The 57671-nt window shown below is 69.1% G+C and carries 44 protein-coding genes; 30 read left to right on the forward strand and 14 right to left on the reverse strand.

The genetic code is table 11. The features are described 5' to 3' along the window. A partial coding sequence (locus CS1GBM4_RS10735) for a glycine cleavage T C-terminal barrel domain-containing protein (protein ID WP_280177704.1) occupies positions 1–1584 on the forward strand: 1584 nt, incomplete at its 5' end. Continuing rightward, a complete protein-coding gene (locus CS1GBM4_RS10740) occupies positions 1581–2105 on the forward strand; it encodes a sarcosine oxidase subunit gamma family protein (protein WP_186418716.1) in 525 nt (174 codons plus the stop codon). The genes CS1GBM4_RS10735 and CS1GBM4_RS10740, both read left to right, overlap by 4 nt. A 39-nt stretch (positions 2106–2144) precedes the next feature. Here the strand turns inward: CS1GBM4_RS10740 and CS1GBM4_RS10745 are convergent, their stop codons facing one another. From CS1GBM4_RS10745 to CS1GBM4_RS10755, 3 genes are read right to left on the reverse strand one after another with little or no spacing between them, the layout of a single operon-like run. Continuing rightward, positions 2145–3698 (reverse strand): SpoVR family protein, encoded by a 1554-nt coding sequence (locus CS1GBM4_RS10745; protein ID WP_186418717.1) that lies wholly within the window; start codon positions 3696–3698, stop codon positions 2145–2147. 10 nt (positions 3699–3708) lie between these two features. Then, positions 3709–5016 (reverse strand): YeaH/YhbH family protein, encoded by a 1308-nt coding sequence (locus CS1GBM4_RS10750; RefSeq protein ID WP_186418718.1) that lies wholly within the window; start codon positions 5014–5016, stop codon positions 3709–3711. A gap of 18 nt (positions 5017–5034) precedes the next feature. Further along, positions 5035–6984, reverse strand: coding sequence for a PrkA family serine protein kinase (locus tag CS1GBM4_RS10755; RefSeq protein ID WP_186418719.1), 1950 nt, complete (start codon positions 6982–6984; stop codon positions 5035–5037). A gap of 368 nt (positions 6985–7352) precedes the next feature. Here CS1GBM4_RS10755 and CS1GBM4_RS10760 point away from each other — a divergent pair, with 368 nt between their 5' ends. From CS1GBM4_RS10760 to CS1GBM4_RS10835, 16 genes are all read left to right on the forward strand, one after another. After that, positions 7353–8606: an MFS transporter gene (locus CS1GBM4_RS10760; RefSeq protein ID WP_186418720.1), complete on the forward strand. Its 1254-nt coding sequence runs from the start codon at positions 7353–7355 to the stop codon at positions 8604–8606. Between the two features lie 106 nt (positions 8607–8712). Then, entirely contained in the window at positions 8713–9717 is a 1005-nt protein-coding gene (locus tag CS1GBM4_RS10765) for an HlyD family efflux transporter periplasmic adaptor subunit (protein ID WP_186418721.1), read from the forward strand. Further along, positions 9714–12446, forward strand: coding sequence for a ribosome-associated ATPase/putative transporter RbbA (rbbA, locus tag CS1GBM4_RS10770; RefSeq protein WP_186418722.1), 2733 nt, complete (start codon positions 9714–9716; stop codon positions 12444–12446). Before CS1GBM4_RS10765 ends, rbbA begins: the two co-directional genes overlap by 4 nt. Position 12447: 1 nt before the next feature. Beyond that, entirely contained in the window at positions 12448–13581 is a 1134-nt protein-coding gene (locus tag CS1GBM4_RS10775; protein WP_186418723.1) for an ABC transporter permease, read from the forward strand. A gap of 113 nt (positions 13582–13694) precedes the next feature. Then, positions 13695–14816, forward strand: coding sequence for an alpha/beta fold hydrolase (locus CS1GBM4_RS10780; protein WP_186418724.1), 1122 nt, complete (start codon positions 13695–13697; stop codon positions 14814–14816). 52 nt (positions 14817–14868) lie between these two features. After that, positions 14869–15816: a bifunctional enoyl-CoA hydratase/phosphate acetyltransferase gene (locus tag CS1GBM4_RS10785; RefSeq protein ID WP_186418725.1), complete on the forward strand. Its 948-nt coding sequence runs from the start codon at positions 14869–14871 to the stop codon at positions 15814–15816. Further along, a complete protein-coding gene (locus tag CS1GBM4_RS10790) occupies positions 15813–16940 on the forward strand; it encodes an acetate/propionate family kinase (protein WP_186418726.1) in 1128 nt (375 codons plus the stop codon). The genes CS1GBM4_RS10785 and CS1GBM4_RS10790 overlap by 4 nt, the downstream gene beginning before the upstream one ends. Positions 16941–17121: 181 nt before the next feature. Then, positions 17122–17910 carry an enoyl-CoA hydratase-related protein gene (locus CS1GBM4_RS10795; protein WP_186418727.1) on the forward strand — a complete coding sequence of 263 codons (789 nt, stop codon included), beginning with the start codon at positions 17122–17124 and terminating at the stop codon, positions 17908–17910. A 1-nt stretch (position 17911) separates the two neighbouring features. Beyond that, positions 17912–18727, forward strand: a complete 816-nt coding sequence (locus tag CS1GBM4_RS10800) for an ABC transporter ATP-binding protein (protein ID WP_186418728.1) — start codon at positions 17912–17914, stop codon at positions 18725–18727. Then, positions 18727–19605 carry a branched-chain amino acid ABC transporter permease gene (locus CS1GBM4_RS10805; RefSeq protein ID WP_186418729.1) on the forward strand — a complete coding sequence of 293 codons (879 nt, stop codon included), beginning with the start codon at positions 18727–18729 and terminating at the stop codon, positions 19603–19605. Before CS1GBM4_RS10800 ends, CS1GBM4_RS10805 begins: the two co-directional genes overlap by 1 nt. A gap of 4 nt (positions 19606–19609) precedes the next feature. Further along, complete coding sequence (locus CS1GBM4_RS10810; RefSeq protein ID WP_186418730.1) at positions 19610–20650, forward strand: branched-chain amino acid ABC transporter permease; 1041 nt, start codon at positions 19610–19612, stop codon at positions 20648–20650. 53 nt (positions 20651–20703) lie between these two features. Then, positions 20704–21888, forward strand: a complete 1185-nt coding sequence (locus CS1GBM4_RS10815) for an ABC transporter substrate-binding protein (protein ID WP_210201569.1) — start codon at positions 20704–20706, stop codon at positions 21886–21888. 187 nt (positions 21889–22075) lie between these two features. After that, entirely contained in the window at positions 22076–22882 is an 807-nt protein-coding gene (locus CS1GBM4_RS10820; RefSeq protein WP_186418731.1) for an ABC transporter ATP-binding protein, read from the forward strand. 11 nt (positions 22883–22893) lie between these two features. Beyond that, a complete protein-coding gene (locus tag CS1GBM4_RS10825) occupies positions 22894–24717 on the forward strand; it encodes an AMP-binding protein (RefSeq protein ID WP_186418732.1) in 1824 nt (607 codons plus the stop codon). A gap of 12 nt (positions 24718–24729) precedes the next feature. Then, positions 24730–25911, forward strand: coding sequence for a beta-ketothiolase BktB (gene bktB / locus CS1GBM4_RS10830; RefSeq protein WP_186418733.1), 1182 nt, complete (start codon positions 24730–24732; stop codon positions 25909–25911). Between the two features lie 7 nt (positions 25912–25918). Next, positions 25919–26572, forward strand: coding sequence for a TetR/AcrR family transcriptional regulator (locus CS1GBM4_RS10835; RefSeq protein ID WP_186418734.1), 654 nt, complete (start codon positions 25919–25921; stop codon positions 26570–26572). Between the two features lie 12 nt (positions 26573–26584). Here the strand turns inward: CS1GBM4_RS10835 and CS1GBM4_RS10840 are convergent, their stop codons facing one another. Further along, positions 26585–28339: a ShlB/FhaC/HecB family hemolysin secretion/activation protein gene (locus CS1GBM4_RS10840; RefSeq protein WP_186418735.1), complete on the reverse strand. Its 1755-nt coding sequence runs from the start codon at positions 28337–28339 to the stop codon at positions 26585–26587. Between the two features lie 190 nt (positions 28340–28529). On the opposite strand from CS1GBM4_RS10840, the gene CS1GBM4_RS10845 reads away from it, so the two are divergent. Next, positions 28530–29756 carry a FecR domain-containing protein gene (locus CS1GBM4_RS10845; RefSeq protein WP_186418736.1) on the forward strand — a complete coding sequence of 409 codons (1227 nt, stop codon included), beginning with the start codon at positions 28530–28532 and terminating at the stop codon, positions 29754–29756. A gap of 196 nt (positions 29757–29952) precedes the next feature. After that, complete coding sequence (locus CS1GBM4_RS10850) at positions 29953–32601, forward strand: EAL domain-containing protein (RefSeq protein WP_244607173.1); 2649 nt, start codon at positions 29953–29955, stop codon at positions 32599–32601. Between the two features lie 62 nt (positions 32602–32663). On the opposite strand, the gene CS1GBM4_RS10855 is transcribed toward CS1GBM4_RS10850, so the two are convergent. The 7 genes from CS1GBM4_RS10855 to CS1GBM4_RS10885 all read right to left on the reverse strand — a co-directional run bounded on the left by CS1GBM4_RS10855 (position 32664) and on the right by CS1GBM4_RS10885 (position 41222). Continuing rightward, positions 32664–33359, reverse strand: coding sequence for a VIT family protein (locus CS1GBM4_RS10855; RefSeq protein ID WP_186418737.1), 696 nt, complete (start codon positions 33357–33359; stop codon positions 32664–32666). Next, positions 33356–35377, reverse strand: a complete 2022-nt coding sequence (locus CS1GBM4_RS10860) for a cation-translocating P-type ATPase (protein ID WP_210201570.1) — start codon at positions 35375–35377, stop codon at positions 33356–33358. The genes CS1GBM4_RS10855 and CS1GBM4_RS10860 overlap by 4 nt, the downstream gene beginning before the upstream one ends. A gap of 141 nt (positions 35378–35518) precedes the next feature. Then, positions 35519–36874: a ferric reductase-like transmembrane domain-containing protein gene (locus CS1GBM4_RS10865; protein WP_186418738.1), complete on the reverse strand. Its 1356-nt coding sequence runs from the start codon at positions 36872–36874 to the stop codon at positions 35519–35521. 34 nt (positions 36875–36908) lie between these two features. Then, positions 36909–37949 (reverse strand): FAD:protein FMN transferase, encoded by a 1041-nt coding sequence (locus tag CS1GBM4_RS10870; protein WP_186418739.1) that lies wholly within the window; start codon positions 37947–37949, stop codon positions 36909–36911. Then, positions 37930–40140 carry a PepSY domain-containing protein gene (locus CS1GBM4_RS10875; protein WP_186418740.1) on the reverse strand — a complete coding sequence of 737 codons (2211 nt, stop codon included), beginning with the start codon at positions 40138–40140 and terminating at the stop codon, positions 37930–37932. The genes CS1GBM4_RS10870 and CS1GBM4_RS10875 overlap by 20 nt, the downstream gene beginning before the upstream one ends. A gap of 22 nt (positions 40141–40162) precedes the next feature. Next, positions 40163–40633, reverse strand: coding sequence for a DUF2271 domain-containing protein (locus CS1GBM4_RS10880; protein ID WP_186418741.1), 471 nt, complete (start codon positions 40631–40633; stop codon positions 40163–40165). Between the two features lie 184 nt (positions 40634–40817). After that, on the reverse strand, positions 40818–41222 hold the full coding sequence (locus CS1GBM4_RS10885) for a PepSY domain-containing protein (RefSeq protein ID WP_186418742.1): 405 nt from the start codon (positions 41220–41222) through the stop codon (positions 40818–40820). Positions 41223–41384: 162 nt separating this feature from the next. Here CS1GBM4_RS10885 and CS1GBM4_RS10890 point away from each other — a divergent pair, with 162 nt between their 5' ends. Both CS1GBM4_RS10890 and CS1GBM4_RS10895 read left to right on the forward strand, forming a co-directional pair. After that, positions 41385–42047: a response regulator transcription factor gene (locus CS1GBM4_RS10890; RefSeq protein WP_186418743.1), complete on the forward strand. Its 663-nt coding sequence runs from the start codon at positions 41385–41387 to the stop codon at positions 42045–42047. Beyond that, on the forward strand, positions 42044–43393 hold the full coding sequence (locus CS1GBM4_RS10895) for an ATP-binding protein (RefSeq protein ID WP_186418744.1): 1350 nt from the start codon (positions 42044–42046) through the stop codon (positions 43391–43393). The genes CS1GBM4_RS10890 and CS1GBM4_RS10895 overlap by 4 nt, the downstream gene beginning before the upstream one ends. 9 nt (positions 43394–43402) lie before the next feature. Here the strand turns inward: CS1GBM4_RS10895 and CS1GBM4_RS10900 are convergent, their stop codons facing one another. Then, the gene (locus CS1GBM4_RS10900; RefSeq protein ID WP_244607169.1) at positions 43403–44908 is read right to left on the reverse strand and encodes an ABC transporter substrate-binding protein; all 1506 of its coding nucleotides are present in this window, start codon (positions 44906–44908) and stop codon (positions 43403–43405) included. 330 nt (positions 44909–45238) lie between these two features. Between CS1GBM4_RS10900 and CS1GBM4_RS10905 the strand changes: the two genes are divergently transcribed. Then, positions 45239–46288 carry an aryldialkylphosphatase gene (locus CS1GBM4_RS10905; RefSeq protein WP_186418746.1) on the forward strand — a complete coding sequence of 350 codons (1050 nt, stop codon included), beginning with the start codon at positions 45239–45241 and terminating at the stop codon, positions 46286–46288. Between the two features lie 9 nt (positions 46289–46297). On the opposite strand, the gene CS1GBM4_RS10910 is transcribed toward CS1GBM4_RS10905, so the two are convergent. Continuing rightward, the gene (locus CS1GBM4_RS10910) at positions 46298–47035 is read right to left on the reverse strand and encodes a TetR/AcrR family transcriptional regulator C-terminal domain-containing protein (protein ID WP_186418747.1); all 738 of its coding nucleotides are present in this window, start codon (positions 47033–47035) and stop codon (positions 46298–46300) included. A 202-nt stretch (positions 47036–47237) separates the two neighbouring features. Between CS1GBM4_RS10910 and CS1GBM4_RS10915 the strand changes: the two genes are divergently transcribed. Continuing rightward, complete coding sequence (locus CS1GBM4_RS10915) at positions 47238–48548, forward strand: aminotransferase class III-fold pyridoxal phosphate-dependent enzyme (RefSeq protein WP_186418748.1); 1311 nt, start codon at positions 47238–47240, stop codon at positions 48546–48548. Between the two features lie 63 nt (positions 48549–48611). Here CS1GBM4_RS10915 and CS1GBM4_RS10920 read toward each other — a convergent pair whose 3' ends face one another. Continuing rightward, the gene (locus CS1GBM4_RS10920) at positions 48612–49316 is read right to left on the reverse strand and encodes a TetR/AcrR family transcriptional regulator (RefSeq protein WP_186418749.1); all 705 of its coding nucleotides are present in this window, start codon (positions 49314–49316) and stop codon (positions 48612–48614) included. 113 nt (positions 49317–49429) lie between these two features. Here CS1GBM4_RS10920 and CS1GBM4_RS10925 point away from each other — a divergent pair, with 113 nt between their 5' ends. The 6 genes from CS1GBM4_RS10925 to CS1GBM4_RS10950 all read left to right on the forward strand — a co-directional run bounded on the left by CS1GBM4_RS10925 (position 49430) and on the right by CS1GBM4_RS10950 (position 57623). After that, on the forward strand, positions 49430–50488 hold the full coding sequence (locus CS1GBM4_RS10925) for an ABC transporter substrate-binding protein (RefSeq protein WP_186418750.1): 1059 nt from the start codon (positions 49430–49432) through the stop codon (positions 50486–50488). 72 nt (positions 50489–50560) lie between these two features. Further along, the gene (locus CS1GBM4_RS10930; RefSeq protein ID WP_186418751.1) at positions 50561–51622 is read left to right on the forward strand and encodes an ABC transporter ATP-binding protein; all 1062 of its coding nucleotides are present in this window, start codon (positions 50561–50563) and stop codon (positions 51620–51622) included. Then, the gene (locus CS1GBM4_RS10935; protein WP_186418752.1) at positions 51619–53331 is read left to right on the forward strand and encodes an ABC transporter permease subunit; all 1713 of its coding nucleotides are present in this window, start codon (positions 51619–51621) and stop codon (positions 53329–53331) included. Before CS1GBM4_RS10930 ends, CS1GBM4_RS10935 begins: the two co-directional genes overlap by 4 nt. Before the next feature lie 9 nt (positions 53332–53340). After that, on the forward strand, positions 53341–54144 hold the full coding sequence (locus CS1GBM4_RS10940; RefSeq protein WP_186418753.1) for an enoyl-CoA hydratase/isomerase family protein: 804 nt from the start codon (positions 53341–53343) through the stop codon (positions 54142–54144). Between the two features lie 10 nt (positions 54145–54154). Continuing rightward, positions 54155–55813, forward strand: a complete 1659-nt coding sequence (locus CS1GBM4_RS10945) for a class I adenylate-forming enzyme family protein (protein WP_186418754.1) — start codon at positions 54155–54157, stop codon at positions 55811–55813. Between the two features lie 313 nt (positions 55814–56126). Further along, complete coding sequence (locus CS1GBM4_RS10950) at positions 56127–57623, forward strand: amidase (protein WP_186418755.1); 1497 nt, start codon at positions 56127–56129, stop codon at positions 57621–57623. Positions 57624–57671: the final 48 nt, after the last annotated feature.

The following is a 57671-nucleotide window of genomic DNA, read 5'->3' on the forward strand; positions in this document are numbered from 1 at the left end:
GCCGCTCGCGCCGCCGGCCGGGATGCGGTGCGGCGCAGCTACGCCATTGCCGCCGACCGCCCCGGCTCGGGCATCGCGCTCGCGGAACTGGCGAGCGACCGCGACCCGGCGGGCGCCAAGGCGTTCGTCGATTTTCAGAACGACGTCACCGCCAAGGACATCCGCCTCGCGGTCCGCGAGGGCATGCGCTCGATCGAGCACGTCAAGCGCTACACCACCAACGGCATGGCGACCGACCAGGGCAAGATGTCGAACGCCAACGGCCTGGTGATCGCCGCCGCCGCCCTCGGCAAGCCGCCGCCGCAGGTCGGCCTCACCACCTTCCGCCCGCCCTACACGCCGACCAGCTTCGGCACCTTCGCCGGATACCATCAGGGCGCGACCTTCGAGGCCACGCGCAAGACGCCGGCCGACCCCTGGGCCGAGGCGCACGGCGCCGTCTTCGAGCCGGTCGCCCTCTGGCGCCGTGCCTGGTATTTCCCGAAAGGCGGCGAGGACATGCACGCCGCCGTCGCCCGCGAGTGCCGCGCGACCCGCGCCTCGCTCGGCATCTTCGACGCCTCGACGCTCGGCAAGATCGAGGTCGTCGGGCCGGATGCGGTCACCTTCCTCGAGCGCATGTACACCAATTCCTGGGCGAAGCTCGGCATCGGGCGCTGCCGTTATGGTCTGCTGCTCGGCGAGGACGGCTTCATCCGCGACGACGGCGTCGTCGGCCGCCTGGCGCAGGACCGCTTCCACCTCACCACCACCACCGGCGGCGCCGCGCGCGTCCTCGCCATGATGGAGGACTATCTCCAGACCGAATGGCCCGAGCTCAGGGTCTGGCTCACCTCCACCACCGAGCAATGGGCGGTCGTCGCCCTGCAGGGCCCGAACGCGCGCAGGCTGCTCGCGCCCCTGGTCGAAGGCCTCGACATCTCCGAGGCGGCCTTTCCGCATATGTCCGTTGCCGAATGCCGGGTCGCCGGCTTCCCGGCCCGGCTGTTCCGGGTTTCCTTCACCGGTGAGCTCGGCTTCGAGGTCAATGTCCCCGCCCGCCACGGCCTCGCCCTGTGGGAGACGCTCATGACGGCCGGCCGGCCCTATGGCATCACTCCCTACGGCACCGAGGCCATGCATGTCATGCGCGCCGAAAAGGGCTACGTCGTCGTCGGCCAGGACACCGACGGCACGCTGACCCCGGACGATGCCGGCCTCGCCTGGACCATCGGCAAGGCCAAGGCCGATTTCGTCGGCAAGCGTTCGCTGTCGCGGCCCGACATGCTGATGAAGGGCCGCAAGCAGCTCGTCGGCCTGCTGACCGACGATCCCAGCCTCGTGCTGCAGGAGGGCGCCCAGATCGTCGCCGATCCGAACGAGCCGAAGCCGATGACCATGCTCGGCCACGTCACCTCCGCCTATTGGAGCGAGACGCTCGGCCGCTCGATCGCCATGGCGGTCGTCGCCGATGGCCGCGCCCGCGACGGGCAGGTGCTGCACGTCCCGATGCCGGACCGGACGATCCCGGTCCGCTTGGTCGCAAGCGCCGCCTTCTACGATCCCGAAGGCACCCGCCTTCGTGCCGGCGAGGACACGCCATGACCGTCACGACCGCCGTGTCCGGCCCGGCGACGATCGCCGAGCTGCCGCCGGCCACCCGGATCTCGCTGCGCACGGCCGATCCGGCCGCCGCCGGCGCCGGCCTCGGTCTCGACCTGCCGGCCGGGATCGGCGCCCGCACGGCTGCCGGCCTCCGCACCGCCCTTTGCCTCGGCCCCGACGAGTGGCTCGTCGAGGCGCCGGAGGCGGAGGCGGCCGAGCTCGCCGCGTCCCTCGCCGCGCTCGCGGCGCGGTTGCCGCTCAGCGCCGTCGACATCTCCGATCGCGAGATCACCTTCGCGCTCGAGGGCCCCGCGGTCCTCGACCTGCTCGCCACCGGCTGCCCGCGCGATCTGGCGAAGCTCGCGGTCGGCTCCGGGGCCCGCACGCTCTTCGATACCGTCCAGGTCGTTCTGACCCGCGAGGCAGGGGACCGCTTTCACCTGACGGTCTGGCGCTCCTTCGCGCCCCATCTCCGCGCCCTCCTCGACAGCGCCCTCCGCGAGCTCGCGGCAGGTCTTTGAGACATGGCGAGAGGGGTTCGGACGGCGGCGGAGGCGCTGTCACTGCTCCGCGAGCTGGCGGCTGGAGCGCTCGTAGAGCGTGGCTCCCGTCTGCGCGTCGACGCCCTGCAGGCTGACCTCATAGCCCCAGAGCGCTTGGACATGGCGCAGCGTCGCGTCGCAGCTGGCGGTCTCCAGCGCGATGCCGTCATTGACCTTGTGCTGCAGCCGCAGATGCCGCTGGCCGAGAAGGTCGACATCCACGATCTGGATGTCGGCATGGCTCGCGCCGATATCGTATTTCTGGGCCATGGCGGCCCGGATCTGCTCGTAGCCGCGTTCGTTGTGGATCGAGGCCACGCTGTAGAACGAATCGCTCGCCGCATCTGAGAGCAGGAACAGCCGCCATTTCCGGATCAGGGCCGGGCTGAGATGCTGGCGTATGAAGGATTCGTCGCGGTGATTGGCCCAGGCGTCGAGCAGGATGCCGCGCCAGTCGCCCTTTCCCGCGATCTCGGGAAACCAGTCGCGATCCTCGGCGGTGGGCTCGGTCGCGATGCGCTTGATGTCCTGCATCATGTCCAGGCCCAGCGCATAGGGGTTGATCCCCGAAAAGCGGGGATCGTCGAAGGCGGGCTGGAAGACGACGTTCGCGTGGTTGCGCAGGATCTCCAGCATGGCGCCTTCGCTGATCCGGCCCTGGTCGAACAGCGCATTCATCACCGTGTAGTGGACGAAGGTCGCGCAGCCTTCGTTCATCACCTGCGTCTGCCTCTGGGGGTAGAAATACTGCGCGATGACCCGGACGATCCTCAGGATCTCGCGCTGCCAGGGCTCGAGGATCAGGCTGTTCTTCTCGAGGAAATAGAGCAGGTTCTCCTCGGGCAGGTTCAGCGCCCGCTTCCGCTCCGCGATCATGTCCTCGGCCTCGTCGGCCTTGCCGCCATCCGTCGGCCGCGGAACCGTGCGCCAGAGATCGTTGTAGGATCGCTCTTCATAGTCCAGCCGCTCGCGGAGCCCGTCGCGCTGCCGGTCGGAGGAGAGCTTCGGCGGACGCCGGTAGCGGAAGACGCCCTGGTCCATCAGGGCATGGGCCGCATCGAGGACGGCCTCCACCGCGGCGACGCCGTGCCTCTCCTCGCACCGGGCGATGTAGCTCTTGGCGAAGTCGAGATAGCCCAGGATCGCGCCGGCATCCGTCCATTGCTGGAACAGATAGTTGTTCTTGAAGAAATGATTGTGCCCGAACGCCGCATGCGCGGTCACCAGGGCCTGCAGCGCCATGGTGTTCTCTTCCATCAGGTAGACGATGCAGGGATTGGAATTGATCACCAGCTCGTAGGCGAGTCCGCGGCCGCCCTTGCGGTAGAGCAGCTCGTGATGGAGGAAGTGCTTGCCGAACGACCAGTGGCGATACATCAGCGGCATGCCGATCGATGAATAGGCGTCGAGCATCTGCTCCGATGAAATGACCTCCAGCTGCACCGGATAGACGTCGAGCTGGAGTTCTTCCTTCGCGACCGCCTCGATCACGTCGTAGGCATGCGACAGCGTCCGGAAGTTCCAGTCCGAACCGGAGAACATCAGGCCGGACCCGGGCGCAGGCTTGGTCATCCGCGTTCCCTCAGTTGCGCTGCTTTGCCGGCTGCCTGGTAAAGAGCTGGCGGAAGACCGGGTAGATGTCGGAGGCCCTGGCGATGCGGCTCATGTCGAAATTCGGCCACCTGTCCTTGACGGCGAGATAGGCCCGCCAGAGCGATGTGCCATTGTCGGTTGAGCCGAAGATCTCGCTCTCGCGCTCGTCGATGATCTCGACATAGGCGAAATACTGGCACAGGCGCATGATCTCGTTGTCCATCAGGCCGAGGCAGCGTTCGGAATCGCTGGCGAGATTGTCGCCGTCCGAGGCCTGGGCGGCGTAGATGTTCCATTCGCGGCTGGGATAGCGCTGCGCGATGACGCGCTGCATCTCCTCCAGCGCCGTCGAGACGACGGTCCCTCCGCTCTGCGTGCTGTAGAAGAAGGTGTCCTCGTCCACCTCCTGCGCCGTGTGGGTGTGGCGGATGAAGACGATCTCCGTGCGTTCGTAGCGTCGCTTCAGGAACAGGTGGAGCAGGACGAAGAAGCGCTTGGCGAGATCCTTCTCGCGCTCGCCCATCGAGCCTGAAACGTCCATGAGGCAGAACATCACGGCGTTCGCGTTCGGCTGGGGCTGGGCCTCGAAGCGGTTGAAGCGGATATCGACCGGGTCGACGAAACCGATCACCCGGCGCCGTCGCTCCAGCCGGTCGAGCTCCGCGCGCAGGGCGGTGATGCGCTGGCCGTTCGCCGCCTCCGCCCCCGCGGCTTCGAGCTCGGCGAGTTCGCGCAGGATCGCCTCGACCTCCTCGCGCCTCGGCCGCCTGAGGGCGATGCGGCGGCCATGGCTGTTGCGCATGGTGCGCGCGATGCTGATGTTGGTCGGCGATCCGCTCGCCGAATATCCCGCCCGCCGCGGCTTGAAGGCGACGATTTCCCTGAGGTTGAGCTTGACCAGGTCCGGAAGCTCGAGGTCCTCGAAGAACAGGTCGAGCACTTCTTCGCGCGACAGCACGAACCGGAAGTCGTCCTCGGACGGCTGCAACCCGGGCGACGATCCCGAGCCGCCGCCCTGGCCGGGCTTCGCGATACGGTCGCCCGGTGCGAAGTGCTTGTTCCCGGGCATGACGTATTGGCGCCGCCCGCTGTCCTTCGCCTCGCGGAAGCTCGGCTCGTCGGTGCCCCTCGATGGCAGCGAGACGGCATGCTCGCCATCTGCCTCGGCGATCTTTCCGGCCCTGATCTGGTCCTGGACGCTGCGCTTCAGCTCGGCGCGCACGCGGCGCAGGAAGCGCTGGCGATTGCCCAGGCTCTTGTCCTTCGGGTTCAGCCGGCGATCGATGAAGATTGGCATGGCTCGCCCGGGCCGCGTTCAGCCCGCCTTGTTCACGCGCATGTACCAGTCCACCAGGCGCCGCACCTGGCGCTCGGTATAGCCGCGCTCGACCATGCGCTGCACGAAGCCCTGGTGCCGCTTCTCGGTCACGCTGTCCTGCTTCGAGCCGAAACTGATGACGGGAAGCAGATCCTCGACCTGCCCGAACATCCGCTTCTCGATGACTTCGCGCAGCTTCTCGTAGCTGGTCCAGGACGGGTTGCGGCCGCCGTTCCTTGCGCGCGCCCGCAAGGTGAACTTCACCACCTCGTTGCGGAAATCCTTCGGGTTGGCGATGCCCGCCGGCTTTTCGATCTGGGACAGTTCATTGTCGAGGATCTGCCGGTTGAGGATCTGGCCGGTGTCGGGGTCCTTGTAGTCCTGGTCCTCGACCCAGGCGTCGGCATAGGCGATGTAGCGGTCGAACAGGTTCTGGCCGTATTCGCCATAGGATTCCAGATAGGCCTTCTGGATCTCATGCCCGATGAACTCGGCGTAGCGGGTCGCCAGTTCCGACTTGATGAAGTCGAGATAGGCCGCTTCCGTCTCCTTCGGGAACTGCTCGCGCTTGATCGCCCCTTCCAGGACGTACATCAGATGCACGGGGTCGGCGGCCAGTTCCTCGGTGTCGTAGTTGAAGGTCTGCGAGAGGATCTTGAAGGCGAAGCGCGTGCTGACGCCGGTCATGCCCTCATCCACACCGGCGGCGTCGCGATATTCCTGGATCGCCTTCGCACGCGGCTCCAGCTCCTTCAGGTTCTCGCCGTCATAGACGCGCATCTTGGTGTAGAGCGGCGAGTTCTCGAACTCGGTCAGCCGGGTCGAGACCGAAAACCGGCTGAGGATGTCGAGCACTTCGGGCGCGCAGGGGCTGTCGGCCAGCTCGCTCTCGCGCAGCAGCTTCTCGTAGATCTGCCGCTCCTCGGTCACGCGCAGGCAATAGGGCACCTTGACCACCAGGATGCGGTCGAGGAACGCCTCGTTGTTCTTGTTGTTCTTGAACTGGAGCCACTCCGACTCGTTGGAGTGGGCCAGCACGATGCCCTGATAGGGGAAGGCCCCGAAATTCTCGGTGCCGTTGTAGCTGCCCTCCTGCGTCGCGGTCAGCAGGGGGTGCAGCACCTTGATCGGCGCCTTGAACATCTCGACGAATTCGAGCAGGCCCTGCGTCGTCCGGTTCAGCCCGCCGCTGTAGGAATAGGCGTCGGGGTCCGACTGGCTGAAGTTCTCGAGCTGGCGGATGTCGACCTTGCCGACCAGCGCCGAGACATCCTGATTGTTCTCGTCGCCAGGCTCGGTCTTCGCGATGCCGATCTGGCGCAATCGCGAGGGCATCAGCTTGACGACGCTGAACTTGGAGATGTCGCCGGCCAGTTCGTCGAGCCGCTTCGCCGCCCATGGCGAGATCAGGCCGGTCAGGCGCCGCCGCGCGATCCCGTACTTGTCCTCGAAGAGATCGCCCATGCGGTCGGGCCGGAACAGGCCCAGCGGCGATTCGAAGACCGGGCTGATCCGGTCGCCGGCCTTGAGCGTGTAGAACGGCCGCTCCTCCATCAGCTTCTTGAGCCGCTCGGCGAGGGAGGATTTGCCACCGCCGACGGGGCCGAGGAGGTAGAGGATCTGTTTGCGTTCCTCCAGGCCCTGCGAGGCATAGCGGAAATAGCCGGCGATCCGCTCGATCGTGTCCTCCATGCCGAAGAAGTCGGCGAAGGACGGGTAGATCTTGATCGTCCTGTTGCCGAAGATCCGGCCCAGGCGTTCGTCGCGGCTCGTGTCGAGCAGCTTCGGTGCGCCGATCGCATCGACCATTCGTTCGGCGGCCGAGGCATACATGGATTTGTCTTCGCGGCAAGCCAGCAGGTATTCCTGAAGGCTCATCTCCTCTTGCGAATAGCTTCGGTAATCCTCGGAGAATAAGCGGAATACCTCGCCGTCTCTTTCGATCATGGCAGCCGTCCTGAGACAGTCGGAGCTGCCGGCGACAGCCCCGAGCATTCAACAAATAATGGTCCCGCAAGTTCCAGGTTGCAAACCGCCGCGAGGCCGGGCTCCGGAGGGGCGATCCGTTCGGTCCCGGCCGCCTCGGGTGCGTCGCCCTTTCCCGAGCCTGGGCGAACTGCTAGAGCCGGATCCGATCAGATTGACTCATCTGATCGGTGAATCCGTGTCTCACTTTTCGCTTGGAGACCGTTTTACCGATCAGCTTGCGGTGCGAGCTGATCGGAACGGGCTCTAGAGGCGGGACCCGGTCAGGCGCGGGCGGACTGATCGCGAACCCGTCTCCCACCACATTTCGAGCCTCGCGGGGAGGGATCTTGGGACATGACGACCCCGTGACGGCGAAGGCCCATGGCGGGTCCGTCGCCGCGCTCGGAGCGATCGTTGCGGGCGCCTTGGTCCTGCAGGTCGCCGGCACGATCGTGAACACGGTCGTGCCGTTGCAGATGGCGCTGGCGAGCCAGCCGCCGCTGCTGATCGGTCTCGTCGCCTCGTCCTATTCGCTCGGCTTCCTGCTCGGCTGCTTCGCCAACCCCTTCCTCGTCCGTCGGGTCGGGCATATCCGCGGCTTCGCCGTGTTCGCCGCGCTTCAGGCCGTCTCGACCCTGAGCTTTCCACTGCTGCCGGAGGCGTGGTGGGGAACATCGCGGCTGGTGATGGGCCTGGCGGCGGCCGGCCACGGCATCTGCATCGAAAGCTGGATCAGCGGGCAGGCCGACCGGGCCCAGCGCGGCCGCATCTTCGGCATCTATCAGATCCTCAACCGCATCGCGCTGATCGGCTCGCAGATCGGCGTCGGCTACGTCGCGATTCAGTCGCACGACGTCTTCCTCTTCGCCAGCATGGCCTTCTCCATCGCGCTGATCCCGGTCGCGCTGACGCGCGCCGGCGGCCCCGAGACGAGCGAAGTCGTCTCGGTCGGGCTGCGGACGCTGTGGCTGCAGGCGCCGGCCGCCGTCGTCGGCTGTCTCTATGTCGGGCTGATCGGCGGACCGCTGACCAATGTGGCGCCCGCTTACGGCATCCTTTCCGGCCTCGATCAGCGGGCCACCATCCTGCTCACGGCGAGCATCCAGATCGGCGCCCTGCTGCTGCAATGGCCGATGAGCCTGCTCGCCGACCGCGTCGCCAGCCGCCTGATCATGCTCGTCGCCACCAGCATCGTCACGCTGGCCTCGGCCGGGCTCGCCGTGCTCCTGCAGCTCGACGCCAGCCATGGCAGGGTCGGGCTCTTCGTCCTGTTCGCGCTGATCGGAGGCTGCAGCATTCCGCTCTACACGGTCGCGGTGACGCATGCCTATTTCCGCATGGGGCGCGACCACGCCGTCGGGCTGTCGGCCCGGCTGCTGTTCCTCTGGGGCACCGGCTCCGCCATCGGGCCCCTGGCCGCGACCCTGCTGATGCAGCTCATGGGCCCGCAGGGCATGCTGGTCTACCTCGTCGGGCTGTCGCTCGGCGTCGCCATCTACATCGCGCTTCGGATCTCGCGGAATCCGTCGCCGCCGCTCGTCGAGGGCGAGCGGGGCGCGACCACGCCGACCATCCCCGACATCGAGATCGCCAGGCGCTGACGTGTCGCGACGGGCGGCAATTCGACGCCGGCCGTTGCCGGCCGCTGCCCGCATGCTAGGACGGTGGTGGGTCGGTCAGGCCGGCCCGGTCCCGCAGGAGATGCACATGTCGCGCATCCGCGCCGTCGCCGCAGTCCTTCTCGCCGCGCTTGCCCTGTCGCCGCCGGCGGCACAGGCGCAGTCGCGCATCAAGGCGCTGATCGAGCGGCTGCGCGGCGACAGCATGCCGGAGGGAATCGTCAAGACGAATGGCCGCATCGAAGCGACCCAGATCGACGTCTCCTCCAAATATGCCGGCCGGCTGGCGGAGGTCACGGTCAAGGAAGGCGACGAGGTCACGGCCGGCCAGGTGATCGCCCGCATCTCGTCGCCGGAATACGAAGCGCAATTGCGGGCCGCGCAGGCGCAGGTCCTGCGCGCCCGCCAGGCCCTGGCCGAGGCCGAGGCGCTGATCGCCCAGCGCAAGAGCGACCAGATCCTGGCCAGGACCGACACCGAGCGCGGCAGGGAGCTGGTCGAGAAGGGCTATCTCAGCAAGCAGGTCTTCGACCAGCGCTCGGCCAAGGCCGATGCGGCCGACGCGGCCTTGCGGGCCGCCCAGGCGCAGCGCGATCAGGCGGAGTTCGCCATCCATGCCTCCGAGGCCGATGCCGAGCAGATCAAGGCGATCCTGGTCGATCTCGTGCTCGTCGCGCCGCGCAGCGGGCGTGTCCAGTACCAGCTCGCCAGGACGGGCGAGGTGGTCTCCGCCGGCACGCGCGTCGTCACGATCCTCGACCTGTCGGACGTCTACATGACGATCTATCTGCCGGCCGCGCAGGCCGGCCAGCTGGCGCTGGGCGACGAGGCGCGCATCATCCTCGATCCCGTGCCGCAATACGTGATCCCGGCGACGATCAGCTTCGTCGCGGCCGACGCCCAGTTCACGCCGAAATCCGTCGAGACCGCCGACGAGCGCGAGAAGCTGGTCTTCCGCGCCAAGCTCCAGCTCGATCGCGACCTGCTCGCCCGATACCATCGGCAGGTGAAGACCGGCGTGCGCGGCCTCGGTTTCGTCCGCACCTCGCCCAGCGCCAGATGGCCCGACTCGCTGGCCGTGAAACTGCCATGACGCAGGCTGCGTCCGCTGCCCGCCTGGAGGGCGTGACGCACCGTTACGGCCGCGTGCTCGCGCTCGACGGGCTGACGCTCGAGATCCCCGCGGGGCGCATGATCGGGGTGATCGGCCCGGATGGCGTCGGCAAGTCGACGCTGCTGGCGCTCGTAGCCGGGGTGCGCGCGATCCAGGCCGGCACGGTCCGCGCGCTCGACGGCGACATGGGCGTCAAGGCGGAACGCGAGGTGCGGCGCGGGCGCATCGCCTACATGCCCCAGGGTCTGGGGCGGAATCTCTATCCGACGCTCTCGGTCTTCGAGAATCTCGACTTCCATGCCAGGCTCTTCGGTCAGGGCGCCGCCGAGCGCAGGCTGCGCATCGACGAACTGCTCAGGGCGACCGGGCTCGATCCCTTCGAGGGCCGGCCCGCGGCCAAGCTCTCGGGCGGCATGAAGCAGAAGCTCAGCCTCTGCTGCGCGCTCATCCACGATCCCGACCTGCTCGTCCTCGACGAGCCGACCACGGGCGTCGACCCGCTCTCGCGCGGCCAGTTCTGGGATCTGATCGACACGATCCGCGCCCGCCGGCCCGGCATGAGCGTGATCGTCGCGACCGCCTATATGGAGGAGGCGGACCGGTTCGACTGGCTCGTGGCGATGGACGCAGGCAAGGCGATCGCCACCGGCACGCCCGCCGAGCTGCGCGAGAAGGCCGGGCAGCCCACGCTGGAGGCCGCCTTCGTCGCGCTGCTTCCCGAGGCGGAGCGCGCGCAGCATCGCGAGGTCGTGCCGCGCCCGCGGACGGTGAGCGAGGATGCGGCCCCCGCGATCGAGGCCGAGGGGCTGACGCGGCGCTTCGGCGATTTCGTCGCCGTCGATCATGTCAGCTTCCGCATCGGGCGCGGCGAGATCTTCGGCTTCCTCGGGTCGAATGGCTGCGGCAAGTCGACCACGATGAAGATGCTGACCGGCCTGCTCCCGGCCAGTGAGGGCACGGCGAAGCTGTTCGGCGAGCCGCTCGCTGCCGACGACATGGAGACGCGTCGCAATGTCGGCTACATGTCGCAGGCCTTCTCGCTCTACAGCGAGCTCACGGTCCGCCAGAACCTCGTTCTGCATGCCGAGCTCTATCATCTGCCGCCAGCCGAGATTCCGGGCCGGATCGCCGAACTTCTGGTTCGCTTCGACCTGAAGGAGGTCGCCGACGAGCGGCCCGACGGCTTGCCGCTCGGCATCCGCCAGCGCCTGCAGCTGGCCGTCGCCGTCCTGCACAGGCCGGCCATGCTGATCCTCGACGAGCCGACCTCGGGCGTCGATCCGATCGCCCGGGACGGCTTCTGGCGCACGCTGATCGATCTCTCGCGCGACGACGGCGTCACCATTTTCCTGTCGACCCATTTCATGAACGAGGCGGAGCGCTGCGATCGCATCTCCTTCATGCATGCCGGCAAGGTGCTCGCCGTCGGCACGCCGCAGGATCTGGTGCGGGAACGCGGCGTCGAGACGCTCGAGCAGGCCTTCATCGCCTATCTCAGGGAGGCGGCCGGCCTCGACGGCACTCCGGGGGAGACGGCTGCGGCGCCCGCCCCAGCGGCCCGGCCGGCGCCGCCGGCCCGCCGCTTCGATCCGCGCCGGCTCTGGGCCTGCGCCCGTCGCGAGACCATGGAGCTGCTGCGCGATCCGATCCGGCTGAGCTTCGCCTTCCTGGGGCCGCTGATCCTGATGCTGGCCTTCGGCTTCGGCATCTCCTTCGACGTCGAGAAGCTGAAATTCGCCGTCTTCGACCAGGACAGGTCGATGGAAAGCCGGCAACTCGTCGAGGCCTTCTCCAGCTCCCGCTATTTCGACGAGCAGGCGCCGATCCGCTCGGCGGCAGAGCTGGACCAGCGGCTCAGGAGCGGGGAACTCCAGCTCGCGCTCGAGATCCCGCCATCCTTCGGGCGCGATCTGCAGAGTGCGCGCGCACCCGAGCTCTCGGTCTGGCTCGACGGCGCCATGCCGTTCCGCGCCGAGACGACGCGCGGCTACGTCACCGGCCTCGCGACGCAATATGCGCAGGGCTTCGCCGCGGCCAGCGCCCCGTCGAGCCATGCCCCGACGGCCGTGACCATCGAGACCCGGTTCCGCTACAACCAGGCGTTCAAGAGCGCCAACGCCATGGTGCCGAGCGTGATCATGCTGATGCTGATCGTCATTCCGGCGATCATGTCGGCGATCGGGGTCGTGCGCGAGAAGGAGACGGGTTCGATCGCCAATTTCCGTTCGACGCCGATCAGCCGCTTCGAGTTCCTGTTCGGCAAGCAGCTGCCCTACATCGCCGTGGCGATGGGCAGCTTCGCGACGCTGGTCCTGATCGCGCTGGTCGTCTTCGCGGTTCCGGTCAAGGGCTCGGCCTGGGTTCTGGCGCTGGCGACCCTGCTCTACGTCTCCGCGACGACCGGTTTCGGCCAGCTCGTTTCCAGCTTCACGCGCACGCAGGTGTCGGCCGTCTTCGCCACGGCGATCCTGTCGATCATCCCGGCGGTCAACTTCTCCGGCCTGATGGTGCCGGTCGCCTCGCTTTCGGGCGGGGGCCGGATCATCGGCATGAGTCTGCCGCCGGCCTGGTATCAGCCGGTCAGCGTCGGTGTCTTCACCAAGGGGCTGGGAGCGTCCGAGCTCTGGCCGAACCTGCTGGCGCTCGGCGGCTTCTTCCTGCTCTTCCTCGTGGTCGCGCAGCTGGCGCTGCGCAAGCAGGAAGCCTGACATGGCCGCGCTCGTCGTCCGCCTTCAGAACATCCTGCGCCTCGTCGTCAAGGAGCTGCGCAGCATCCGCGCCGATCCGGTCATGCTGGTGCTCGTGGTCTACGCCTTCAGCATCGCGGTCTACACGGTGGCGACCGGCGTCAAGCTCGAGGCGCGCGACCTCACCATCGGCATCGTCGACGAGGACCAGTCGGAATTCTCTCGCACCCTGCTCGGCGCCTTCGGTCCGCCGCTCTTCAAGACCTCGAAGCGCATCGCCGCGACCGAGATCGACGCCGAGATGAATGCCGGCCGCCTCGTCTTCGTGCTCGAGATCCCGCCGGGCTTCCAGGCGGACCTGCAGGCCGGGCGGCAGGCGTCGCTGCAGCTCAACATCGACGCCACCGCGATGACCCAGGCCGGCAACGGCTCGGTCTATGTCCAGCAGATCATAGCGCAGGAGCTCGCGAACCGTCGTGCCGGGCGCGAGACGTCGGCCTCGCTGCCGGTCAATCTGGTCGTGCGGGCGCGCTTCAATCCCAACCTCGACTCGGGCTGGTTCAGCTCGGTCATGCAGATCCTCAACAACGTCACGCTGCTGACGATCGTGCTGACCGGCGCGGCGCTGATCCGCGAGCGCGAGCAGGGCACGGTCGAGCATCTCCTCGTCATGCCGGTCACGCCGGTCGAGATCATGCTCGCCAAGATGGTGGCGAACACCCTCGTCATCCTGGTCGCCGCGGTCGCCTCGCTCGTCCTGGTCGTCGAATGGGCGCTGGGCGTTCCGATCGCCGGCTCGCTCCTGCTCTTCGTAACGGGGACGGCGGTCTATGCCTTCTGCGTCGCGGCGCTCGGCATCCTGCTCGGCACGCTGGCGACGACGATGGGGCAGTTCGGGCTGCTCGCCATTCCGGTCTTCGTCGTCACGCAGCTGCTGTCGGGGGCGACGACGCCGATGGAGAGCATGCCGCTCTGGCTGCAATGGACGATGAGGACCCTGAGCCCGACGCCGCATTTCGTCGCCTTCTCCCAGGGCGTGCTCTATCGCGGCGCCGGCCTCGACGTGGTCTGGCCCGAGATCGCCAAGGTCGTCGCGATCGGCGCGGCCTATTTCGCCTTCGCGCTCGCCCGCTTCCGGAAGGTGATCTTTACCTGACACGGCCCGCAACCGGCGGGCGGCATTGACCTGGCGCAAGGCCGCCGCGGTTGTCTCGGCCGGAGCGGCTGTCTACCTTCCGGGAGCCGATCGACAATGCGGGTGCTTCGACCATGGCCGCCAGCCGGACCGCGACAAGGACCTCCCGCCCGCCGGCGCCGAAATCCGACGAGCTCAGCCTGCCCTGGTTCTGGCCCGTCGACGCCGCCCTGCGCCTGACCGAGCGCAACCTCGATTTCCTCTCCGAGGCGGTGAAGATCACCCGCCCGCCGCCGCCGGGCTGGGCGACGACCAATGTGGTGCGTCTCGACCTGCCGACGATGCGCCTGCGCGAATTCGGCAGCGCGGCTGCGGGAGGCATTCCCGTCCTCGTCGACGCCCCCTATGCCGGGCACGGCGCCACCATCGCCGACTACGACAAGGGCCAGAGCCTCGTCGAGACGCTGCTGGCGAACGGCCTCGACCACGTCCTCGTCACCGACTGGAAGCCGGCGACGCAGGAGATGCGCTATTTCAGCATCGACACCTATCTGGCCGAGCTCAACGCCGCGATCGACGATCTCGGCGGCGTCGTGCACCTGGTCGGCCTCTGCCAGGGCGGCTGGCTCGGCGCGATGCTGGCCTGCCGCTTCCCGCACAAGGTCGGCTCGCTCGTCCTCGCCGGCTCGCCGATCGACACCGATGCGGGTGACGGGCCGATCAAGCGCCTCGCGCACACCCTGCCGCTGCGGAGCTACCGCGCCATGGTCCGGGCCGGTCGCGGGCTGATGCCGGGCCGCTTCATGCTGGCCGGATGGAAGAACATGCATCCGGCCGAGCATTACCTCGACCGCTTCGTCCGGCTCTACCAGAACATTGCCGACAGGAACTATCTCGACCGCACCGAGACCTTCGCAGCCTGGTACGAGAATCCGCTGGATCTGCCCGGCGTCTACTATCTCCAGGCCATCGAGCAGATCTTCAAGGAGAACCACCTCGCCAGAGGCGAGTTCGTCGGGCTCGGCCGGCGCCTGAGCCTGAAGGATATCGTCTGCCCGCTCTATCTCCTGGCGGGCGCGGAGGACGACATCACCACGCGCGAGCAGGTCTTCGCCGCGGCGGAGCTCGTCGGCACGCCGTCGAAGAAGATCGAGCGGAAGCTGGTGCCCGGCGGGCATATCGGCTTGTTCATGGGCCGCAAGACGCTCGCCGAAACCTGGCCCGCCATCGCCCGCTGGATCGCGAAGCAGCGCTGAGCTCCGTCCGGCCCCTCCGAAACCCGCTTTGCCCTGGGAACCCTCGCGCGCCATGACGACGCTGTCCGCCACCGAATATTTCCAGCTCGCGCTCGGCCGCTGCGCGAACCTTCCGGCGGTGCGGACGGGGGTGGTCCATCCCGTCAAGGCCAATGTGATCGAGGCGGTGGCCGACGCGGTCCGCGAGGGCCTGATCGAGCCGGTCCTGATCGGCCCGGCCGCCCGCATCCGCGCCGCCGCGCTGGAGGCCGGCATCGACATCTCGGCCTGGCCCGTCGTCGACGCCGAGCACAGCCACGAGGCAGCGGCCAAGGCTGTGTCGCTCGCCGCCTCCGGCGGGCTGGGGGCCCTGATGAAAGGCTCGCTGCACAGCGACGAGCTCCTCGGCGCGGTCGTGCACGCCGAATCCGGCCTGCGGACCGAGCGGCGCATCTCGCATGCCTTCGTGATGCATATCGAGAGCTATCCCAAGCCCTTCATCATCACCGATGCTGCGGTCAACATCGCGCCCGATCTCGCCACCAAGGCCGATATCGTCCAGAACGCCGTCAATCTCTGGCATGTCGCGCTGAACGGCGCCGAACAACTTCCCAAGGTCGCGGTCCTCGCCGCCGTCGAGACCGTCAACCCGCATATGGGCGCCACGCTCGATGCGGCCGCGCTGTCGAAGATGGCCGAGCGCGGCCAGATCACCAACGCCGTCGTCGACGGGCCGCTCGCCTTCGACAACGCGATCAGCGCCGAGGCGGCCAGGGAGAAGGGCATCGTCTCGGCCGTCGCCGGCCACGCCGACATCCTGCTCGTGCCCGGGATCGAGGCCGGCAACATGCTGGCCAAGCAGCTCACCTTCCTCGGCGGCGCCGACGCCGCCGGGATCGTGCTCGGCGCGCGGGTGCCGATCATCCTCACGAGCCGCGCCGACAATCTGCGCGCGCGTCTGTTGTCCTGCGCGTTGGCGGTTCTTCTGGCCGAGGCGCGCCGCACGGGGCGGATCAAGTGATCGACACCATCCTCGTTCTCAACGCCGGCTCCTCCAGCCTCAAATTCCAGGTCTTCCGCAGCGGCGACCTCGGCGTGCTGGCGCGCGGCAAGGCCGTGCGTCTCGGCGAGCCCGAGCCGTCGCTGGATGCGAGCCTGGCGGATGGCGCGCCGGAGCGCCTCGCGCTGCCGCAGGGCTGCGACCACGACGCGGCGCTGTCCGCCGTCCTTGCCTTCGTCGACCGCCATGACGATGGCTGGCGGATGCAGGCCGTCGCCCATCGCATCGTCCATGGCGGCGAGGACTATGCCGCTCCCGTCCTGGTGACGCCCGAGGTCTTCCGGGCGCTGGAGGCGCTGGCGCCGCTGGCGCCGCTGCATCAGCCGCACAACCTCGCCGCGGTCGCCGCCGCCCGGCGGCTGATGGAGGGCGTTCCCAACATCGCCTGCTTCGACACCGCCTTTCATGCCGGGCACGACCCGCTGACCCACAATTTCGCCCTCGAGCAGGGACTGCGCGACAAGGGCATCCGCCGCTACGGCTTTCACGGCCTGTCCTATCAATGGCTGGCGATGGTGCTGGCCGAGCGGCATCCCGAGCTTCACGCCGGCCGCGTCGTCGCCGCGCATCTCGGCAATGGCGCCAGCCTGTGTGCCATCCAGGGCGGCCGCAGCATCGACACCACCATGGGGATGACGGCGCTGGACGGATTGCCGATGGGCACACGCTGCGGCGCGCTCGATGCCGGCGCGATCCTCTACATGCTGCAGAGCCTGGGGATGAGCCCCGATGAGGTCTCGTCCGCGCTGTACGAGCGCTCGGGGCTGCTGGGGTTGTCCGGGCTGAGCAACGATGTCCAGACGCTGCTCGCGAGCGACGACGGGCGCGCGCGCTTCGCGCTCGACTATTTCGTGCTGAAGGTGGCGCAGTTCGCCGCCGCCATGGCCGCGTCGATGGGCGGCGTCGACGGGCTCGTCTTCACCGGCGGCATCGGCGAGCATGCCGCGCCGATCCGGGGCGCGATCGTCGAACGCCTGCGCTTCCTGGGCGATCTGCCGGTGCTGGTCGTCAAGGCCGACGAGGAGCGGGTGATGGCTCTGCAGGCGAACGCGCTGCTGGGCCAGGTCGATACCGCGCAGGCGTGACTGTCCGCAGACCCCGTGCGCGCGTTCGCGGCTGCCCGTTCCGTTTCGGCAATCCCGGTCGTGCGCAATTGCGCATAGCGCAGCTTGCGCGGTTCCGCCTTACTCGTCAGTAAGCTCGTGAATACCAAGTAGAGCGAGCGGATGCCGCGGCGCCCGAGACCGCGGCTTCGAGGGGAACGCCATGGACCAGGCCGGGGAGCCGGTGCGGCTCGCGATCGAGCACGCCGTCGCCATCGTCACGCTCGATCGCCCGCAGGTGCTCAACGCGATCGATGCGCATATGGCGCGGAGCCTCGCCGCCGCGATCTCGCGCATCGCGCAGGACGGCACGGTGCGGGCGGTGCTGCTGCGCGGCGAGGGCCGGGCCTTCTGCGCCGGCGGCGATGTCGCCCGCTTCGTCGAGGGCGATCCGGCTGCCGCGATCGAAGCCATCATCGACCCGCTTCACGCCGCCCTGCGTACGCTCGACGCGCTGAAGCTGCCGACGCTCGCGGCGGTGCAGGGTCCCGCGGCCGGTGCGGGCTTCAGCCTCGCTCTCGCCTGCGATCTCTGCATCGCGGCGGAGGATGCCGTCTTCACCCTGGCCTTCGCGCGCATCGGCATCAGCCCCGACAGCTCGTCGACCTATCGGCTGCCGCGCATCGTCGGCACGCGCAAGGCGCTCGAGCTGGCGATGCTGGCCGAGCCGGTCCGCGCGCCCGAGGCGCTGGCGCTCGGACTGGTCAACCGGGTGGTGCCGTCCGCCGATCTGGCGAGCGAAGCGATGGCGCTGGCACGCCGCCTCGCGCAGGGGCCGACGGCGGCCCATGCCCGCATCAAGCATCTCGTCGGGCATTCGCTCGGCAACGATCTCGCCGCCCAGCTCGACCTCGAGCGCGCGGCTTTCCTCGCCGGCACGCGCACCGCCGACTTCAGGGAGGGTGCCGAAGCCTTCCTGGCCAAGCGGCCGGCGCGGTTCGAGGGGCGCTGAGATGGCGGCCGCCCCCATTCTGGAGGTCTCGGGCGTATCGCTCGCCTTCGGCGGCGTGCGTGCGCTCAGCGACGTCTCATTCGCGGTGCCGGAAGGCGCGATCACCGCGGTGATCGGCCCGAACGGCGCCGGCAAGACCTCGCTGTTCAACACGATCTCCGGCTTCTACCGGCCCCAGCGCGGCAGCATCGCCTTCGCCGGCGAGAACCTCGACGGCGTGCGGGCCCCGCAACGCGCCGCGCGCGGCCTCGCCCGGACCTTCCAGAACATCGCACTGTTCCGCGGCATGACCGTGCTCGACAACATCAAGCTCGGGCGCCACGCCCATATGCGCACCGGCGTGCTCGACGCGCTGCTCTATTGGGGCCGGGCCCGGACGGAGGAGCTGGCGCTGCGGGCCGAGATCGAGGAGCGCATCATCGACTTCCTTGAGATCCAGCATATCCGCAACGCCTCGGTCGGGACGCTCTCCTACGGTCTGCAGAAGCGCGTCGAACTGGCGCGCGCGCTGGCGATGCGCCCGCGCATCCTGATGCTGGACGAGCCGGTCGCCGGCATGAACCGCGAGGAGACCGAGGACATGGCCCGCTTCATCCTCGACGTGAAGGAGGAATGGGGCGTCACCATCCTGATGGTCGAGCACGACATGGGCATGGTGATGGACATCTCAGACCATGTCGTCGTGCTGAATTTCGGCCAGGTCATCGCCAGCGGCGCGCCGCGCGAGGTCCAGGGCGACGAGGCGGTGATCGCCGCCTATCTCGGCTCGGGCGATGTCGGCGCGATCGCGCGCCGGATCAAGGCGGAGGCGGCGTGATGGACGGCCTCTTCCTCGCCGAGGTGACGCTCGCCGGCCTCGGCGCCGGCGCGCTCTACGCCCTGACCGGCGTCGCCTTCGTGCTGATCTACAAGGCGACCCGCGTGGTCAATCTCGCCATCGGCGAGATCCTGATGCTGGGCGGCTATGCCTTCCTCGGCTTCGCGGCCGGGCTCGGCCTCTCGCCCTGGCTGGCGCTGCCGCTCGCCGTCGCGACCGGCGGCGCCTTCGGCTGGCTGGTCGAGCGCAGCCTGATCCGGCCGATGCTGGGCGAGAGCCCGATCTCGGTGTTCATGGTCACGATCGGCCTCGGCTCGATCCTGGCGGGTGTCGTGCAGCTCGGCTGGGGCGCCGATCCGCTGCGGCTGCCCGAATTCATGCCGTCGGCGCCGGTCTTCATCGGCGAGGCCTATCTCGCGCCCAAGGTCGCGATCGGCTTCGTTGCGGCGGCTGTGGTGATCGGGCTCTTCCTCGCGCTCTTCCGCTTCTCGCGCGGCGGCGTCGCGCTGAAGGCGACGGCGGCCGATCAGGGCGCGGCCTATTCGGTCGGCATCGACGTGCCGCGCGTCTTCTCGGTGGCCTGGATTCTCGCCTGCGCCACCGCCGCCGGCGCCGGCGTGCTGGTCGGGGCGATCGGCGGAATCTCGCCGACCATGGGCGTGTTCGGCCTGTCGGTGCTCGTCGTCGTCATCATCGGCGGGCTCGACTCGATCGCCGGGGCGCTGGTCGGCGGCCTGCTGATCGGGCTGGTCGAGGCGCTCGCCGGCACCTTCCTCGGCGGCGAGTTCAAGCTCGTCGTCACCTTCGCGCTGCTGCTCGTGCTGCTGATGGTCCGCCCCTACGGCCTCTTCGGAACGCACGAGATCGAGAGGCTGTAGGGCCATGCGGATCGGCACGCTCAAGACCAGCTATGCCGCCGACGAGGCGCTGTTCGACACGTCCGTGCAGCGTGCCTTGCTGGTGCTGCTCGCGCTCGGGGCGATCGCCTTTCCCTTCATCGCCAGTCCCTATTGGCTCTTCCTGGCCTGCCTGTGCGCGATCAACGTCGCGAGCGCGACGGGTCTGAACCTGCTCACCGGCTATACCGGCCTCGTCAGCCTCGGCCAGGCCGCCTTCATGAGCGTCGGCGCCTATACGGTCGCGGTGCTGGAGATCCGGCTCGGCACGCCGTTTCTCCTGAATCTGCTGATCGGCGCGGGCATCGCCGCGCTGATCGGCATCCTCGTCGGCATTCCCAGCCTGAAGGTGAGGGGGCTCTATCTCGCCATCGCGACGATCGCCGCCTCGGTCATCCTCCACTTCCTGTTCTCGCACTGGTCGCTGACCGGCGAGTCGCGCGGCCTGTCGATGCCGCCGGCGCGCCTGTTCGGCCTCACCCTCGATCAGCCCTTCTCGCTCTACTGGCTGATCATGCCGGTGACCTGCCTGATGGTGCTCGGCGCCGCCAACCTGCTGCGCACCAGGATCGGGCGCGCCTTCATCGCGATCCGCGACCGCGACATCTCGGCCGAGGTGCTGGGCATCCCGCTGCTGCGCTACAAGCTGACCAGCTTTGCGATCTCGTCCTTCTATGCCGGCCTCGCCGGCGGGCTCTGGGCCTATTTCTTCCGCGTCGTCACGCCGGAAAGCTTCCCGCTGGTCAATTCGATCTTCTACCTCGCCGCGATTATCGTCGGCGGCATGGGCACGGTCCTCGGCGGCATTCTCGGCGCCGTCTTCATGACGCTGGTCCCGGAGCTGCTGAAATTCGTCGCGAACTGGGCGACGCCGATCTATCCCGACGCGCTCGCGGCGCTGGCGCCGGTGCGGACCATCGTCTTCGGCGGGCTGATCGTCGGCTTCCTGGTGTTCGAGCCGCGCGGCCTCGCCGAGATCTGGCGGCGCGTGCGGCGCTTCTTCCATCTCTGGCCGTTCAGGACCTGAGCACTTCGCTGAAACGGCTGCCGGCAAGAGCAGCCAACCCTAGGGAGGATGACATGACGGACAAGCTCATCGACAGGCGCGGGCTCCTGGCCGGCACGGCGGCGCTCGCTGGCGCCATGGCGCTCGGCGTCAGGCCGCTCGCGGCACAGGAGGGCGGCGACATCGTGCTCGGCGGCTCGATCCCGCTGACCGGCGTCTTCGCCTTCGCCGGCATCGGCATCCATGCCGGCATCCAAGACTATCTCAAGATCCTGAACGACGGTGGCGGCATCAAGGGCCGCAAGATCAAATACGTCGCCGAGGACACCGCCTACAAGGTCGACGCCTCGGTCGCCGCCTTCAACAAGATCACCAGCCAGGAGAAGGTCTCGCTCTATTACGGCGACTCGACCGGCTTCTCGAAGACGATCAATCCCGAGCTCGAGCGGCGCGGCAGCATGATCATGGCCGGCGCCTCCTTCGCGACCGAGCTCAACGACCCCAAGAAGTTCCCGCTGCAGTTCATGGCCGGGCCCGACTACACCGAGATGTTCGGCATCCTGCTGCGCTACATCGCCAAGGAGAAGCCGGGCGCGCGCGTCGCCTTCGTCTATTCCGACACCGAGTTCGGGCGCGATCCGATCGTGCCGGGCGAGGCCGTCGCCAAGGAGCTGAAGCTCAGCGTCGTCGAGAAGATCGTGACGCCGCCGGGCAGCGTCGATGTCTCCACCGAGGTGCTGAAGCTGCGCCGCGCCAATCCGGATTTCACGATCTTCCACGGCTATGTGCTGGCGCCGATCCCGGAATTCGTCGCGCAGGCGAAGCAGATGGGCATGAAGAGCCAGTTCATGGGCACCTTCTGGACCATGGACAATTCGACGGTGCAGCGCATGGGCGACGCCGCCGAGGGCTTCATGGGCGTCATGCCGTATCGCTACTACTACGACAAGGAGGGCACCGCGCCGATGCTGGAGAAGATCCGGCAGATGCGCCCGGAGTACCAGTCGACGGGCTATCTGCAAGGCTTCGTGACGGCCATGCTGATGGCGGAGGCGGTGAAGCGCACGCTCGATGCCGGCAAGGCGCTCACCGGCGCCAACCTCAAGGCCGGGCTCAACAGCATCAAGGATTTCGACACCGGCGGCCTGTTCGGCGTGCCGATCTCGATCCCCGGCAATTCCGTGCCGGTCGGGCGCATCTATCGCTTCGACGCCAAGGCCAAGCAGATGCAGCCGGCCTCCGACTGGATCAAGCTGTGAGCAGGCTCGCGCTGGAACCGCACGGTCATTCCGGGACGGGCCATAGGCCCGGGCCCGGAAGCCATGGCCGCGCCGGCGAACCAGCCGGCGCGGGCAGCGTTGCCCTGATCCTGAAGAGACCGGTGTTCACGGCTTTCGGGCCCGCCGCCGCGCGGCGTTCCGGAATGACGGGGCAAGGGCAGGCGCGATGAGCTCCCATGTGCTCGACGTCAACAATGTCGAGGTCGTCTACAACAGGACCGTGCAGGTGCTGCGCGGGCTGTCGCTGCAGGTGCCGGAGGGCGAGATCGTCGCCCTTCTCGGCTCGAACGGCGCCGGCAAGTCGACGCTGCTGAAGGCTGTGTCGAACCTGCTCTCGCTCGAGGATGGCGACGTCACCGCCGGCGCCATCCGCTTCCGCGGCGACGACATCGCCAGTCTCACCCCGCACGGCCTGGTCCGGCGCGGCCTCTTCCACGTGATGGAGGGGCGGCGGATCTTCGAGGACCTCTCCGTCGAGGAGAACCTCACCGCCGCGACCTTCGCGCTCACCGGGCGACCTGGAACCAGCGCCGATTTCGACCTGGTCTACAGCTATTTCCCGCGGCTGCACGAGCGCCGCAAGGGGCTCGCCGGCTATCTCTCCGGCGGCGAGCAGCAGATGCTCGCCATCGGGCGGGCCCTGATCGCCCGGCCCGCGCTGATCCTGCTCGACGAGCCCTCGCTCGGCCTCGCGCCCAAGCTGGTCGAGGAGATCTTCGCGATCATCGCCCGCATCAACGCCGAGCAGAAGGTCTCGATGCTGCTGGTCGAGCAGAACGCCGCCGTCGCCTTCGCGGTGGCGAGTTACGGCTACATCCTCGAAATGGGCAAGGTCGTCATCGACGGTCCGGTCGAGAAGCTGATGCGCGACCAGGACGTGCGCGAATTCTATCTCGGCCTCGGCGGCGCCGGGGGCGAGCGCAGCTATCGCGACATCAAGCACTACAAGCGCCGCAAGCGCTGGCTCTCGTGAGGATGGCGACGATGCGCGAGCTCCCGAACCTCACCCTGCCGCAGATGCTGCGCGAGAATGCGCGCACCATGTCGCAGCGCCTGGCGCTGCAGCAGAAGGATTTCGGCATCTGGCTGCCGATCAGCTGGGCGGAATACGATCGGCGCGCCCGCCATTTCGGCCTCGGCCTGCGCGCGCTCGGCCTCGCCGAGGGCGGCCATGTCGGTATCCTCTCCGAGAACCGCGCCGAATGGGTCGTCGCCCAGCTCGGCGCCGGCATGGTCAACGCCGTCGCGATCGGCGTCTACGCGACCAGCCCCGCCAACGAGGTCGCCTATGTGCTCGGGCATGCCGAGGTCGAGATCGTGGTCTGCGAGGACCAGGAGCAGACCGATAAGGTGCTGGAGCGGCTGGAGGAGCTGCCGCGGCTGAAGCGTATCGTGGTGATCGATCCCAAAGGCCTGCGGGGCTACACCTCGGAGCTGGTCGTCGCCTTCGCCGAGGTGCTGCGACTCGGCGCCGAACACGAGGCAAAGCATCCCGGCTTGGTCGAGGCCTGCCTCTCGGCGCAGACGCAGGCCGATATCGGCCTGATGGTCTACACCTCCGGCTCGACCGGCAAGCCCAAGGGCGCGATGCTGAGCTACCGCAACATGCGCGCCCAGGCGGCGGGAGTCATCGAGCGGCTCGGCTATGACGAGGCCACCACCAACCTGTCCTATCTGCCGCTCTGCCATGTCGCCGAGCAGATGCTGAGCACGATGGCGCCGATCTATGCCGGCTCCTGCGTCTCCTTCGGCGAGTCGATCCGTACCGTCCAGGAGGATCTGCGCGAGGTCGCGCCGACGCTCTTCCTCGGCGTGCCGCGGATCTGGGAGAAGCTGCACGCGGCGATCCACATCAAGCTGATGGAGGCCGGCGGCTGGCGAAGGCGCCTGTTCGAGGCCGGCCTTGCCGCCTGCGAGCCCTTCGCGACCAAGCCGAAGGCGGCCCGCAGCCTGCGCGAGAAGGCGCTCGCGCTGTTCTTCCACCTCGTCATCTTCCGGGCGCTGCAGAACTTCATCGGCCTGCGCAGGGCGAAGCTCGCGCTCACCGGCGCGGCGCCGATCCCGCCGCGCATCGTGCAGTTCTTCCGCACGCTCGGCGTGCCGCTGGTCGAGGTCTACGGGCTGACCGAGACCTCCGGCATGGCGACCGGCCAGCGCCTCGACCATTTGCTGCCCGGCTCGGTCGGCGAGGCGGTGGCTGGCGCCGAGGTCGGACTCGGTGATCAGGGCGAATTGCTGGTGCGCGGCGACATCGTCTTCGAGGGCTATTTCCGCAATCCCGAGGCGACGCAGGCCGTGCTGCGCGAAGGCTGGCTCCATACCGGCGACGTCGCCGTGATCGAGGCCGGACAGGTCAGGATCGTCGATCGGCTGAAGGACATCATGATCACCGCCGGCGGCAAGAATCTCAGCCCCTCGGAGATCGAGAACACGGTGAAGGGCAGCGCCTTCATCAAGGAGTGCATTGTCGTCGCCGACGGCCGCCGCTACCCCTCGGCCCTGATCCAGATCGACGCCGAGACCGTCGGCAAATGGGCCGAGGAGAACCGCATCGCCTTCACCCATTTCCGCAGTCTCGCCGAGCATTCGCGGGTACGCGAGCTCATCGCCGTCGAGATCGAGCGGGCGAACGCTCAGCTCGCGCCGGTGGCGCAGCTCAAGCGCTTCCACCTGCTCGTCAAGGAGCTCGATCATGACGACGACGAGGTGACGGCGACGATGAAGGTGCGCCGCGCCAACATCGCCAAAAAATACGCCGCCGAGATCGAGGCCCTGTACAAGCCCGAACGGCAGGCCGAACCAGCCTGAAGGAGCAGTCGCATGAGCCGTCACGTCGTCATCACAGCGGGCGCCCGCACCGCGATCGGAAGCTTCGGCGGGGCGCTCTCCGGCCATGCGCCGACCGCGCTCGGCGCGCTCTGCACCGGCGAGGCGCTGCGCCGCGCCGGCCTGCCGGCGGCCGAGGTCGGCCATGTCGTCTTCGGCAACGTCATCCTGACCGAGTCGAAGGACGCCTATCTCGCGCGCGTCGCGGCGATCGATGCGGGCATCCCGGTCGAGGTGCCGGCCATGACGCTGAACCGGCTCTGCGGCTCGGGCGTGCAGGCGATCGTCTCGGCGGCCCAGGCGATCATGCTCGGCGATTGCGATACCGCCGTCGCCGGCGGCGCCGAGACGATGAGCCGCGCGCCGCACCTGCTGGCGACGGCCCGTTTCGGCCAGCGCATGGGCGACACGGTCGCCTCCGACCATCTGACCGGCATTCTGACCGATCCGTTCGGCAACGGCATCATGGGCATCACCGCCGAGAACGTCGCCGAGCGCTACGGCATCGACCGGGAGGCGCAGGATGCCTTCGCCGCGGAGAGCCAGCGTCGCGCCGCGGAGGCGATCGCCGCCGGCCGCTTCCGCGAGCAAATCCTGCCGGTCGAGGTGCGCAAGGGCCGCGATACGATCAGCTTCGACACCGACGAGCATCCCAAGCCCGGAACGACGGCGGAGTCGCTGAAGGGCCTGCGCCCGACCTTCAGGAAGGACGGCACGGTCACGCCCGGCAACGCCTCCGGTATCAATGACGGCGCCGCCGCCATGGTGCTGATGGAGGAGGGCCGCGCCGGCCGCGTGGGCAGCCCCGTGCTGGCACGCCTCGTCGGCTATGCCCATGCCGGCGTCGAGCCCGGCGTGATGGGCATCGGCCCGGTGCCGGCGGTGCGGGCGCTGCTGAAGCGCACGGGGCTGGCACTCGGCGATTTCGACGTGATCGAGTCGAACGAGGCCTTCGCCGCCCAGGCCTGCGCGGTCACCAACGAGCTTGGCCTCGACCCGGCCAGGGTCAATCCCAATGGCGGCGCGATCGCGCTCGGCCACCCGGTCGGGGCGACCGGCGCGATCCTCACCCTGAAAACGGCCTATGAGCTGAAGCGGATGGGGGGGCGCTACGGGCTGGTGACGATGTGCATCGGCGGCGGCCAGGGCATCGCGCTCGCGATCGAGCGGGCCTGAACCGGCCATGGCGACAGCCCTCTGGAAGACGCCGGCGCAGCGCGAACGCGAGCGCGCCCTCAAGCGCGAGGCCGTGCTGCGCGCCGCCGCGGGAGCCTTCAGCGAGCAGGGTTTCCACCGCACCTCGCTCGACGATGTCGCCGAGCGGCTGAACGTCACCAAGCCGACGATCTATCACTATGTCCGCAGCAAGGACGAGATCCTGTTCGAATGCGTGCGCATCGGGCTCGAGCGCCTGGATGCCGCCGCCGCCTCGGCCGAGGCCAGGCGCAGCGGCGGCAGCGGGCTCGACCGGTTGATCGTGCTCTGGACCGAATACGCCCATATCGTCACCGAGGATTTCGGCCGCTGCCTCATTCTCGTCGGCGAAGACCCGCTGCCGGCGGAGACGCGCAAGGAGCTGCGCGCTCTCAAGGGCAAGATCGACAAGCGCTTTCGCGGGCTGATCGAGGCCGGCATCGCCGACGGCTCGATCCGGCCCTGTGATCCCAGGCTGCTCGCCTTCGCGGCGGCAGGCGCGTTGAGCTGGATCGCCCGCTGGCACGACCCGGCGGGGCCGCTCTCCGTCGACCATATCGCGCGCGAGACGATCGGGCTCTTCGTCGACGGAATCGGGGCGGCGGATTCCGGCGCCCGATCCCATCGGATCGAACCGATCTGATCGGATCGGGCTCTAACCGCAGCGCCAGGCGCCCTGCTCGGGGCACGCCCGCAGGGCCGTCGACAGCGAGAACAGCACGGTGGCGCCGCGGCCTCCCTTGCTCGGCGTGTTGTAGCTCAGGGGCGCGGCCACCGTTATGCCCGCCTCGACCGACTCGCCGAGCTGGACGCGCACGCCGCCGCCGGCGGCCGAGAGCGACTGGACGATGTCCTTCGGCTGCCCGTAGCTGCGCACCGCGCCGCCCTCGACGAAGCCGAAGATCTGGATGTTCTTGAGAGCCGGGAAGTCGAGCTTGTGGTCGTAGCGCAGCTCGGCCGAACCGGCGACGCCGTTGTCGCCGGCGAGCCAGCCGCTCTGGAAGGCCCGGCCGAAGGCGGCGCCGCCGAGATAGAATTGCTGCGAGATCAGCAGGGCCTCCGAGCTGACCTGACCGGCGGCGGCGAGCTTCATCGACCAGTCTCCGCCGAGCCCCTGATGGCGGGTGAACGCGCCGTGCACGACATAGAAGTCGCCGGAGCCGTCGAAGCGCGACAGCAGCGGGTCGTAACGCCGCGACGCTCCGTCGATACCCAGGCCCTTGCGCAGGCCGAGGGTGGCATAGGTCGTGCCCTGCCAGTCGTCGCGCAGGCGGTAATCCGCAGTCAGGCTCGCGATCCGCAGACGGTCGCGATAATTGACGCCGAAGGCGCTGTCCTCGACGATGTCGCTGATGCCGAAGGCCGCGGTCAGCCAGAGCGATTGCCGCTGCGTGTGCAAGGGCACCACGGTCGCCCGCGCTTCGAGGTTCTCGGCGTCGGATCTGACACGCTCGAAGCGACGCGGATCGCCCGGCCAGACGATGCTGCGCGATGCCGCGACGCCGAGCCGCAGCCAGTCGAAGCCGACCGGCGCCTCATAGGAAATCCGGCCATAGCGCAACTCGCGCGTCGAGCCGGGTACCGAGGACAGGTTCAGGGCGAGCGTGTCGCCGGGGACGAGCAGCGAATTGAGCGCGGTGCCGAAATAGGCCTGCCAGGGGCCCGCCGCGACCGAGCCGCCATTGTCGAAGCCCGCCGAGACGAACAGGCTCCAGCTCTCGAGGATCACCGTCAGCCGAAAGCGGCCGCTGCCGGTGCCGATCTCTTCCAGCGTCGTGTCCTTGACGCGGACACCGGGGAGATCGTTGACGAGCATGAGCCGGCGTTCGAGCGTCGGGAACCGGGCCGGCGCCTCCTCGGCGACCGGAGCGAGCAGGCGGCGCACCCCGAAACGGCCATTCTCGTCGCCCTTCACCACGAGTTCGGCGATCCGGCCCGGAATGATCCGGATCCTGACCACGCCGCCCTTGACGTCCTGGGGCGGAACCACGGCGCGCGTCAGATGGAACCCCGCGGCGCGGTGCAGATTGCTGATCTCGCCTGCGATGGCGACGAGTCCAGCCTGCGTGACCGGCTGGCCCAGCCTGTCGCGATAGGCCGAGGCGATGGCGCCCGGATCGAGCGGGGTCTCGCCCTCGAGGCGCACGGCGGACAGCGTGAACAGGGCCTTGTCGTCGGCAGCCTGGCTGGATGCGGCCGGTCCGCTGGGAACCGGTGCCCCCTGCAGCTCATCCTGCAGGCGCTCGGCACGCCGCTGCGCAAAGCTCTGCTCGGCCGGCTGGATCGGAGGCAGGCCGCGTCGCCCGCTCTGGGCGAGCGCCGGCCCGAGCGCGGCCGGCGAGAGAGCAATGAGCACCGCCGCGGCCTTCACGGCATCGATACGCGACCGGCCCGGGCGGCACCTGATCATGGAAAACACGCTTCTGTTCGACGGGCCTGACCTCAGCCTTTTCTGCCTGAAGCGGTAAACGGACATGGTTAATGGCTGCTTAATTACTGCTTGTGTTTCAGAGTGCTGCGCTAAGCCGCCATTCAGAACCGTCTGCTAGGAGTCGCGCAAAGCCGGATTCCACGCGAGCTCCAGGACGGAGACTGCCTCTATGCTGCAAGCGACCCGCCTTCTTCTGGCCGCGGCCCTGTTGGCCTGCGCGTCGTTTCTCAGCCCGATGCAGGCCGCTGCCCAGGAGCAGGACAATGTCTGGCGTGTCGGCAAGGTTTCGGGCGAGGCCTGGATCGCCGGCGCGGCCGTGCAGCAGGCATCGCTCGGCAACTCCGCCGCGCTCAGGCCCGGCGACACGATCCGCACCGGCCGTACCGGCCGCGTCCTACTGGTGCGCGGGGCCGAGAGCATGCTGGTCTCGCCCAACTCGCAGGTCGTCTTGCCGACGGCGAGCGGAGCAGGGCGCTCGACGACCATCCTTCAGCAGGCCGGCTCGATCCTGCTCGACGTCGAGAAGCGCAACGTCCAGCATTTCGAGGTCGAGACCCCCTTCCTCGCGGCCGTGGTCAAGGGCACGCAGTTCCGCGTCACGGTGACGCCGGGCGGCGCCAGGGTCGACGTCCAGCGCGGCCAGGTCGAGGTCGCCGATTTCCGCTCGGGCCAATACGCCCTCGTCCAGCCGGGCCAGGCCGCCAGCGTCGCCGGCGCCACCGGCCTGAAGCTCTCGGGTGCCGGACGCTTCGACGCGATCCGGCAGGGCACGCCGCGCGCCTCCTCGGTCCGGCCGGTCGCCGTCCCGCGCGGCGGCTTCTCCGAGGCGTCTGCTGCCGGCCAGCGCCGGATCGGGCGCGACGAGGGCGGGAGCCGCGCCGTCTCCGCCGGCGGCGGCACGGTTCGCCTCGGCGCCACGCTCGGCGAGGTCAATCTCAACGTCCATGCCGCGACGAAGGGCCTGGCGCGCGATGGCGGGGCCGGCAGGATGGCTGCCTCCGGACGCAGCCAGGCCACGGTCTGGTCGACCGGCGAGCTCTCGCCGCCCGGCAGCGCCACGGCCAATGCCCGGCGGACGGGGAATCCGGAGACGGGCTCCTCCGATACCGCGAGGGCGCAGGCGAACGCCAACGGCCAGGCGAATGGCCACGTCAATCGGGCGGATGCCTCGGGCAACGACCGGAACGGCGGCGCCATCAGGCTCGTCGGCAATGCCGGCGGCAATGGCCGTGGAAGCGCCGGCGGCGGCAATGGCAACGGCAACGCCGGAGGCAACGGGGGCGGGAACGCCAATGGCGGCGGGAACCTCAACGGCGGCGGCAACGGCAATCCCGGCAATGGCGGCGGTAACGGCAACGGCAATGCCGGCGGGGGCCAGGGCAACGGCCGCCGGTAGGAAGCAGGACACTGGGATACTGGCATCGATCACGCTGCATCTGGAGGGGACCGTCCAGATGCGGCGTGAGGCGCGATTGACGAAATCCTCAGCATTGTCCGCCATGTTCGCCCTGTTGCATCGATGAGCTGGCAGGCGGGGCGCGACGCTGTATCGACCACATTCCATCGCAATCGGTCTGCTGGCGCTCGCCTGGCTGGTCGGCCTTCCAGGGTCGCTCGCGGCTCTCATCGGCGACAAACGCTTCCTCTGGCCGGCACGTTCGGCGACCGGCACCATCGTGCTGGTCGAGATGGATGCGCCGTCCCTCGTGCGCATCGGCGTGTGGCCGTGGCCGCGCCGTCACCACGCCCGGCTGCTTTCCCGGCTCGATGAGGCCGGCGCCGGCGATATCCTCTTCGACGTCGATTTCAGCGCGCGTTCCACTCCGGCCGATGACGCAGCCTTCGCCGAGGCGCTGGCCAAGGCGGGCGGCTCCGTCGTGCTCGCGACCTTCCAGCAGAGGGCCGGCGATGCGGTGCGCGGCTGGTCGCTGCATGCCAACCGGCCCTTGCCGGAGTTCGCTCGGAACAGCTGGTCGGCCGTCGTCAATGTCCTGCCGGAGAAGGACGGGCTGGTCCGCCGCTACGGCCTCGGCGAGCGCATCGGCGGCGAGTTCCTGCCGTCGTTCGGCGCGCTGCTGGCCGGCCGTCACGACGAGCGCGCGCCGGCGTTCCGCATCGATTTCAGCATCGATACCAGGACCGTCCCCGCAGTCTCCTATTCGGCGGTGCTCGACGGCGAGCCGCAGGCCCTGGCGAAGCTGAAGGGCCGCAAGGTCATCGTCGCGGGAACGGCCGTCGAGCTGGGGGACCGCTTCAACGTCCCCAATGGCCGCGTGATCCCTGGGTCGATGCTACAGCTTCTGGCTGCCGAATCGCTGATTCAGGGGCGCGATCTGCAGGGTACCGGCGTGCCGCTGTCGCTCGCCGGAGCGTTGCTGATCGTCGCCGGCATGGTCGCGCTCTGGCGCAGGACCCGCGCCTCGGTTCGTCTCGCCGTCGTGCTGTGGGCGGCGGCCATGCTGGAGCTCGGCGCGCTGCTGGTCCAGGCGAGATGGCCGGTCATCGTCGACACGAGTTGGTGGCAGCTCCTGCTCGGGGCCTATGTGATCGCGATCGCCCTGGACGAGATCAATCTGCGCGGCTTTCTGCGCGGTATTGCCGAGCGGCGCTTCCAGCGGATCGCGATGTCTCTGGGCGACGGGCTCGCCTGTCTCGACCAGCAGGGGCGCATCCTGTTCTGGAATCCGGGCGCCGCCCGGATCTTCGGCTATCGGGAGCAGGAGGCGCTGGGCATGCCCTTCGCCGACTGCCTCGCCGATCCGGCCCGGCCGGATCCGGCGGCACTCGCCCGCAGCGGCAACCCGGGAGGCACCGACGATCAGGTGGTCGAACTGACCGGACGTCGGCGAGACGGCGAGCGCTTCGCGCTGGAGGCGAGCATCTCGAGCTGGCAGGGCGCCGACGGGCTGCAGTTCGGCCTCGTCCTGCGCGACATCACCGTCAAGCAGCGCGAGCGCGAACGGATCCTCTATCTCGCCGAACATGACGAGCTGACCGGGCTGCTCAACCACCATGCGCTCGCCGCGCGGCTGTCGCGCCGCTTGGCGGACGCCGGGACGCCTGCGCTCATCCTAATCGGGATCGACCGCTTCCATCAGTTCGCCGACATTCACGGCCGCGCGTTCGGGGATCGCCTGCTCTGCGCCTTCGCCGAGCGCTTGCGCCGGTTCGCTTCGCCCGCGAACGAAATCGCGCGGCTCGCCGACGACGAGTTTGCCCTGTCATGCCATGCCGACCGAGTCGCCGCGCTGGCGGCGGAGGTAGCGGCCGCGCTCCAGCACGGAGCCCTGGCTTTCGGGGACCGGCGCCAGCGCATCACGGTGCGCGTCGGCCATGCGGTCGCGGAGGCAGGCTGGAGCGCCGATCAGCTGATCGGCAACGCCCATCTGGCGCTCGAGGCGGCCAAGGCCGGGCGCGAGACCCGGCCCGTCGCCTTCGCAGCTGCCCTGCGCGAGAAGATCGCCTCGCGTCTCGCGCTCGAGGCGGAGATTCGCGGCGCGCTCGAACGCGATCAGTTCGAGCTGTTCTACCAGCCGCAGATTCGCCTCGCCGACCAGGCGATCATCGGAGCGGAAGCCTTGATCCGCTGGCGCCATCCGGTGCGCGGCCTGATACCGCCCGGGGAGTTCGTTCCGGTCGCCAACCAGTCCCCGCTTTCGGAGGCCCTGGCCAACTGGGTGCTCGCGACGGCCTGCCGGCAATCCCGGCACTGGCAGAAGGCCGGCACGCCGATCCGGATCGGCGTCAATCTCTCGCCGTCGCAACTGCAGGGCAGCGAATTGCCGGCGACGGTCGCGGCGCTGCTCGACGACACCGGCCTGGACCCGGGCCTGCTGGAGCTGGAAGTCACCGAGGACATCCTTCTCGACGATGCCGAGCGGGCGCAGGCGATCTTCCGGGAGATCCGCGCACTCGGCGTCAGGATCGCCTTCGACGATTTCGGCACCGGCTATGGCAGCCTGAGCTATCTCAAGGCCTTCCGGCTCGACACGCTGAAGGTCGACCAGACCTTCGTGCGCCATCTGCTGAAGGACGATGGCGATGCGGCGATCGTTCGGGCGACCATCGATCTCGGCCACTCGCTCGGCCTCTCGATCATCGCCGAAGGCATCGAGGACGCGGAAACCGCCGCGCGTCTCGCCGGCATGGGCTGCGACGAAGGGCAGGGGTATCGCTTCGGCCGTCCGATGCCGGCCGCAGATTTCGAGGCGCGCTTTCTGCGAGAACGGCACGTCGCGTAGGGCGCGTCCGATGCGGCCCCGGCGAGCCTCGGTGCCGGTCTGCGCCTGCCCCCTGCGCAGGCTCAGACGGCTCTGCCGACGAGGGCGCCGACCGCGGCCGTCAGGCCCATCGCGAAGGCTCCCCAGAAGGCGACGCGGACCGTCGGGCGCAGCATCGCGGCGCCGCCGGCCCGCGCTCCGAGGGCTCCGAGCGCGGCCAGGAAGATGAGGGACGTGGCCGACACCGTGGCGAGCAGATGGTCGGCGGGGGCGAGTGTCGCGGTGACGATCGGCAGGGCGGCGCCGGCGGCGAAGGTGGCGGCCGAGGTCAGGGCGGCCTGGATCGGCCGCGCCGTCGTGGCATCGGTGATGCCGAGCTCTTCGCGGGCATGCGTGCCCAGCGCATCCTTCGCCATGAGCTGCCCGGCGACCTGACGCGCCAGCGCCGGGGCGACGCCCCGCTCGACATAGAGCTGCGTCAATTCCGCGAGCTCGAATTCCGGCTGGGTCGCCAGCTCCGTCCGCTCGCGCGCGAGATCGGCATTCTCGGTGTCTGACTGCGAGCTCACCGAGACGTATTCTCCGGCTGCCATCGACATGGCTCCGGCCACCAGCCCCGCCAGGCCCGCGACCATCACCTCGCCCGTCGAGCTGGCGGCAGAGGCCACGCCGACCATCAGGCTCGCCGTGGAGATGATCCCGTCATTCGCGCCCAGAACGGCGGCCCGCAGCCAGCCGATCCTGGCGACGAGATGGCTCTCCCGGTGAAGGCGGCTCATGCCCGCTCCTCCCTGTCGCGTCCGGGCAGACGTACGCGGTCGGCGGCCGGCAGGAGCCGCGCCGAGTTCGAGATGAAGATCAGCTCCGACGACACATGGATGAAGGCGGCGAGGAGCGGGTTCAGATAGCCGAAGGCGGCCAGCGCGATGCCGAGGGCGTCGACCGTGATCGTGCCGGAAAAGTTCTGCCAGATCACCAGGCGGGTCCGCCGGGCGATCCGGACCGTCTCGACGAAGCGCTCGAGGTCGTTGGCGAGCAGCACGATGTCCGCGCTCTCCTTGGCGACGTCGGTGCCAGACCCCATCGCGATGCCGACATTCGCGGCGGTCAGGGCCGGGGCGTCGTTGATGCCGTCGCCGAGCATCGCGACCCTGGCGCCGGAGGCGACCAGTGCCCGCACCCGTTCCAGCTTCTGCTCGGGCAGCATGCCGGCCTCGACCGCGTCGATCCCCAGCGCGGCGCCGACGCGCGTGGCGACCTCGGCGTTGTCTCCGGTGAGCAGGAACGTCCGGACCTTCATCGCGTGCAGGGCGCGAATGGCGGCGGCGGCCTCCGGGCGCACCTCGTCGGCGACGGCGAAGGAGCCGGCATAGAGCCCGTTGACCGCGACGCAGATCTCCGACGAGACGGCATCGCCGGCGCGGTCGGCAGGGACGTCGATGCCGTCGGCCTGCAGGAGTTTCACGCTGCCGATCAGGATCCGGTCGTCGCCGAGCCGGGCCGCGACGCCGCGCCCGAGGCTGTAGTCGAAGCTGTCGGGCTCCGGTACCGCGATCCCGCGGGCGCGCGCTTCCGCGACGACTGCCTTGGCGAGCGGATGCTCCGAGCGCAGTTCGGCCGCGGCCGCAAGCCGCAGCAGCTCCGCCTCCGCGCGGCCGCCGGCCGGATGGATCGCCGTCACCCGGGGCTCGCCGAAGGTCAGCGTCCCCGTCTTGTCGAGCACGATCATGTCGATCCGGCCGAGGCTCTCGAGGTGCTTTCCACCCTTGACGATGGCGCCGCTGCGCGCCGCGCGTCCGATGCCGCCCAGCACGGCCAGGGGCGTGCCGGCCGCGACGCCGCAGGCGCCGGCGACGATGATCACCGAGATCGTGTCGCGGATGTCGCCGGTGAGCAGGTATGTCACGATCGCCGCGGCGAAGGAAAAATAGACGAGATACCCAGCGAGCTGATCGGCGAGGCGCTGAACCGGCGCGCGGGACTGTTCCGCGTTCTCGATCGCGTCGATGATGCGTCCGAAGCTGGTGTCGCGTCCGATCCGATCGACCTGGATGTCGAGCGCGCCGGACTGGTTGATCGACCCGGCGAAGACGACGTCGCCCTCGCGACGCTTGAGCGGCATCGACTCGCCGGTGATCCGCGCCTGGTCGACATAGGATTCCCCGGCTCTGACGACGCCGTCGACGGGAATGTTCTCGCCCGGCGCGACGAGGACCCTGTCGCCGATCACGATCGTCTCGATCGGGACGACGGCGATCACCCCGTCGCGCCGAACCGTCGCGCGATGCGGCATCACGTCGATCAGATCGGTGATCGCGGCCCGGCCGCGATCGACTGTCAAATGCTCCAGCTCCTCGGCCACGAGCACGAAGAAGGTGACGACGAGCGCGGTGAAGAATTCCGAGATCGCGGCTGCGGCGAGAATGGCGATCGCCATGGACAGCTCCATGGTCATCCGCCGTTCCCGGATGTTCTCGATCGCCTCGCGGAAGATCGGCCAGGCGCCGAACAGCAGGCCCGCCATGCCGACCAGATCCCAGCCGGCGGCCGGGCGGACGAGCTGGAACCAGACCATTGCCGCGGAGACGGCGACCGCGGCGATGCGCAGGACTTCGACGGTCTCGATCTCATGGCCGTAAAGCGTCAGCGCCCGCGGCAGGTGCCCGCTGAGCCAACCCGGCGCCTGCCCGGCACGGTCCCCCGGACGCGCCGGGCAGGTGCGATCGAACGGGCGGAAGCAGGTGCAGGGCTGCGCGCTGGCGGGGCAGAGCGGCGCGGTCTCGGTAGCGGTCGTCATGACGGAACAGTCCGGTCGAGCGGAGGCGGTTGGATGAATGTCACAGTTAGTTTAGAATTATTCCAATTACAATCTGGTTTCGAGGCGGTCGACGTCCCTGCCGACGCCGGCGGCCGGAGCGACGAAGCCGCAAGCGGGTGCCTAGCCCCTCATGGCGAAGAGTTCCTGGTGGAACCGCTCCCGCACCGGCGTCCCGCGGGCGGCGAAATCCGCGCGCAGCGCCTCGCCGAAGCGTGCCGGGCCGCAGAACCAGATGCTGGCGGCCCGCCATTCCGGCACGGCGGTGCGAATCCGGTCGCCGGTCAGGCGGCCATCCCTGACGTCGACGAGGATATGCAGACGGATGTTCGCGGCGTCGGCATCCGCCCTCAATTTCGCCAGCGCGGTCTCGTCGACATCGGCGGTCGTGTGGAACAGGTCGACCTCCGGCGGCGGCTGGTCCGGATGCGCCGAGCGCTCCCGGGCCAGGTGCTTCATCCGGGCGATGAACGGCGTGATGCCGATGCCCGCGCCGATCCAGATCTGCCGCGGCCGGCCGTCGTCGAAGTCGAAGCAGCCGTAAGGACCTTCGACCTTGACGTCCTGGCCGACATGCAGCTTCTCCCGCAGCCGGCTGGTGTGGTCTCCGAGTTCCTTGGCGATGAAGGTGATCCGGCGGTCGTCCTCATGCCAGGCGGAGGCGATGGTGTAGGGATGGGCGCCTTCGCGGGCATCCGAGGTCGCGAAGGCGAACTGCCCGGGCTTGTGGCCGGGCCAGCCCCGCGGCACCTCGATCTCGACCTCGAGGACGCGCACGCCGGGATAGTGCTTGAGCGAGGCGATCGTGCCCAGCACCTGCCGGCCGGCACCGACGCGGCGCAGCAGCACGATGACCGCCGCATAGGTTCCCAAGGCCAGGAGCAGCGCCGTCACCACGCCGTGCGGCGATGTCCAGTCGCGGAAATCGAGCAGGACGACGGCGTGGAACACCAGGGCGGCATAGACGAAGGCGAGCAGGCGATGCGTCTTGAAGAAGAGGTGATAGGGAAAACGCCGGATCAGCGCGAGCCCGATCAGCAGGACCGCCGCATAGAACGCCCATTCGCCGATGCTCTCCGCCGTGCCGCGCAAGCCCGAGAAGGCGAGCTCGACCGGATTGTCCAAGGGCGCTCTCGCCCTGCGCACGGGGCGGTCCAGCCAGCCCCAGCCGACCGCCCATTTCGGCCCCTGGCTCCACAGCCAATGGATCACCGACAGGACGAGGGCGGCGATGCCCAGCCATCGGTGCAGGCGGTACATCTTGTCCAGCCCGCCCAGCCAGCGCTCCGGCCACCGCGGCCGCAACGCCAGGATCATCGCGACGCTCATCGCGCCCATGGCGACGACGCCGCTGTACTGGACCAGGGCGCCGCGCAGGGCGAAGAAGCCCGCCGATCCGAACACGGTCGGCTCGGCCGCCAGCCACAGGAGGCTCAACAGGAGGAACAACCCCCAGAATGCCTGCTTGATGGTGCGCATAGCCGTCGCGAGCCTCCGGGGGAGGGATTAAACCCTATGCGCTGCGGGGCCTGTCATTGACGGAGGTCAAGTCCGGTCGGCGTGCCGGCTTTCGCGGGCTCGCGGCCGGAGTCGCGGGCGCGGCGCGGAAGGTCGGGCCGAGCGGAACCTCCAAGAGCGTCCCGCCGGAGCGGCAGATCAACAGCGCGTCGAGACCATGTCTGCGGGCCAGGGCCGCGCCCTTCTCCGGCCCCAGCACCATCAGCGCCGTCGCCCAGGCGTCGGCATCCATGCAGCTCTCGGCGACGACCGAGACCGAGGCGACCTCATTGTCCGCCGGGCCGCCGCGCCGGCGGTCCATCGTGTGCGACAGGCGTCGTCCGCCGAGATCGACCCAGTGGCGGTAGTCGCCCGAGGTGGCGACGGCCGCGTCCCGCAGCGCGATCACGCCCGCAGGGCTGCGCAGAGCGTAGTCGGGCTTCTCCACGGCCACCAGCCAGGGCGTTGCGCCGGCCTTGAGGCCGCGCGCCTTCAGCTCACCGTCGAGGCCGACCAGCGCATGCGCGATGCCGAACGCCTCGGCCGTGCGCATCATCTCGTCCACGGCGAAGCCCTTGGCGATGCCCGAGAGGTCGAGAACGGCCGGGGCGTGCCGGCGCGCGCGCCCTGCCGCCAGGTCGAGTTCCACCACCGCATGGGCGGGCGGCGGGCACTCGGCGAGGGCGGCCCTGATCACCTCCGCATCGGCCATGCCGCGAGCCGGTCCGAAGCCCCAGGCATGGACCAGGCTTCCCAGGCCGATGTCGAAGGCCCCGTCAGAGGCGCGCCCGATCTCCAGCCCCCGGGCGAGGACCTGCATGAGTTCGGGCGGCAGCGGCACCCAGGCGCCGGGCGCCGCGGCGTTGAGGCGCATCAGGTCGCTGTCCGGTTTCCAGGTCGACATCTGGCGGTCGACGCGGTCGACGGTGCCCGCCAGCGCCGCCTCGAGCGCGGCGATGTCGGTCCGCGGCGGCGTGTAGAGCAGCGCCGACCAGCGCGTCCCCATGGTGGCGCCGCTCAGAGCATGACGGACGAGGTCAGTAGACATCTTCGACATATCTCCCGCCGGCCCGGAGAGTGGCCGGGCTGATGCCCGTCGGGGCGAGCAGATCGGCCAGCGCCGCCGTCACGCCCGCGGCCATGTCGCGCCCGCCGCAGACCATGACCTGCGCGCCGCCGGCGACGAGGGCCCGGAGGCGATCGGCATCGGCGCGCAACCGGTCCTGCACATAGCCGCCCCCCTTGATGCGGGAGAAAGCGGTGGCGAGGCTGGTCATCCGCCCCTGCTTCAGCCATTCGGCGAGCTCGCGCCCGTAGAGGAAATCGGAAGCCGGGTCGCGCCCGCCGAAATAGAGGTGGATCGGGCGGCCTTCGCGATTGGCGCGGATGAACCCGGCGAGCGGCCCGATCCCGGCGCCTGCCCCGATCAGGATCAGCGGCGTTCCGCCATCGGCGGGGCGGAAGGCGGGGTTGGCCTTCACAAAGGCGTCCACGGCATCGCCGGGCCGGAGACCGTGCAGGAAGCCGGAGCAGAGGCCGCCGGCCTGCTTCCTCACGCAGATCTCGACGAATCCGTCCCTGGTCGAGCTGGCCAGCGAGTAGTAGCGCGGCACGGCGCAATCCGGCGGCAGGATGCCGAGGAGGTCGCCCGCGGCGAAGCGCGGGAAGCCGCGCCCGGCGAGGCGCGCCAGGAGCGCGCCTTTCGGCAGGGCGAAGCGCAGCACGCTGGTCGGAGCCTGCACCTCCATGCCGTGGTCGACGCGGCTGACCAGCGTCAGCCGCTGGGTGCGCGGCCGCGCCGGCGCATGGGCCAGAGCGAGCCTCTCGCCCAGCGCGGCCGCCAGTGCCTCGCCCCAGCGCGCGAACTCCTGCGTCGACTGGCGGTCGATCGTCCCCAGCGGCATCAGGGCGGGCCATTTCCTTTGCCGCAGGGCCGCCTCCACATCGCGGGCGAACCGGCAGAAATGCGGGAACCGACGGTCCCCGAAGCCGAGGACGGCGACCGGGATGGCAGGCGCTTCCGTGATCTCGCCGAGACGCTGCAGGAATGCGCCGGCGCTGGCCGGGGCGGCCCCGTCGCCATGGGTCGCCGCCAGCAGGAGCATGCGCCGCGCCGCCGGATAGGAGCGCGCGAGATCGTTCATCGCGGCGACGTGAACCTTGTGACCGTTTGCGGTGAGGGCGGCGTGCAGCGTCCGGGCGAAGCCCCAGGTGCTGCCGCCTTCGCTGCCGACCAGGATCACGGTATCGGCGGCCGCGGCCCGAACATTGCCGGCGAAGCGGGGGCGGACGCGCCTCTGGCGCCACCACGCCACGCCACCGCTCACGCCGAGGACCGGCGTGGCGATGGCGCCGAGGCCGAGCAGCAGGCCGAGCCACCAGAGTCCCTGGCCGGTGTGCAGCATATAGACGAACTCATGGACATGGCGGGCGAACGAATGGTCCTGCCAGGCCAGCACCGCCCCGCTCGCGGGGGCGATATAGCCTTCGCCGGCGGCGGTCGTCAGGCGAAAGAGGTCGTCCGGATTGTCCGGGTTGGGGAAGCTCAATTCCCGAAGCTGGGCGAGATCGAGTTCGCGCAGCGCCGCGAGCTGCCCGGCCGGCAGGGCCGGCCAGCTCGTGCTCGCCGCCGGAAAGGCCGGTCCCTGTGACGCGCCGTCGGGGATCATCCCGAACGTCGCCAGTGCGAGGTAGAGCGCGGTCAGTGACGACAGGGTGAGGCCGAGAGCGCTCAGCCGGCCGAGATCGGTGTGCAGGCGCCGCAGGCCGTCGCCGCGCACGGGCGCGAGCATCCGCCGCCATCCGCCCATGCGCCGGGCCGTCATCTGCAGGCCGGAAAGGGTCAGGGCGAGCATCGCCAACGCCCCCGCCGCCGTCGCAAGGCGGCCGCCCTCTCCGAGGAACAGGGAGCGATGCAGGTTCGTGGTCCAGCGCTGCAGCGCCGGCGGCGCATAGGGCATGACCGCCTGCCCGCTCGACGGGTCGATCACGCTCGCCGCCGGGCCGTCGCTTCCGCCGTGGAAGGCGACGATCTTGCCGGAAGGCAGCCGCCGGAGCTCCTCGACATCGGGAATGGCCTGCGTGACCCGCCCGGCCAGATCGGCGACGCTGACCGCTCCGGCGGGCGGGAGGACCGCCCCGGCCCGGTCCCAGGCCGGCACGATCGAGAGCACCGCGCCACTGACGGCGAGCACCGTCAGCAGGAGCAGGCCCGAGAGGCCGAGACATGCGTGAATCCGGCGTGCCATCGCACCTAGCTCCCCGTCTCGGTCACATGCTGTAGGTGAAGGAGCGGACATAGCTGCGGCCGCGCGCGGGCCGGCCGGCGCCGGCCGCGGTCAGCGGCACCACCACGTCCGAGGGGCTGTCGCGCATGTCTTCCGCCGCCGCGTCGATATGGAGCTTGTAGCCGGCGTCGAAGAGCGCGTCGGCGAGGTCGAGGGTCACCTTCAGGGTGCGGCCGGCTCCGACGCTGGCGCCGGTGATGCCGCTGATCTCCGCCAGCCGGCCGCCCGATGCGCGCTCCCAGCCGCTGAGATGGCTGTAATATTTCGACTTCCCGCCCGCGAACCAGAGCGTGCCCTTGTAGGCGCCTCCGGCGTCGGTCACGTAGATGGCGAGATAGGCACCGTTCCCGCCATAAGCGTTGAGGGTGGTGGTCAGCGTGACGGGTCGCGCCGCGGCCAGTTCGGGCACCGTCAGCGCCGTGGACAGGGCAAGGGCGGCAAGAAGCGGTTTCATCGTCGTCTCCGGATGCGGTCGTTCACCGGGGCGACGCTGAGCTATCGGGCTGACGCGTTCCTGAAGGGCCGCGGAAATCTGCTTCAGCTCGCCGTCAGCTTGGGCGGGCCGCGCAACGCAGAACGCCCGCGCGGAGGCGGGCGTTCTGCAGCGTCTGCGCTGGCGATCGGGCTTGTCGCCGTCCTTACTGGATCTCGCCCTTCGGAGCGGTGCCGCTGCCGAACAGCCCGCTCGCGGGCGGCGCCGCGGCCGGGGCGCCGGGCTCCGGCCGCGCGGTCCCGTCGCGGCGGCGTCCTTCCGAGCGCTCGCCATCGTCGCCCTTGCGCTTGAGGCGGACCACGGCGAGCGAAGCCGGGTCGATCTTCGCCTTGAACGCGCGGCCGTTCTCGTCCTCGCCCCTGATCTGATAGCAGCCGTCGTCCACTTTCAGCCTGCGCACCGTCCAGCCGCGCGCCTTCGCCATCTCGGCGACGGCTTCGCGCGGCTGCCACTGGTCCATCGGCGCCTTGCACGCGTCGTCATCGGCCAGGGCCGCGCCGGATGCCAGCGCACCCAGCAGAACGGCGGCGACCAGAGCCATCCTCGTCATGTCCCGCTCCTGTTCGAACTCTTCGCGTATAGCTCTGGGCCCCATTCCTGACGCAGAGCTGAAGGCGCGGCGGTTCTTGCTTCAGGTCAATGTCAGCTTCCCGCCCGAGATTATTGAGCGAGGCGGCGTGCCGGTGGGCGGACGGCCGGCGAGAGCGAGACGATGCGCATCCTGCTGATCGAGGACGACACCATCCTGGGCGCCGCCATACGCGACCAGCTCGTCTGCGACGGCCATTCGGCCGACTGGGTCGGCAGGCTCGACGCCGCGCGCGACCATGTCCGCAGCGCCGCCTACGACCTGCTGCTGCTCGACCTGATGCTGCCTGATGGCCGCGGCATCGGCTTCCTGCGCGAGCTGCGGGCGCGAGGCGACGCGACGCCGGTCATCATCCTGACCGCGCTCGACCAGCTCTCCGATCGCATCGGCGGGCTCAATGCCGGCGCTGACGACTACATGATCAAGCCTTTCGACCTGTCGGAGCTGTCGGCGCGGCTGAACGCCGTGGCGCGCCGCTATTGCGGCAATCCGAACCCGCTCGTGCGGGTCGGCGACCTCGAGATCGACCTCGTCTCGCGCTCGGTCTGCCGCGCCGGCAGGGATGTCGTCCTCACGGCGCGCGAATGGGCGCTGTTCGAAGCCTTCGTGCAGCGCCCCGGCCAGATCCTGTCCAAGGCACAGCTGGAGGACAGGCTCTACGCCTTCGGCGAGGAGGTCGAGAGCAACACCATCGAGGTCCATGTCAGCCGGCTGCGCAAGAAGCTCGGGCATGCGGTGATCGAGACCGCGCGTGGACTCGGCTACCGCCTCGGACGTGCGGCGTGACGATGCCGCGCAGCCTGCAATGGCGGATTTCGCTGTGGCTGGGGCTCTGCGTCACCCTGCTGTGGGTCGCCGCCGCCGTCCTGACCGCGCAGAGGATGCGCCATGAGATGGACGAGGTGTTCGACAGCGCGCTCGAGGAGACCGCCCAGCGCATCCTTCCGCTCGCCGTGCTCGAGATCGTCGGCCGGGAAGAGGGCGACACGACTCAGCGCATCGCGACGCTGCGCCGGCACGACGAATATTTCACCTATGTCGTCCGCAACGCGCGGGGCGAGGTGCTGCTGCGTTCGCACAGCGCCGAGGACAGCGTCTTCCCTCCGTCGTCGAAGCTGGGCTTCGCCGACACGCCGACCCATCGCCTCTATGTCGATGCTGCGCTGCAGGGCACGGTGACGATCGCTGTGGCGGAGCCGCTGGCGCATCGCCACGCCACGGCGCGACAGGCGCTGATCGGGCTCGCCCTGCCGCTCGCTTTGGTCATCCCGCTCAGCCTGCTCGGCGTCTGGGCGGTGGTCCGCCTCTCGACGGCGCCCGTCCGCAGCCTGCGCGACGACATCGCGGTGCGCGGCACAGGCGATCTCTCGCCCGTTCCATCCTCCGGCCTGCCCGCCGAAATCGGTCCCGTCGCGGAGGCCGTGAACCATCTGCTCGACCGGCTGCGCCGTGCCCTCGAGGCCGAGCGCAGCTTCACCGCCAACGCCGCGCATGAACTGCGCACACCGGTCGCCGCCGCGCTGGCGCAGACCCAGCGCCTGATCGCCGAGGCGCAGGATGCGGCCCTGCGGGAGCGGGCGCTGCAGATCGAGACGGCGCTCCGGCGCTTGTCCCGCCTGGCGGAAAAGCTGATGCAGCTGGCGAGGGCCGAAGGCGGGCGGCTTCGCAGCGAGGAGCCGACCGATATCGGCCAGACCGTGACGCTCGTCGTCGACGAGCTCGGCCGCAGTCCGGAAGCCTCGGGCCGCATCGCTCTCAGCCTGCCTGACGCCGCGGTCTGGTCCGATATCAATCCCGACGCCCTCGCCATCGCCGTCCGCAATCTGGTCGAGAACGGCCTGAAGCACGGAGCCCCTGGCGGGACGGTCGCCGTCGCTCTGTCCGCCGATGGCGAGCTGATGGTCTCCAATGACGGTCCGCCGTTCCCGCCGGACCTGCTCGAGCGGCTGCTGCGGCCGTTCGAACGCGGCCGCACGGCTGCGGACGGCACCGGTCTCGGTTTGGCGATCGCGCGGGCCATCGCGTCCGGCGTCGGCGGCACGCTCGTCCTCACTTCACCCGTGCCGGGCGAGGCGGGCGGCTTTCAGGCGAGATTCTGCCTGCCCGCCCTTCCGCCTCCAGCGGACGCGTAGCCCGCAGCGCTACGACGGGATGCGGCGGACGTTCCACATGCTCGGTATCGTCGACTCGAGGAAACCGGTCAGGTCGGCGCGATAGGCCGTCGGAATGAAGAACTGGCCGAGCGGTATGATCGGCGCCTGCTTGAAGGCGTCGCGCTGGATCGCCTCCGCGATCGCCTGCTGCTCGGCCGCATCCTTAGCCGCCAGCCATTTCGCGGCCAGCTCCTCGGCCGTCGCGTTCTCGTACCAGCCGAACCAGCCCTTGCCGCCCTGGCCGCGCAAAGTCTGGTTGATCGCCGGGTTGTCGACCGCGAGCGAGGGCCACCAGGTGTGGAAGACGCTCCATCCGCCCTTCTCGATCGGCTCGCGCGAGGCGCGCCTCTGCACTACGGTGCCCCAGTCGGTTTCGACCAGCTCGACATTGATGCCGAGTTTGCGGAAGAGGTCGTCGGTGATCTGCCCCAGCGGTCCGATGCTGGCGATGTCGGTCGGGCTGATGATGACGACGCGCTCGCCGTTGTAGCCGGCCTCGCGCAGCATGGCCTTGGCGCGCTCGAGGTCGCGTGCGCCCTTGAGCGGCTCAGCCCCGGCCTCGCTGGCATAGCGCGTGCCGCAGGGCCACATCGAGAAGCAGCTGCGGAAGTTCTCCGCGATATCGCCCGTGACCGCCCGCATATAGTCGGCCTGCTCGACGGCGAACATGATCGCCCGGCGGATCGCCGGGTTGTCGAAGGGCGGCTGCAGCGTGTTGAAGCGCATCATGCCGATGAAGCCGGCCCGGTCATGTATCGCGACCTTGACATCCTTGTTGCCGCGCAGGACCGGGATCAGGTCGGGCAGGGCCTGGTCCCACCAGTCGATTTCGCCCGACTGCAGCGCGGCCGCGGCCGTCGCGGCATCCGGCATGACGAGCCATTCGATCCGTTCGAAATGCGCGACCTTGCCGCCGGCGGTGCGCTCGGCCGGCTCGGCGCGCGGGACATAACCGTCGAACCTGGCATAGACCGCCTTGCTCCCGGAGACGTACTCGTCCCGCACGAAGCGATACGGGCCCGAGCCGACGATCTCCGTGATCTGCTTGAACGGATCGGTCTTCGCGACCCGCTCCGGCATCATGAAGGGGGTCACGCCCAGCGGCTTGGCGAGCGCCTCGAGAAAGAGCGGGAACGGCGCCCGGAACGAGACGCGCAGATGCCTGTCGTCCGGCGCCTCCCACGTCTCGGCCATCGCGTCCAGCAATTGCCCGAAGGCATCGCGCTTCGCCCAGCGTTGCAGGCTCGCGATGCAATCGCGTGCGAGCACGGGCTGGCCGTCATGCCATCTCAGCCCGTCGCGCAGCTCGATCGTCCAGACGCGACCGTCCGCCGAGGCGGAATGGCCCTTGGCCATCTGCGGCTGTGGCCGCAGCGCGTTGTCGAGGCCGTAGAGCGTGTCGAAGACGGCATAGGCGTGGTTCGTCGTGACCTGCGCCGTCGTCCAGATCGGGTCGAGCGAAGTCAGGTTCGCCTGCGGCACGAATCTCAGCACCTTCGGATCGCGCCGTTGTGCGTGGGCGCCGCGGGACGCTCCGGCCGCCAGGAGCCCCGCCGACGCCGCCAGGAAATCTCGCCGTCTCATCGCCTTTCCCCCTTTTTCATGTCCCATTGCCGGCAGGTTGACATGGGCCGAGTTAATTGTCCATCGTACAATTAATGGTCGCGGGAGAGGAACGATGCGCCGCAGATCGCAGATCGCCCGGCGGGTTGCCGCCGGAAGGAGCCTTGCCCCCGCATCCGCAGGCGGGCCCGGGGCGCATGTGGCGGAGCCCCTCGCGCCGGGGCGGACCGTCCCGCTCTGTCGTTTGGAGCTCGGCCGCCGATGAGCCGCCGTCTCGATCGCGCCGCCCTGCGCGGCAAGGCTCAGGGCGTGCTCGGGCTCGTCGATCCGGCCAGCCTCGGCCCCACCTTGATGCACGAGCACCTGATCTGGGACATCCGCACGCCCGCGATGGCGGCCGACCCCGATCAGGGGCCCGAGATCACCCTCTGCAACTGCTACCGCATGAATTACGGACGCTGGAAGGTGCCCGGGAATCTCGTCCTGCGCTGCCGCGACACGGCCGAAAGGGAAGTGCGGGCCATGGTCGATGCCGGCGGGCGGACCGTCGTCGAGCTGAGCAGCGGCGGGCTGAAGCCCGACCCCGATGGGCTCGCCGAGATCGCACGCCGGACCGGCGCGACCATCGTCATGGGCTGCGGCCATTACGTCCACGACTATCAGGACCGGGCCAATGACGAACGCGGCGTCGACAGCTTCGCATCCGAGATGATCGACCAGGTCTTCGAGGGGGCCTGGGGCACCTCGGTGCGTGCCGGCATCATCGGCGAGATCGGCTGCCAGGTGCCGTGGACCGATCTCGAAAAGCGCGTGCTGCGGGGTGCCCTGATCGCCCAGGAGGAAACCGGCGCCGCCGTCAACATCCATCCCGGGCGCACGGTCGAGCAGCCGCAGGAGATCGCCGCCTTCGTCCGGGCGCATGGCGGCGACATCGGCCGCGTCATCCTCAGCCACATCGATCGGACGATCTTCGACGAGACCACGCTGCTGCGGCTGGCCGACACCGGATGCGTGATCGAGTTCGACCTCTTCGGCCAGGAGCAGGCCTTCTACACCTGGGCCGATATCGACATGCCGAACGATGCGGTGCGCCTGCGCCTCATCCGCAGCCTGATCGACCACGGCCATCTCGATCGCGTCGTGATCAGCCACGACATCTGCTACAAAACGCGGCTGACCAGCTTCGGCGGGCACGGCTATACGCACATCTTCGAGAACATCGTCCCGCTGATGCGCGCCCGCGGCTTTGCGGAGGCCGAGATCGAGGCGATCCTCGTCGGCAACCCGCGGCGCTTGCTGACCTTCGCCTGAGCGGGCGCGCTATCCGGATTTGCCGGAGAGCGCGCGCAATCCGGCGATGATCGTCTCGACATAGAAGTCGAAACTGTGCGTCATCGGCTTTTCGGCGCCGCCCTGCCAGCGCACGATGAAGGCCCGGTTGGCGAGCAGGTCGAGATTGCGCGCCAGCCGTGGGAAACGGCCGGCGTCGACGCCGCGGATCTCGGCCTCGAAGGCCCGCGCCCATTCGCTGGCGTCTTCGGCCGGGCCGGGCGCGAGCTCCAGCGTGACATAGCCGAGCATGCCCGCGACGACGGTGTTGAAAGCGTCGCGCAACCGCTCCCCGCCAAAGCCGGCGGCCTCCAGCGCCGCGAGGATGCACTCGACGAGCTGCATGTCGACGCCCGTGTTCGAGACGATCTGGGCCCCGAGCAGAGGCGCGATGTTGGGGTGCCGGCGCAGCGCTTCGCGGTAACGTGCGAACAGCGCCCTTATCCAGTTCTCCCAATCGCCGGTCGCGTCGTCGGGGGACGGCACGACGTCGCTGAAGGCCGTCGCCGCCACCGCTCCGAGCACGGCATTGCGGCCGCCGGGCATGTGCCAGTAGAGCGCCGTCGGGAACACGCCGAGAGCGCGCGCGAGCTCGCGCAGGCTGAAGGCCTCCAGCCCCCGCTCGTCGATCAGCCGCAGCGCCTCCGCCACGATCTGCGCGCGATCGAGCGCGACGACCTCGTCGCGCCTGGGACGTCCCCGTCGCTTGCGCTGCTCGGCTTGCTGCATGTCCTCCCCGGTGCGCGTCGCAGTGGAATGCGGCTCCACCCGTCGGCATGTTGCACTTAACGCATCCGCCAGCGAAGTCGACACCGGTGCGTGCCGGCTCGGCAAACCTCGCGGGGGCCTCTCGACAAATAAATTGTACAATGTACAATTACTATCGATAGGAGGCGCGCGACGCCTCGCGGGACATCGGTGGACGGCGGATATGGATACGGGGCGGCGGAACAGGACGATCGACGACGAACTGGTGGACGCCCGCGCCCGCTACGCGCAGAGACGGCCGGAATCGCTGGCGGTGCATCGCCGTGCCTGCGAGGTCATGCCTGGCGGCAACACCCGGACGGTGCTCTATCACGGCCCATTTCCGCTCCGTCTCGCCCATGGCGAGGGCGCGATCGCGACCGACGCCGACGGGCACCGCTACGTCAACCTGCTCGGCGAGTACACCGCCGGCCTGTTCGGCCATTCGCATCCGGTCATCCGCGCGGCGATCGACGCTGCGCTCGACGGCGGCGTCAATCTCGGCGGCCACAACCTGCTCGAGGCCGAGCTGGCCCGCCAGGTGGTCGCCCGCTTCGCGGCGATCGAGCAGGTGCGCTTCACCAACTCCGGCACCGAAGCGAACCTGATGGCGATCGCGACGGCGCGCGCCTTCACCAGGCGGCCGAAGGTCCTGGTGTTCCGCGGCGGCTATCATGGCGGCCTGCTCTATTTCGGCGGCGGTGGCATCCCGATCAACGCGCCTTACGACTTCATCGTCGCGCCCTATAACGAGAGCGAGGCGACGGCACGCCTGATCCGGGAGAACGCCTCCGACCTCGCCTGCGTGCTGACGGAGGCGATGATGGGATCGGGCGGCTGCATTCCGGCCCGTCCCGATTTTCTTGCCATGCTGCGCGAGGAGACCCGCGCCGCGGGGGCGCTTCTCGTCCTCGACGAGGTGATGACCTCGCGCTTCGGCCGCAGCGGCGCCCATGGCCTGCTCGGCCTCGAGCCCGATCTCGTGACCCTCGGCAAATGGATCGGCGGCGGCATGTCCTTCGGGGCTTTCGGCGGCCGGGCCGAGATCATGGCAATGTACGATCCGTCGAGGCCGGATTCGCTGCCGCATGCGGGAACCTTCAACAACAATGTGCTCTCGATGGCGGCCGGCATCGCCGCGCTCTCGCAGGTGTTCACGCCGGACGTCGCCGAAGCGCTGCATGCGCGCGGCGAGCGCCTGCGCGAGCGCCTGAACGGACTCTTCCGCGCCGCCGATGTCGCGCTCCAGGCGACCGGGCAGGGTTCGTTGATGACCGTTCATGCCCTGCGCGGCGAGGTGAACGGCCCCGACGACCTCGCCGCCGGCGATGACCGGATCAAGGAGCTCGTCTTCCTCGACCTGCTCGAGCGCGGCTTCTACATCGCGCGCCGCGGCTTCATCGCGCTGTCGCTGGCCATCGACGATGCGGCGATCGAGCAATTCCTCGCCACATTGCGGGACATCGTCGCGGAGCGGAAACCGCTGCTCGCCTGAGAGCGCCGGGCCGGGCAAGAGCCGCAGCCCGGCCGACCGGGCGCAATCACGGGAAGGGCCGTGTCATTCCGCGCCGTACAGGGCCTTGAACCAGATCGCCGACAGCTCCTGGATCAGCATTTCGCGGTCCGCGGCGGCGGCGATGATGTCCGGGTTCCGGATGACGAAGATCTCGCGCAGCACGTCGTCGATCATGCATTCCATGGCGAAGACGCGCAGCTTCAGCCGGGCCGGATCGAGCGGCGAGGGGCGGTGCCGGGCCGCATGCGTCAGGACGCGTTCCGCCCAGCGGCGGTTGACCCGCTGCTTCTCCGCCATGAGCTCCGGCAGCGTCTCGCGCAGCTCGCGCACGCGCTCCATGAAGACCGCGTTCTTCTCGAAATAGTCGATGTAATAGCGATTGGTGGCGACGATCGCCTCGAGCGGCGAGCGTCCCACGGCCCCGCCGCTGGGCATCGCCAGCGTCAGGTCCTGCAGCGCGAGCAGCACGAGCCGCACCGCCTCTTCCTTCGAGCCGACATATTGGTAGAGCGCCGCGCGCGAGACGTCGGCGATCTCCGCGATCCGGTCCATCGACAGCTGCGCGAAGGAGGACTGCTCCAGGGCCACCGCGCTCGCCCAGACGACCCGGCGGCGCGTCCGCTCTCCCTTGCGCAGCCCGGACTCGGACGCCGCGGCTTCGAGCAGGTCGGTCAGGCGCGGCGCCGGCCTGCCGTCCTGGCCCAGGACTTCGATGAACGGGCTCGGCGCCGCGCTGCCTTTGGCCATGTTCGGGGAATCTCGATTTTCGATCACGCACCATCTTGCCAAGAGCTAACATGCATGTCAGCTTTCAAAAACTGACATCGATGTCATAAAAAAATCGACAAGGGGACGGACTAATGGCAAAGCCTGTGCAGCCGACGCGCCGCCAGATCATCGCCGGCGCTGGAATCGCCGGTTCCATGCTGGCCATGCCGAACATCGTGAGGGCGCAGGCGCGCCGCATCGTCGTCCGCGATCTCGGCATCGGCACATCCTTCAACGACGCCTATGGCCGCGAGTTCACCAAGGCCACGGGCATCGAGGTGCAGCCGATCACCGGCGCCAACGATCCGATCGGCCAGATCAAGCAGATGGTCGACAGCAGGACCTACACCTGGGACATGTCGATCGTCGCGCGTCAGGTCGCCAATCAGCTCGCGGCCGACGGGCAGGGCTATCTCGAGCCGCTGAAGCTGGAGAGCGAGCCGAGCTGGCAGGCACTGCCGGAAGGCTTCCGCTCGCCCGTCTACGCTGGCAACGACGTTGTGGCCACCGTGCTCGGCTACCGGACCGACCGGGTGAAGACGGCTCCGATGGGCTGGGCGGATTTCCTCGATGTCGCCAGGTTCCCGGGCCGGCGGGCGATGCGCCGCTCGCCGGTCGACAGCGTCGAGCAGGCGCTGCTGGCCGATGGTGTCGCGCCGGACAAGCTCTACCCGCTCGATTTCGACCGCGCTTTCCGGAAGCTCGACGCGGTCAGGAAGGATATCTCGGCCTGGTGGACCTCCGGGGCGCAGTCGACGCAGTTGCTCCAGTCCGGCGAAGTCGATTTCTGTCCGAGCTGGAACGGCCGCATCCAGGCGGCGATCAACGCCGGCGCCCCTGTCGCGATCATGTGGGACCAGGCGCTCTGGCAGACCGAGGGCTGGGTCATCCTCAAGGGCGGGCCGAAGGCCGATCTCTGCCGCGAGTTCATCAAGTTCGCGCTGGCGCCGGAGCGCCAGGCCGTCTTCGCCAAGGCGACCGGTTATGGACCGACGGTCCCGGCGGCGCTCGACAGGATCGAGCCGGCGGTGGCGAAGACCATGCCGACCTTCCCGGCCAACAAGTCGAGCGCCATCCTCGTCGACGTCGACTTCTGGACCCGGACCCGCGACCAGGCCACCGAACGCTTCACCAAATGGGTGGTCGGCTGAACCGCATCCCGCCATGCGACTCGTCATCCCGCAGGCGGCTCTGGCGCCGCCTGCCGCGCCGAGGCTGATCCTTTGACACGTCCAAAGCTCGACATTCGTGGCGTCACCAAGCGCTACGGCGAGGCGACGGCGCTGCTGCCGACCAGCCTGCAGGTCGCGGCGGGCGAGTTCCTGACCCTGCTCGGACCCTCCGGCTCGGGCAAGACGACGCTGCTGATGATGATCGCGGGTTTGACCGAGGCGTCCGGCGGCGAGATCCTGCTCGACGGCCAGGACATCACGCGCACGCCCGCCTACCGGCGCGAGATCGGCGTCGTCTTCCAGAACTACGCCCTGTTTCCGCATCTCAGTGTCTTCGAGAACGTCGCCTTCCCCCTGCGCATGCGCAAGCGGCCGGATTCCGAGATCGCCGCCGCCGTCGGCCGGACGCTCGAGCTGGTGCGCCTCGGCCATCTCGCCGCGCGCCTGCCGCGGGAGCTGTCCGGCGGGCAGCAGCAGCGCGTCGCCTTCGCCCGCGCCATCGTCTTCGATCCCCAGCTCGTGCTGATGGACGAGCCGCTCGGCGCGCTCGACAAGAAGCTGCGCGACGAGCTCAAGCTCGAAATCCGCAAGCTTCACGCCGAGCTGAGGAAGACCATCGTCTACGTCACGCACGACCAGGACGAGGCGATGCTGCTCTCCGATCGCGTCTGCCTGATGAACGAGGCGCGGGTCGAGCAGATCGATGCGCCGGTCGCGCTCTACGAGCGCCCGCGCACGCGTTTCGCCGCCAGTTTCGTCGGCGAGAGCAATCTCCTCGACGGCATCGTCCAGGGCGGGCAGGTGCGGGTCGGCGAGCGCTCGCTGGCTACCGCCCATCGCGACCGCCTGCCCGCCGACGGGCAGCCCGTCACCGTGCTCATCCGTCCCGAGCGGCTGCGCTTCGCCCCGGGGCCGGACGCGGCCCTGCTGCAGGGCAGGGTGGTCGATGTCCTCGACCTCGGCGCCGTGCGGCGCCTGTCCATTGTCAGCTCCGGCACGGCCGGGCTCGCGATGACGGTGCTCGGCGGCGGCAAGCCGGTCGAAGCAGGGGGCGAGGTCTTTCTGACCGCCGCCCCCGAGGATGTCGTGCCGCTGTCGGAGAGCGGATCATGACGCGCCTCGGCCAGCGGCTCCTGCTCTTCGGCCCCGCGCTGCTGCTGCTGGGCCTGTTCTTCGCGGCGCCGATCGGCGGCTTCCTGGCGCAGGGCTTCCTCGATCGGGAGGGCGCGCCGACGCTGGACCATGTCGGCCGCATGTGGGCCGCCGGCACCTATGTGCAGGTGATGGTCGCCTCGGTGAAGATCTCGCTGTGGGTGACGCTGTTCAGCGTGCTGATCGGCTATCCGGTCGCCTATGTGCTCGCCAATGCCGATCCGCGGCGCAAATCGACCTGGGCGCTCTTCGTGCTGCTGCCGTTCTGGTCGAGCTTCCTGGTGCGCACCTTCGCCTGGATCGTGATCCTCGGCCGGCAGGGGCCGGTCAATGCCGGGCTCGTCGCGGCCGGCCTCAGCGAGCAGCCGCTCGAGCTGCTTTATAGCTGGGCGGCGGTGGTGATCGGCATGACCAATGTGCTGGTCCCGTTCGCGATCCTCACCATGGTCGGGGTGATGGAACGGATCGACCGCGGCCTGGCGGTGGCGGCGGGCACGCTCGGCGCGCGGCCGGTGCAGGCCTTCTTCCGCATCTATCTGCCGCTGTCGATGCCGGGAGTCACGGCCGCCGCCCTGCTGGTCTTCATCTCGGCGCTCGGCTTCTTCATGGCGCCGGCGCTGCTCGGCAGCGCACGCGAGACGATGATCACGCAGCTCGTCATCCAGCAGGTGACGGAACTCGTGAACTGGCCCTTCGCCGCGATCCTCTGCCTGCTCCTGCTCGTCACCGCCCTCGTCCTCTTCGCGCTGTTCGACAGGGCCGTCGGCCTCTCGACCCTGTCGGGCGAGGCCGGCCGCGGCGCGTCGGCCGGGAGCGGCGTCGCCCGCCGGTTCTGCGGCGCGCTGGGCGATGCCGCGGCCTGGCTCGCGGAGACCCTGCGTCTGGCGCCGCCGGCGCCCGGGCAGGGCGGAGCAGGGACCAGGGCTCTCGCCGTCCTCGCCATCCTGTTCCTGATCCTGCCGCTGCTGGTGCTGCTGCCGGTCTCCTTCTCGGGACGGGAGTTCCTGTCCTGGCCGCCCGGCGCCCTGGGCCTGCGCTGGTATGCGGAGGTGTTCTCTTCGCCGGTCTGGCTCGACGCGGCCCTGCGCTCCTTCGTCGTCGCGCTGCTGACCACCGCAGTCTGCCTCGTCGTGGCGGTGCCGGCCGCCTTCGGCTTCCAGCGGTTGACGGGGCGCGTCGCGAGCGCGGCCTTCGCCGCGATGATCGCGCCGCTGCTGATGCCGCGCATGGTGATCGCGGTGGCGCTGTTCTATGTCTACGCCCGGCTCGGTCTGGTCGGCACCGTCGCGGGGCTGGTCATCGGGCATGCCGTGATCGCGCTGCCCTACGTCTTCATCGCCGTCACCGCGGTGCTCAAGACCTATGATCGGCGCCTCGACCAGGCGGCGGCCTCGCTCGGCGCCTCGCCTCTGGCGACGGCGCGGCACGTGACGCTGCCGCTGATCGCCGGCGGCATCGTCTCGGCGGCGCTCTTCGCCTTCGTGATCTCGCTCGACGAGCTCAATGTCGCGCTGTTCGCCTCCGGCGGGCTGCAATCGACGCTGCCGAAGCTGATGTGGGACGAGGCGACGCTGCGCTTCTCGCCGCTGCTGGCCGCCGTCTCCACGCTCGTCCTGCTCGTCATGAGCGCGCTCGTGCTGCTCGCCGCGCGCCTGCGCCCCGCTTCCTGAAGGATTCCCATGCCGGTCAGCTATTCCAGGACAGGTGCCGTCGCCACCTTCACCATCGACAACGGCAAGGTGAACGTCTTCACCCCGGCGATGCACCGGGAGCTTCACGACGCGCTCGTCGACTTCAACCGCGATCCCGCGATCCGTGTCGGCATCCTGACGGGCTCGGCCGGAAAGAGCTTCTGCGCCGGCGACGACATCCGCACCGTCCTGCCGGAACTGAGCCCTCAGGAAGCGCTGGAGGCGCATCTTTCTCCGCATTGCCATGAGGCGCGCACCGGCCCGACGCGGCCGGGCTGGGAACAGGACGTCATGCGGATGCGCCGCGTGAAGCCCATCATCGGCGCCGTCGATCGCTATTGTCTCGGCCAGGGTCTGATCTACCTGCTGCTGCTGACCGAGCTCAGGATCGCGACGGAGCGCGCGCAGTTCGGCTTTCCCGAGATCGCCTACGGCATGGGTGGCGCCGGTGCGATGACGCGTCTCGGACGCATGATCCCGCAGGCGGTGGCCATGGAGATGCTGCTGCTCGGGGAGAGGATCGACGCCGCCAGGGCGCTGTCCGTCCACCTGATCAACCGGATCGTCCCGCCGGAGCGGCTGCTGTCCGAGGCGCAGGCGATGGCGGAGACGATCGCCGCCCATCCGCCGGTGGCCGTGCAGGTCGAGCTCGAGGCCTATCATCGGGCGATGGACATGTCGCGCGAGCAGGCCATGGACTATGCCGGCACGCTCTTCCGCTTCCAGCGCGTGGCCTATGACGGGCCCGGTGCGGGCACCGGCTTCTTCCGCAAGACCGACGACCAGCAATGAGCCCGGCACCATGACCCACAGGATCGGCGCGGCGCAGCTTGCGGCGGAGAGGGCGCGCATCGAGCGTCTCGAGGCGGGCGCCCTCACGACCACGATCGGAGCGTTCTGCCGCAAGCGCGCCGCCGCGCTCGGCGCCAGGCCCTTCCTGGACGTGTTCGAGCGGGGCGAGCGCGCGACCTATGCGCAGACGGAGCAGACCTCCAACCTGATCGCGAACGGGCTCGCGAGCCTCGGCATCGGGAAGGGCGACCGGGTCGCGGTCATGCTGCCGAACCGGATCCTCTATCCTCTGCTGTTTCTGGCGCTGGCCAAGCTCGGCGCCATTCATGTGCCGGTCAACACGCGCTACACGCCGCGCGAGATCGCCTATGTCACCGGCGATTCCGGAGCGGCGGCGCTGATCGTCGACCCGGCCCATCTGGAGACGCTCGCGGCGGTCGAGGAGCGCGATCGACTGCCGCCGGCGGCACGAACCCTCGTTCCCGACGGCAAGGCGAGAGCGGGCATGGTCGACTTCGACGCGCTGGTGGCAGGCGCCTCGGATGCCCCGCCCCGCGATCCCGGCATCGCCCCGGACGATCTGATGAACATCCAGTACACCTCCGGCACCACCGGCTTCCCCAAGGGCTGCATGCTCAGCCATGACTATTGGATGGTCCTGGCGCAGAGCGCGGCCTGGTGGGACGCCGAGCCGGTCTCGCGGCTGCTGACGGCGCAGCCCTTCTTCTACATGGATCCGCAATGGCATCTGCTGAAGACGATGGTGCTCGGCGGCACGCTGTTCATGGCGCCTCAGCTCTCCTCGTCGCGCTTCATCGGCTGGGTGAAGCGCTACGGCATCGAATGGTGTCAGTTCCCGATCCTGATGACCCGCCAGCCCGAAGCGCCCGATGACGGCGCGACGGCGCTGAAGCAGGTGGCGAGCTTCGGCTGGGACGGAGAGACTTGCAGGGCCTTCAAGAGGCGCTTCGGCGTCAGGGCGCGCGAGGGCTTCGGCATGACCGAGATCGGCCTCGGCACGCTGATGCCGCCGGGTTTCGAGGCGATGTTCGATTCCGGCTCCGTCGGCATCGACGGGCCGTTCCGGCAGACCACGATCCGCGACGAGGCGGGCAGGGCGGTTCCGCCCGGCCGGCGCGGCGAGCTCTGGGTGCGCGGGCGCGGTCTGCTGCAAGGCTATTGGAACCGGCCCGGTGCCGATGCGGAGGCCTTTCGCCCCGCCGATGACGGTGGACCGCGCTGGTTCCGCACCGGCGACCTGTTCGAGGCCGACGAGGACGGCTTTCTCTGGCTCGTCGGGCGGCTCAAGGACATGATCCGGCGCTCCTCGGAGAACATCGCGGCGCGCGAGGTCGAGGCCGTGATCCGCGAGCTGCCGCAGGTCGAGGATTGCGCGGCCGTGCCGGTGCCCGACGCCAAGCGCGGCGAGGAGGTCAAGATCTATGTGCAGCTGAAGCCCGGGATCACGCCGGCGGAGCTGCCGCCCGAGGCGATCCTGGCCCATGCCCGGGCCGGCCTGGCCGCCTTCAAGGTCCCGCGCTTCTACGCCTATGTCGAGAGCTTCCCGCGGACGGTCTCCAACAAGATCGAGAAGCGCAATCTCGTCGCCGGCGTCGCCGATCTGCGTGCCGACGCCTGGGACGCGGAGGCACAGCACCCGCCGGGCTGACGGCTCTCCACGCACGCGCGTCGTACTGGTCCTCCCTTGCCGCATGGCGCCGGCCGTCGTGTCGTCGGGGGGCGGCCGACGCCGCGAAGACCCGGGAGTCAGCCGCCGGCCCGGCGTCGGGCGGCAGCCCGCGCATTGACATGCGTCAATGCGCCTGACGCCCTGTCTGAAGTATTCAGCTTTGCCGTACGAGTTGTATTCATGCAAATGTAAGTAGCAGGCAGTAGAATTAAGACAGTATTAACCTCGGGCGACGGCGGGGCGCCGCTCCACGGAAGGGGTTGCGTTCGGATTTCATCGAAGGGCAGCGCCAATGACCGACCGCAGAACGCTCATCAAAGCAGCCGGAACAGCTTTCGTCGCATCCGTGCTCGACACCCCCGCCGTGCGGGCCGAAGCGGACGATCCGCTCTGCTACGCCTCCGTCGATGAACTCATCGCCATGTTCCGGGCGCGGAAGGCTTCGCCCGTCGAGCTCCTGAAGGCGCAGATCAAGCGGATCGAGAGCTTCAATGCGAAGGTCAACTGCATCACCTACGACCATTTCGATCAGGCGTTGACGGAGGCCCGGCAGTCGGAGGAGCGCTACCGGCGCGGCGACGCCAGACCTCTCGAAGGCATCACGGTCGCGATCAAGGACGAGTTCAGCCGGCCGGGCTGGCGGACGACGCAAGGCTCGCTCGTCTTCAAGGAGTCGCCGCCGGCAACCGAAAACGCGGCGATCATCGACGCGCTCGAAGCTGCCGGCGCCGTGATGCCGTTCCAGACGACGGTGCCGGAATTCTACCTGTTTCTCGGCGCCTCGACCCGCGCCTGGGGCACAACCCGTAACCCCTGGAACCTCGAATACTCCCCGGGCGGATCCTCCGCGGGGTCAGGGGCGGCGCTGGCGGCGGGCTTCACCACGCTGGCGACGGGGTCGGACATGGGCGGCTCGATCCGTATTCCCGCTTCCCAGAACGGTCTCTACGGCTTCAGGCCGCCGTTCGGGCGCGTCGCGAGCGGAGAGATTCCCTTCTCGACCTCCGGCCCGCTGGCGAGGCGCTTCGACGACCTCGTCCATCTCCAGAACGCCATCGTCGGTCCCTCCGACAAGGTCATGGCCGCGATCCGGCCGCGCCTCGATTATCCCTCCCGGTACCCGGACCTTGCGGGCTGGCGTGTCGCTGTCGACTGGGGCGCGGCCGTCGCCGCTGTCGTCCCTTCGGTGAAGGAGCTGATGCTGAAAGGCCTTGAAGCGCTGCGTGCCGCGGGCTGCGTCGTGGACGAGGTCGATTGCGGCTTCTCGAAGGACCAGAAATTCGTCTTCATGCGCGGTCTCATGGCCTCGGCGATCGGCACTCTGATCGAGACATCCAACGCCCATCGCGATCTGCTCTCGCCCTATATGGCAGAGGTGCTCGACCTTGTCGGACCCGTCGGGCCGCGGCAGGCGGAGGAAGCGGAGGATCTGCTGGAGCGCCTGCACCGACAGGTCCAGCAGCGCGTCTTCGCAAAAGGATACCGCGTCCTGCTCATGCCGACCATGGCGACGCCTCTCGTTCGCGCGGACATGTTCAAGAGCAAGGCGGACAACGTCGATGTGTGGACCGGCACAGGGTTCGGGCATGCGCTGACATGGCCCTGGAACCTCCTCAACCGCTACCCGGTCGTGGACGTCCCGCTCGGCCTGGCCGAGGCCGGCATGCCGTCGGGCCTGCAGGTTATCGGGCAGACCTTCGCCGATCTCGACACCTTCCAGTTCGCCTCGAACTGGTCCCGCTTGCGGCCGGCCCTGTTCGCGGAGGGCCGCTTCCCCGCCTTCGCCTGAGCCGACACGACCAGGGCGCGTTCCGGCCGGCCGGGAACGGAGGGCCGG

This window comes from Allobosea sp. CS1GBMeth4 (assembly GCF_900185715.1).
Lineage (GTDB): Bacteria > Pseudomonadota > Alphaproteobacteria > Rhizobiales > Beijerinckiaceae > Allobosea.

Coding starts and splice junctions, on each gene's coding strand:
- CS1GBM4_RS10740 (WP_186418716.1), top strand. CDS start 1,581: ATGACCGTCACGACCGCCGTGTCCGGCCCGGCGACGATCGCCGAGCTG.
- CS1GBM4_RS10745 (WP_186418717.1), bottom strand. CDS start 3,698: ATGACCAAGCCTGCGCCCGGGTCCGGCCTGATGTTCTCCGGTTCGGAC.
- CS1GBM4_RS10750 (WP_186418718.1), bottom strand. CDS start 5,016: ATGCCAATCTTCATCGATCGCCGGCTGAACCCGAAGGACAAGAGCCTG.
- CS1GBM4_RS10755 (WP_186418719.1), bottom strand. CDS start 6,984: ATGATCGAAAGAGACGGCGAGGTATTCCGCTTATTCTCCGAGGATTAC.
- CS1GBM4_RS10765 (WP_186418721.1), top strand. CDS start 8,713: ATGTCGCGCATCCGCGCCGTCGCCGCAGTCCTTCTCGCCGCGCTTGCC.
- rbbA (WP_186418722.1), top strand. CDS start 9,714: ATGACGCAGGCTGCGTCCGCTGCCCGCCTGGAGGGCGTGACGCACCGT.
- CS1GBM4_RS10775 (WP_186418723.1), top strand. CDS start 12,448: ATGGCCGCGCTCGTCGTCCGCCTTCAGAACATCCTGCGCCTCGTCGTC.
- CS1GBM4_RS10780 (WP_186418724.1), top strand. CDS start 13,695: ATGGCCGCCAGCCGGACCGCGACAAGGACCTCCCGCCCGCCGGCGCCG.
- CS1GBM4_RS10785 (WP_186418725.1), top strand. CDS start 14,869: ATGACGACGCTGTCCGCCACCGAATATTTCCAGCTCGCGCTCGGCCGC.
- CS1GBM4_RS10795 (WP_186418727.1), top strand. CDS start 17,122: ATGGACCAGGCCGGGGAGCCGGTGCGGCTCGCGATCGAGCACGCCGTC.
- CS1GBM4_RS10800 (WP_186418728.1), top strand. CDS start 17,912: ATGGCGGCCGCCCCCATTCTGGAGGTCTCGGGCGTATCGCTCGCCTTC.
- CS1GBM4_RS10805 (WP_186418729.1), top strand. CDS start 18,727: ATGGACGGCCTCTTCCTCGCCGAGGTGACGCTCGCCGGCCTCGGCGCC.
- CS1GBM4_RS10810 (WP_186418730.1), top strand. CDS start 19,610: ATGCGGATCGGCACGCTCAAGACCAGCTATGCCGCCGACGAGGCGCTG.
- CS1GBM4_RS10815 (WP_210201569.1), top strand. CDS start 20,704: ATGACGGACAAGCTCATCGACAGGCGCGGGCTCCTGGCCGGCACGGCG.
- CS1GBM4_RS10820 (WP_186418731.1), top strand. CDS start 22,076: ATGAGCTCCCATGTGCTCGACGTCAACAATGTCGAGGTCGTCTACAAC.
- CS1GBM4_RS10825 (WP_186418732.1), top strand. CDS start 22,894: ATGCGCGAGCTCCCGAACCTCACCCTGCCGCAGATGCTGCGCGAGAAT.
- bktB (WP_186418733.1), top strand. CDS start 24,730: ATGAGCCGTCACGTCGTCATCACAGCGGGCGCCCGCACCGCGATCGGA.
- CS1GBM4_RS10835 (WP_186418734.1), top strand. CDS start 25,919: ATGGCGACAGCCCTCTGGAAGACGCCGGCGCAGCGCGAACGCGAGCGC.
- CS1GBM4_RS10840 (WP_186418735.1), bottom strand. CDS start 28,339: ATGATCAGGTGCCGCCCGGGCCGGTCGCGTATCGATGCCGTGAAGGCC.
- CS1GBM4_RS10845 (WP_186418736.1), top strand. CDS start 28,530: ATGCTGCAAGCGACCCGCCTTCTTCTGGCCGCGGCCCTGTTGGCCTGC.
- CS1GBM4_RS10855 (WP_186418737.1), bottom strand. CDS start 33,359: ATGAGCCGCCTTCACCGGGAGAGCCATCTCGTCGCCAGGATCGGCTGG.
- CS1GBM4_RS10860 (WP_210201570.1), bottom strand. CDS start 35,377: ATGACGACCGCTACCGAGACCGCGCCGCTCTGCCCCGCCAGCGCGCAG.
- CS1GBM4_RS10865 (WP_186418738.1), bottom strand. CDS start 36,874: ATGCGCACCATCAAGCAGGCATTCTGGGGGTTGTTCCTCCTGTTGAGC.
- CS1GBM4_RS10870 (WP_186418739.1), bottom strand. CDS start 37,949: ATGTCGAAGATGTCTACTGACCTCGTCCGTCATGCTCTGAGCGGCGCC.
- CS1GBM4_RS10875 (WP_186418740.1), bottom strand. CDS start 40,140: ATGGCACGCCGGATTCACGCATGTCTCGGCCTCTCGGGCCTGCTCCTG.
- CS1GBM4_RS10880 (WP_186418741.1), bottom strand. CDS start 40,633: ATGAAACCGCTTCTTGCCGCCCTTGCCCTGTCCACGGCGCTGACGGTG.
- CS1GBM4_RS10885 (WP_186418742.1), bottom strand. CDS start 41,222: ATGACGAGGATGGCTCTGGTCGCCGCCGTTCTGCTGGGTGCGCTGGCA.
- CS1GBM4_RS10890 (WP_186418743.1), top strand. CDS start 41,385: ATGCGCATCCTGCTGATCGAGGACGACACCATCCTGGGCGCCGCCATA.
- CS1GBM4_RS10905 (WP_186418746.1), top strand. CDS start 45,239: ATGAGCCGCCGTCTCGATCGCGCCGCCCTGCGCGGCAAGGCTCAGGGC.
- CS1GBM4_RS10910 (WP_186418747.1), bottom strand. CDS start 47,035: ATGCAGCAAGCCGAGCAGCGCAAGCGACGGGGACGTCCCAGGCGCGAC.
- CS1GBM4_RS10915 (WP_186418748.1), top strand. CDS start 47,238: ATGGATACGGGGCGGCGGAACAGGACGATCGACGACGAACTGGTGGAC.
- CS1GBM4_RS10920 (WP_186418749.1), bottom strand. CDS start 49,316: ATGGCCAAAGGCAGCGCGGCGCCGAGCCCGTTCATCGAAGTCCTGGGC.
- CS1GBM4_RS10925 (WP_186418750.1), top strand. CDS start 49,430: ATGGCAAAGCCTGTGCAGCCGACGCGCCGCCAGATCATCGCCGGCGCT.
- CS1GBM4_RS10935 (WP_186418752.1), top strand. CDS start 51,619: ATGACGCGCCTCGGCCAGCGGCTCCTGCTCTTCGGCCCCGCGCTGCTG.
- CS1GBM4_RS10940 (WP_186418753.1), top strand. CDS start 53,341: ATGCCGGTCAGCTATTCCAGGACAGGTGCCGTCGCCACCTTCACCATC.
- CS1GBM4_RS10945 (WP_186418754.1), top strand. CDS start 54,155: ATGACCCACAGGATCGGCGCGGCGCAGCTTGCGGCGGAGAGGGCGCGC.
- CS1GBM4_RS10950 (WP_186418755.1), top strand. CDS start 56,127: ATGACCGACCGCAGAACGCTCATCAAAGCAGCCGGAACAGCTTTCGTC.